The sequence below is a fragment of the Streptomyces sp. NPDC004752 genome (genome assembly GCF_053601275.1).
The window spans coordinates 1-40,820 of the sequence record NZ_JBSGBN010000087.1; the positions used below are offsets into that span (position 1 = coordinate 1).

At 71.3% G+C, this 40,820-nt stretch carries 40 protein-coding genes, 1 tRNA gene and 1 pseudogene; 30 read left to right on the top strand and 12 right to left on the bottom strand.

What is annotated here, in order from left to right; genetic code table 11:
- A pseudogene (locus ACWEKM_RS30340) lies at positions 1–2,459 on the top strand (nickel transporter); the annotation flags it as partial.
- A 57-nt stretch (positions 2,460–2,516) separates the two neighbouring features.
- On the top strand, positions 2,517–3,410 hold the full coding sequence (locus ACWEKM_RS30345; protein WP_451624460.1) for an IS982 family transposase: 894 nt from the start codon (positions 2,517–2,519) through the stop codon (positions 3,408–3,410).
- Positions 3,411–3,575: 165 nt separating this feature from the next.
- On the opposite strand, the gene ACWEKM_RS30350 is transcribed toward ACWEKM_RS30345, so the two are convergent.
- The 4 genes from ACWEKM_RS30350 to ACWEKM_RS30365 all read right to left on the bottom strand — a co-directional run bounded on the left by ACWEKM_RS30350 (position 3,576) and on the right by ACWEKM_RS30365 (position 6,668).
- The gene (locus ACWEKM_RS30350; RefSeq protein ID WP_451624461.1) at positions 3,576–5,231 is read right to left on the bottom strand and encodes a long-chain fatty acid--CoA ligase; all 1,656 of its coding nucleotides are present in this window, start codon (positions 5,229–5,231) and stop codon (positions 3,576–3,578) included.
- A 137-nt stretch (positions 5,232–5,368) separates the two neighbouring features.
- Positions 5,369–5,962 (bottom strand): SigE family RNA polymerase sigma factor, encoded by a 594-nt coding sequence (locus ACWEKM_RS30355; protein WP_451624462.1) that lies wholly within the window; start codon positions 5,960–5,962, stop codon positions 5,369–5,371.
- Positions 5,963–6,109: 147 nt separating this feature from the next.
- Positions 6,110–6,289, bottom strand: a complete 180-nt coding sequence (locus ACWEKM_RS30360) for a hypothetical protein (RefSeq protein WP_451624499.1) — start codon at positions 6,287–6,289, stop codon at positions 6,110–6,112.
- 67 nt (positions 6,290–6,356) lie between these two features.
- Complete coding sequence (locus ACWEKM_RS30365; RefSeq protein WP_451624463.1) at positions 6,357–6,668, bottom strand: hypothetical protein; 312 nt, start codon at positions 6,666–6,668, stop codon at positions 6,357–6,359.
- Positions 6,669–7,042: 374 nt separating this feature from the next.
- On the opposite strand from ACWEKM_RS30365, the gene ACWEKM_RS30370 reads away from it, so the two are divergent.
- Positions 7,043–7,909 carry a bifunctional DNA primase/polymerase gene (locus ACWEKM_RS30370; RefSeq protein WP_451624464.1) on the top strand — a complete coding sequence of 289 codons (867 nt, stop codon included), beginning with the start codon at positions 7,043–7,045 and terminating at the stop codon, positions 7,907–7,909.
- A 115-nt stretch (positions 7,910–8,024) separates the two neighbouring features.
- Here the strand turns inward: ACWEKM_RS30370 and ACWEKM_RS30375 are convergent, their stop codons facing one another.
- Entirely contained in the window at positions 8,025–8,300 is a 276-nt protein-coding gene (locus ACWEKM_RS30375; RefSeq protein WP_451624465.1) for an SHOCT domain-containing protein, read from the bottom strand.
- Positions 8,301–8,483: 183 nt separating this feature from the next.
- Here ACWEKM_RS30375 and ACWEKM_RS30380 point away from each other — a divergent pair, with 183 nt between their 5' ends.
- The gene (locus ACWEKM_RS30380; RefSeq protein WP_451624466.1) at positions 8,484–8,834 is read left to right on the top strand and encodes a hypothetical protein; all 351 of its coding nucleotides are present in this window, start codon (positions 8,484–8,486) and stop codon (positions 8,832–8,834) included.
- 81 nt (positions 8,835–8,915) lie between these two features.
- The gene (locus tag ACWEKM_RS30385) at positions 8,916–9,353 is read left to right on the top strand and encodes a hypothetical protein (RefSeq protein ID WP_451624467.1); all 438 of its coding nucleotides are present in this window, start codon (positions 8,916–8,918) and stop codon (positions 9,351–9,353) included.
- 466 nt (positions 9,354–9,819) lie between these two features.
- On the opposite strand, the gene ACWEKM_RS30390 is transcribed toward ACWEKM_RS30385, so the two are convergent.
- Both ACWEKM_RS30390 and ACWEKM_RS30395 read right to left on the bottom strand, forming a co-directional pair.
- Positions 9,820–10,500, bottom strand: coding sequence for a YdcF family protein (locus tag ACWEKM_RS30390; protein WP_451624468.1), 681 nt, complete (start codon positions 10,498–10,500; stop codon positions 9,820–9,822).
- Positions 10,497–11,297 carry a GntR family transcriptional regulator gene (locus tag ACWEKM_RS30395; protein WP_451624469.1) on the bottom strand — a complete coding sequence of 267 codons (801 nt, stop codon included), beginning with the start codon at positions 11,295–11,297 and terminating at the stop codon, positions 10,497–10,499. Before ACWEKM_RS30395 ends, ACWEKM_RS30390 begins: the two co-directional genes overlap by 4 nt.
- 720 nt (positions 11,298–12,017) lie before the next feature.
- Here ACWEKM_RS30395 and ACWEKM_RS30400 point away from each other — a divergent pair.
- From ACWEKM_RS30400 to ACWEKM_RS30475, 16 genes are all read left to right on the top strand, one after another.
- A complete protein-coding gene (locus ACWEKM_RS30400) occupies positions 12,018–12,185 on the top strand; it encodes a hypothetical protein (RefSeq protein WP_451624470.1) in 168 nt (55 codons plus the stop codon).
- A 402-nt stretch (positions 12,186–12,587) separates the two neighbouring features.
- Positions 12,588–13,034, top strand: coding sequence for a DUF6284 family protein (locus ACWEKM_RS30405; RefSeq protein ID WP_451624471.1), 447 nt, complete (start codon positions 12,588–12,590; stop codon positions 13,032–13,034).
- Positions 13,031–13,354 (top strand): hypothetical protein, encoded by a 324-nt coding sequence (locus ACWEKM_RS30410; protein ID WP_451624472.1) that lies wholly within the window; start codon positions 13,031–13,033, stop codon positions 13,352–13,354. Before ACWEKM_RS30405 ends, ACWEKM_RS30410 begins: the two co-directional genes overlap by 4 nt.
- On the top strand, positions 13,354–14,994 hold the full coding sequence (locus tag ACWEKM_RS30415) for a hypothetical protein (RefSeq protein ID WP_451624473.1): 1,641 nt from the start codon (positions 13,354–13,356) through the stop codon (positions 14,992–14,994). Before ACWEKM_RS30410 ends, ACWEKM_RS30415 begins: the two co-directional genes overlap by 1 nt.
- Positions 14,991–15,503 carry a hypothetical protein gene (locus ACWEKM_RS30420; RefSeq protein WP_451624474.1) on the top strand — a complete coding sequence of 171 codons (513 nt, stop codon included), beginning with the start codon at positions 14,991–14,993 and terminating at the stop codon, positions 15,501–15,503. Before ACWEKM_RS30415 ends, ACWEKM_RS30420 begins: the two co-directional genes overlap by 4 nt.
- The gene (locus ACWEKM_RS30425) at positions 15,500–15,835 is read left to right on the top strand and encodes an RRQRL motif-containing zinc-binding protein (RefSeq protein ID WP_451624475.1); all 336 of its coding nucleotides are present in this window, start codon (positions 15,500–15,502) and stop codon (positions 15,833–15,835) included. The genes ACWEKM_RS30420 and ACWEKM_RS30425 overlap by 4 nt, the downstream gene beginning before the upstream one ends.
- Before the next feature lie 52 nt (positions 15,836–15,887).
- Positions 15,888–16,388, top strand: coding sequence for a hypothetical protein (locus ACWEKM_RS30430; protein ID WP_451624476.1), 501 nt, complete (start codon positions 15,888–15,890; stop codon positions 16,386–16,388).
- A gap of 19 nt (positions 16,389–16,407) precedes the next feature.
- The gene (gene traA / locus ACWEKM_RS30435) at positions 16,408–16,950 is read left to right on the top strand and encodes a plasmid transfer protein TraA (protein WP_451624477.1); all 543 of its coding nucleotides are present in this window, start codon (positions 16,408–16,410) and stop codon (positions 16,948–16,950) included.
- 58 nt (positions 16,951–17,008) lie between these two features.
- A complete protein-coding gene (gene traB, locus ACWEKM_RS30440; protein WP_451624497.1) occupies positions 17,009–19,030 on the top strand; it encodes a plasmid transfer protein TraB in 2,022 nt (673 codons plus the stop codon).
- A 168-nt stretch (positions 19,031–19,198) separates the two neighbouring features.
- Entirely contained in the window at positions 19,199–19,696 is a 498-nt protein-coding gene (locus ACWEKM_RS30445) for a hypothetical protein (RefSeq protein ID WP_451624478.1), read from the top strand.
- A gap of 12 nt (positions 19,697–19,708) precedes the next feature.
- Positions 19,709–20,383, top strand: a complete 675-nt coding sequence (locus ACWEKM_RS30450) for an XF1762 family protein (protein WP_451624479.1) — start codon at positions 19,709–19,711, stop codon at positions 20,381–20,383.
- Positions 20,380–20,685, top strand: a complete 306-nt coding sequence (locus ACWEKM_RS30455; protein ID WP_451624480.1) for a hypothetical protein — start codon at positions 20,380–20,382, stop codon at positions 20,683–20,685. The genes ACWEKM_RS30450 and ACWEKM_RS30455 overlap by 4 nt, the downstream gene beginning before the upstream one ends.
- 88 nt (positions 20,686–20,773) lie before the next feature.
- Entirely contained in the window at positions 20,774–21,679 is a 906-nt protein-coding gene (locus ACWEKM_RS30460) for a bifunctional DNA primase/polymerase (protein WP_451624481.1), read from the top strand.
- A gap of 349 nt (positions 21,680–22,028) precedes the next feature.
- Positions 22,029–23,174, top strand: coding sequence for a DUF3631 domain-containing protein (locus ACWEKM_RS30465; RefSeq protein WP_451624482.1), 1,146 nt, complete (start codon positions 22,029–22,031; stop codon positions 23,172–23,174).
- Positions 23,175–23,365: 191 nt separating this feature from the next.
- On the top strand, positions 23,366–23,551 hold the full coding sequence (locus tag ACWEKM_RS30470; protein ID WP_451624483.1) for a helix-turn-helix transcriptional regulator: 186 nt from the start codon (positions 23,366–23,368) through the stop codon (positions 23,549–23,551).
- Between the two features lie 62 nt (positions 23,552–23,613).
- A complete protein-coding gene (locus tag ACWEKM_RS30475) occupies positions 23,614–24,990 on the top strand; it encodes a tyrosine-type recombinase/integrase (RefSeq protein WP_451624484.1) in 1,377 nt (458 codons plus the stop codon).
- Between the two features lie 134 nt (positions 24,991–25,124).
- Here ACWEKM_RS30475 and ACWEKM_RS30480 read toward each other — a convergent pair.
- Positions 25,125–25,211 (bottom strand) — tRNA-Ser (locus ACWEKM_RS30480).
- A 60-nt stretch (positions 25,212–25,271) separates the two neighbouring features.
- A complete protein-coding gene (locus ACWEKM_RS30485) occupies positions 25,272–26,741 on the bottom strand; it encodes a S1C family serine protease (RefSeq protein ID WP_451624485.1) in 1,470 nt (489 codons plus the stop codon).
- A 289-nt stretch (positions 26,742–27,030) separates the two neighbouring features.
- Between ACWEKM_RS30485 and ACWEKM_RS30490 the strand changes: the two genes are divergently transcribed.
- The 3 genes from ACWEKM_RS30490 to ACWEKM_RS30500 all read left to right on the top strand — a co-directional run bounded on the left by ACWEKM_RS30490 (position 27,031) and on the right by ACWEKM_RS30500 (position 30,020).
- Positions 27,031–27,858, top strand: a complete 828-nt coding sequence (locus ACWEKM_RS30490; RefSeq protein WP_451624486.1) for a glycerophosphodiester phosphodiesterase — start codon at positions 27,031–27,033, stop codon at positions 27,856–27,858.
- Positions 27,859–28,073: 215 nt separating this feature from the next.
- Entirely contained in the window at positions 28,074–28,712 is a 639-nt protein-coding gene (locus ACWEKM_RS30495; protein WP_451624487.1) for an ATP-binding protein, read from the top strand.
- Positions 28,713–29,030: 318 nt separating this feature from the next.
- Complete coding sequence (locus ACWEKM_RS30500; protein ID WP_451624488.1) at positions 29,031–30,020, top strand: DUF5926 family protein; 990 nt, start codon at positions 29,031–29,033, stop codon at positions 30,018–30,020.
- A 340-nt stretch (positions 30,021–30,360) separates the two neighbouring features.
- Here the strand turns inward: ACWEKM_RS30500 and ACWEKM_RS30505 are convergent, their stop codons facing one another.
- Both ACWEKM_RS30505 and ACWEKM_RS30510 read right to left on the bottom strand, forming a co-directional pair.
- Entirely contained in the window at positions 30,361–30,963 is a 603-nt protein-coding gene (locus ACWEKM_RS30505) for a hypothetical protein (protein WP_451624489.1), read from the bottom strand.
- A gap of 55 nt (positions 30,964–31,018) precedes the next feature.
- Entirely contained in the window at positions 31,019–31,684 is a 666-nt protein-coding gene (locus ACWEKM_RS30510) for a bifunctional DNA primase/polymerase (protein ID WP_451624490.1), read from the bottom strand.
- A 613-nt stretch (positions 31,685–32,297) separates the two neighbouring features.
- Between ACWEKM_RS30510 and ACWEKM_RS30515 the strand changes: the two genes are divergently transcribed.
- The 4 genes from ACWEKM_RS30515 to ACWEKM_RS30530 all read left to right on the top strand — a co-directional run bounded on the left by ACWEKM_RS30515 (position 32,298) and on the right by ACWEKM_RS30530 (position 37,875).
- A complete protein-coding gene (locus tag ACWEKM_RS30515; protein ID WP_451624491.1) occupies positions 32,298–33,716 on the top strand; it encodes a PP2C family protein-serine/threonine phosphatase in 1,419 nt (472 codons plus the stop codon).
- Between the two features lie 297 nt (positions 33,717–34,013).
- Complete coding sequence (locus tag ACWEKM_RS30520) at positions 34,014–35,480, top strand: aminopeptidase P family protein (RefSeq protein WP_451624492.1); 1,467 nt, start codon at positions 34,014–34,016, stop codon at positions 35,478–35,480.
- Between the two features lie 172 nt (positions 35,481–35,652).
- Positions 35,653–37,023, top strand: a complete 1,371-nt coding sequence (pdxR, locus tag ACWEKM_RS30525) for a MocR-like pyridoxine biosynthesis transcription factor PdxR (protein ID WP_451624493.1) — start codon at positions 35,653–35,655, stop codon at positions 37,021–37,023.
- A gap of 636 nt (positions 37,024–37,659) precedes the next feature.
- Positions 37,660–37,875: a hypothetical protein gene (locus ACWEKM_RS30530; protein WP_451624494.1), complete on the top strand. Its 216-nt coding sequence runs from the start codon at positions 37,660–37,662 to the stop codon at positions 37,873–37,875.
- Positions 37,876–38,248: 373 nt separating this feature from the next.
- Here ACWEKM_RS30530 and ACWEKM_RS30535 read toward each other — a convergent pair whose 3' ends face one another.
- Positions 38,249–38,692 (bottom strand): ATP-binding protein, encoded by a 444-nt coding sequence (locus ACWEKM_RS30535; RefSeq protein WP_451624495.1) that lies wholly within the window; start codon positions 38,690–38,692, stop codon positions 38,249–38,251.
- Positions 38,693–38,874: 182 nt separating this feature from the next.
- On the opposite strand from ACWEKM_RS30535, the gene ACWEKM_RS30540 reads away from it, so the two are divergent.
- Together ACWEKM_RS30540 and ACWEKM_RS30545 are read left to right on the top strand one after the other, a co-directional pair.
- Positions 38,875–39,756: a hypothetical protein gene (locus tag ACWEKM_RS30540; protein ID WP_451624496.1), complete on the top strand. Its 882-nt coding sequence runs from the start codon at positions 38,875–38,877 to the stop codon at positions 39,754–39,756.
- 197 nt (positions 39,757–39,953) lie between these two features.
- Complete coding sequence (locus ACWEKM_RS30545; RefSeq protein WP_451624498.1) at positions 39,954–40,703, top strand: YcnI family copper-binding membrane protein; 750 nt, start codon at positions 39,954–39,956, stop codon at positions 40,701–40,703.
- The last annotated feature ends 117 nt before the right edge of the window (positions 40,704–40,820 follow it).

Here is a 40,820-nt window from a genome sequence, read left to right on the forward strand (position 1 = left end):
TGACGGCGGCCGAGCATGCGGCGGGGACCGCCGCCGCGGGCACCGGCCTCGGCGGGACCGTACCGCCGCGGGGCGTGCCCGCGCCCGCCGGCCGTCGCGCTCGGCGCGACGCGGGCGAACAGCCGCAGGCCGCTCTGCCGCCCGCCCTCCCGGCCGCGGGTACCCAGAACGCGCCGACGGAGACCGGGCCCGTTCCGGTCGGTACGGCTTCGGTCGGTACGACAGCGGTCAGTACGACTTCGGTCGGCACAGGTTCGGTTGGCACAGGTCCGGCCGACGCCGGGGTGGCCGGTTCAGGGGTGGCCGGTTCCGAGGGTGGGCAGCCGACCGGGCGTCGGCGCCGTGCGCTGGCCGCGGCGGCGGAGCGCACCGCGGCACAGGAGGCGGGGACCCGTACGGTGTTCGCCCTGCCGCCCGCCGAGGCGGACCGCTCGCCCGAGCCCGGTGCCGGGGACGGGGGCAACGGGGCCGATGGGGGCGGAACCGGGCACGCGTCGGGTCCGGTACCGGGGCAGGCACCGGCCGTGGCTCAGGAGCAGGGCGCCGTTCCGGTTCAGGGGCAGCTGCCGGTTTCGCCGCAGGGGCAGATGCCGGTGCCCGCGCAGGGCCAGCTGCCGGTTCCGGCCCAGGGCCGCCAGGCACCGGCACCGGCTCCGGCTCCGGCTCCGGCTCCGGAGCAGATCTCGGTACCGGCCCAGGGCCAGACAATGACTCCGGCTCCGGTTCGGGAGCAGATCCCGGTCGCCGGGCAGGCTCAGGTGTCCGGCGTCGGTGTGCCGGGGGACAACGGCCGGCATGACGCCGTACCGCACGACCAGGCCGGGGACCACACCCCGCCCCAGCCACACCCGACCAGCGCGCCGACGGGTCGTCGGCGGCGGCCCGTGGCCCAGCCGGGAGAGGGTCCGGCGACGCCGGACACGCCCGCGCAGGGCGTACCGGTCCAGACGGGGGCCACGGCCCCGCCGAGCGCGGCCGTGCCCGCCCAGGGCAGCGTCGCCCAGGGTGTGCGGCTCGCCCCGGGGCAGCTGGTTCCGGCGCCGGGGCAGGCGGTGCCCACGCAGCCCGTCCCGCAGTCGGCGACACCGGGGCGGCAACCCCTGCCGGGACAGTCGGCGTCGCCGGGTCTGCTGCCGCCCGCCCAGCCGTTGCCCGCGGAGACGACTCCCGCCGCCCCGGCCGCGCCGCCCGCCACCGAGGCACTCCCCGCCCAGCCCGCGCCCCGCGCCGACACCCCCGCGCCCGGCACCCCGCTCCCCCCGGACCGATCCGGTGCCCTGCCGCGTGCGGCCCAGCCGTTGCCCGCCGAGACGGCCGACGTCCCCGTGGACCCGAACTCCACCCAGGGCCGGGCGATCAGCGTGCGCACACTGGGGCAGGGCGTGCCGTTCAGCAGGCAGGCGGCCCAGGTGCAGCAGCCGACGGCCACGCCCGCTCCGCACGGTCCGAGTACCGTCGGCCGTCGCCGCAAACTCGGCACGCCGCCGGATCCGGCCGCGCGCCCGGAGCAGCGCACCGACCAGGGCGCCCGTCCGCACCCGCCGGCCGAGCAGCTGCCCGCGCAGCCCTCGCTCGCCGGGCAGTCACGGCTCGTTCCGGGCACCGAGGGCGCCGGACGCTCGTACGCCATCGGCGCCCCGGACGAGAACGCCGCCGAGGGACCCGAACCGCTCGACGGCCCCGGCGGCGCGATCGAGGTCGCCGACCCGCCGCGCCCCCAGCCCATGGACGACGAACTGCCGCCCGAGCCGCTGGACAACCCCCGTCGGCTGCTGGTGTGGCCCGCGCCGGACGTCACGACCCAGCAGGCACTGAGCGACCGCGGCTACCGTCCGGTGATCGTGCACTCACGCGAGGAGGTCGACGCGCAGATCGCCGCCTTCCCCGCCGCGCTGTTCGTGGACCCGCTGACCGGGCCCATCACCCGTACCGCGTTGCAGTCGCTGCGACAGGCCGCCGTGGCCGCGGAGGTACCGGTCCTCGTCACGGCCGGGCTCGGCCAGGCGACGCGCGAGGCGGCGTACGGTGCCGACCCCGCCGTCCTGCTGAAGGCCCTCGCGCCGCGCGACAGCGAGCAGCATCCGCCGCGCGTGCTGCTCATCGAGGAGCACGCGGAGATCGCGCTGGCGCTGACCTCGACGCTGGAGCGGCGCGGGATGCAGGTCGCGCGGGCCGCGAGCGACGCCGACGCGGTGACGCTGGCCGGGCAGCTGCGGCCGAACCTGGTCGTGATGGACCTGCTCCAGGTGCACCGCCGCCAGGCCGGGATCATCGACTGGCTGCGTGCCAACGGGCAGCTCAACCGCACCCCGCTCGTCGTCTACACCGCCGCCGTCGACCAGGCCGACCTGCCGCGGCTGGCCTCCGGCGAGACGGTGCTGTTCCTCGCGGAACGCTCCACCAGCACCGAGGTGCAGGCCCGCATCGTCGACCTGCTGGCACGCATCGGCACCAACTAGACGAGCAAGTCCGAAGTCCCGTTGAGCGCAAAAGGTGAGGGTCTCGTTGGTCGATGTGTGACGAACGACCTTGAGACCCTCATTACCGCACTCTACGTGAAGATCGACGACGAGTTGGGAGGACCGCGATGGCTGGGCAGGCCGCCGTTGCTGACCGACTCCGAGCTGGTGTGCGCCGCGGTCGCCCAGGCGATGCTCGGCTTCACCTCCGAAGCCCACTGGTTGCGCTATGCCCGCAAGCACCTGACCGGCATGTTCCCGTACCTGCCCCAGCAGTCCGGCTACAACAAGCGCCTGCGTGCGGCTCTCGGCCTGGTCAAGCGGGTCGTCCGCATACTCGCGAAGTCGTCCGACTTCTGGCTGGACGACTGCTGGATCGTGGACTCCACGCCGGTGCCGTGCGGCATGTCACGGCCCACCGTGAAACGCTCCGACCTGGCCGGATGGGCCGGATACGGCTACTGCGCCAGCCATTCCCGGTTCTTCTGGGGGCTGCGGCTGTATCTGGTGTGCACCCCGTCCGGGATGCCGATCCTGTGGGCGCTGGCGGATCCGAAGATCGGCGAGCGCGAGGTGCTGGCCGCGATGCTGGAGGTCGAGGCGGACATCGTCGCCGAACACGACGGCATCCTGCTCATCTCCGACAAGGGCTTCGCCGGCCGGGACTTCGAGCAGTTGCTGGCCGGGCAGGGCATCACCTTGCTGCGGCCCTCCCGCAAGCGCGAGAAGACCCGATACGGCGAACCGATGCTGAAGAAGGTCCGCCAGCTGATCGAGTCGGTCAACGACACCCTCAAGGGCCAGCTCGACCTGGAAGGCCACGGCGGGCGCAGTTGCGCGGGCGTCGCGGTCCGCGTCGCCCAGCGCATCCTGGCCATGGCCGCTGCGATCTGGCTGAACAACCTGACCGGCGCACCGATCACTCGATCGCTGATCGCCTACGACCACTAAAGACATACGACTTGCTCGTCTAGGCCGGACGGACCGGCCCGTACGACAAGCACGACGGGCACGACAACAGGTACGACGGGCACGACAGGTACGACGGATGGACCGGGCGGGACCCCATACTCACGGCGCCCACGCCCGGCGCGCCCATGTCCAGCGGGGTTTCGGTCAGAGGCGGGTGACGTCCAGCTGCCCGTCCGCGTACCGCCTGCGCAGCACCTTCTTGTCGAACTTGCCCACGCTCGTCTTGGGTACCGCCTCGATGACCGTCCAGCGCTCCGGGAGCTGCCACTTGGCGATCCTGCCCTCCTCGGCGAGGAAGGCGCGCAGGGTCTCGAAGTCGGCGATGGCGCCCTCCTTGAAGACCACCGTGGCCAGCGGGCGCTCGCCCCACTTGTCGTCCGGTACGGCCACCACGGCGGCCTCGGCGACATCCGGGTGGGACATCAGGGCGTTCTCCAGATCGACCGAGGAGATCCATTCGCCGCCGGACTTGATGACGTCCTTGGCCCGGTCGGTGAGGGTGAGGAAGCCGTCCGGGCTGATGGTGCCGACGTCTCCCGTCTTCAGCCAGCCGTCCTCGCTGAACTTGTCGGCGGGGCGCAGGGGTTCGGCGTCGGGGCCGTTGTAGTAGGCGCCCGCGATCCACGGCCCGCGCACCTCCAGCTCGCCCGCCGACGCGCCGTCCCAGGGCAGCCGCTCGCCGCCCGGTCCGGTGAGCCGGGCGGAGACACCGGCCGGGAAACGGCCCTGTGTGAGCCGGTACGCGAACTCGTCCTCGGTGCCGACCGCGTGGGCCGGCGGCCGGGCCACCGTGCCCAGCGGTGAGGTCTCCGTCATGCCCCAGGCGTGGCACACCCGCATGCCGAGCTTGTCGAAGGCCGCCATCAGTGAGGCCGGACAGGCCGAGCCGCCGATGGTGACCTGGGTGAGGGAGGAGACGTCCCTGGGCTTGGCGGTCAGCTCGGCGAGCAGGCCCTGCCAGATGGTCGGCACCGCGGCCGCGTGGGTCGGGCGCACGGTCCCGATCATCTCGGCGAGCGGTGCGGGCTGCAGGAAGCGGTCCGGCATCAGCATGTTCACGCCGGTCATAAAGGTGGCGTGCGGCAGACCCCAGGCGTTCACATGGAACTGCGGGACCACGATGAGCGACGTGTCCTGGTCGGTCAGGCCCATCGACTGGGCCATGTTCAGCTGCATGGAGTGCAGATAGATGGAACGGTGGCTGTAGACCACGCCCTTGGGGTCGCCGGTGGTGCCGGAGGTGTAGCACATGGCGGCGGCCCGACGTTCGTCCAGTTCCGGCCAGTCGTAGGTGGTCGGCCGGCCCGCGATCAGCTCCTCGTACTCGTGCACCCGTACCCGGGCGGCGGCCAGCGGGGAGCGGTCGCCGGAGCCGGAGACGACGATGTGCTCCACGGTGGTGAGACCGGGCAGCAGCGGGGCGAGCAGCGGGATCAGTGAACCGTTGACGATGATCACGCGGTCGGCCGCGTGGTTGACGATCCAGGTCAACTGCTCGGCGGGCAGGCGCAGATTGAGCGTGTGCAGCACGGCCCCCATGGCGGGAATCGCGAAGTACGCCTCGACGTGCTCGGCGTTGTTCCACATCAGCGTCGCGACCCGGTCGTCGTCCCGCACCCCGAGGTCGTCGCGGAGGGCGTGCGCCAGTTGCGCCGCGCGGGCGCCCGCCTCGGTGAAGCTGCGCCGCTGCGGCTCTCCCTGCCCGGTCCACGTGGTGATCTGGGACCGCCCGTGCACCTGTACTCCGTGCAGGAGAATGCGGGTGACGGTCAGCGGTACGTCCTGCATGGTGCTCAGCACGGCGTCCTCCCGGGGCGACATGGCCTACGCGGCAGTAAAGGGCAGGCCCGATTCTGCGCGCATACCATGCGGTATGTCACTAGGGACAAGTGATCGATCACATCACCGGCCGCCCCGGTTTCACCCCGGAAGGACCGCTACCGAACGAGCCCCAGCTCGGGGTCCTCGCGCAGCTTGCCGAGCGCCCGCGACACCGCGGACTTCACGGTGCCCACCGACACCCCGAGCACCTCGGCCGTCTGGGCCTCGCTCAGGTCCTCGTAGTACCGGAGGACGACCATCGCCCGCTGCCGCGCCGGCAGCTTGGTGATCGCCCGCCACATCGCGTCGTGCAGCGCCTGGCGCTCGGCCGGGTCGTCCTCGCCGGGCGCAGGGTCCGGCTCGGGCAGTTCGTCACACACGAACTCGTCGACCTTGCGCTTGCGCCACTGCGAGGTCCGGGTGTTCAGCAGCGCCCGGCGCACATAGCCGTCGAGCGCCCGGTGGTCCTCGATCCGCTCCCACGCCACGTACGTCTTGGTGAGCGCGGTCTGCAGCAGATCCTCCGCGTCACTGGGGTTCGCGGTCAGCGAACGGGCGGCACGCAGCAGGACCTGCTGCCGGTCCCTCACGTACGACGAGAACGATGGATACATGGGGGTCCCCCCGGTTGAGCGCAGCCGAGAGTGGGGGAGGGTCTGCCTCGTCGGCGTAGCGGCGTCCGAAGCGCTGGTGCAGACGGGTGTGGTCATGGCTCCCACGCTATGAGCGAGCTGAGTGAGGCGGATCGGCCGCAGGTCCCGAAGCAGAGTCCCCCTCAGGTTGTAGGGGTGGGGTTGACTACACCTCCTGAAGGTGGAGTGGGGAGCGCCCCGTACTCCGGGTTGCCCCCTGCGGGCTCACTCGTCCGCCGCCAGGACCAGCCCCGATGTGGGCACTCCGGTACCGGCCGTCACCAGGACCCGGCCGACCCCCGTTATCTGGTCGGCCCCCGGTATCTGGTCGGCGGCCGTGCCCCGCAGTTGCCGTCGGGCGTCAAGGTCACCGCAGGACAGCGGAAAGCGTCTGCGCGGCGGCACCGAAGTACCGCCGCGCAGACGCATTACGACCCCGAAAGCACATCCCCCACGGGAGGTCAGTCGCGGCTTACCACAGGCGGGTGAAGTTGATGTTGACGTTCCTGTTCCCCTGCTGGATGGCGGTGAACGCGGAGTCCTTGACCTGAGCGGTGTTGCTCTGGTTCGAGGCGCCGGAGCCGACCGCGTTCTGTGCCGTGGTGGACGAGTTGCCGGTGTTGTTGTGGCCGACCCCGCTGCCGACGACGCTCACCACGCCGGCCCTCGATCCGTCGTCCGCGATGGCACCGTTGTCCGCACTCGCGATGCCGGTGAAGAGGGCGGCTGCGAGCGGGAGCGCGGAGACGGCGGCGAGAACGCGGGCGGTACGGATGCTTGCCATGTTGTCCCTCCAGGACGATACCCATCGGCCGGCTGGCCGAGAGCCCGGGAATTCATGAAGTACGGCTGCTGCCAGGGAAGTTGGCCGACCTCCCGGGCGGTTGAGCACGACGTCGCGAACCCAGAGTTGCCCATCCAATCCCTGGCGTACCACCCCACAGCTCCCGATTCGCACTCAAGCGTGATGACAAGTCGATAAACCCCATTCGCCATCTTTGGTGATCTCATGACTCGATTGCGCCCACTACGGGCTTCTCCGAACCAAGTGGCACAAGCGGTGAACCGTTTCGTCACATTTCCGGCCATCCCATCCGCCCCGGCGTGTCACCCCACCCCCCTCTTCCCTTTTTCGAACGCGTGTACGAACATGGAGGCATGGCCACCACCGACCGGCAGGCCACGACCCTGGCCCTCGCGCATGCCCTGTCAGCCGCCGAACGCGGACTGGCCGTCATCCCGCTGTCCCGGACGAAGCTCCCGGCCCTCCGCTCCCCGCACCGCGACCACCCCGGTCCCAGCCCCTGCCACGGCGAGTGCGGCCGCTTCGGCCACGGCGTGTACGACGCCTCGACCGACCCGGCGCGCATCCGCGAACTGTTCGCCTCCGCGCCCTGGGCCACCGGCTACGGCATCGCGTGCGGACTGCCCCCACACCACCTGATAGGCATCGACCTCGACACCAAGTCCGGCACGGACTCCTCTGCCGCCCTGCGCGAACTGGCCCTGCGCCATCTGTTCACCATCCCCGAGACCGTCGTCGTGCTCACACCGAGCGGGGGCCGCCACGTCTGGCTGACCGGCCCGCCGGACGCCGTCGTCCCCAACTCGGCCGGTCGGCTCGCTCCCGGCATCGACATCCGAGGTGCCGGTGGCTATCTCGTCGGCCCCGGCTCCCGCACCGACCACGGCGTCTACGCCACCGCACCCGGCACCGCCCACCTGGCCCCCGCGCCCTGCCCGCCCGCCCTGCTGCGCCTGCTCCTGCCGCCGCCCCGCGCGCCCCATCCGACGCCCCCGGCGTCCGGGGACCACGGCAGGGGGCTGGTCCAGTTCGTCCTCGCGGCCCACGAGGGTCAGCGCAACACCCGCCTGTTCTGGGCCGCCTGCCGCGCCTACGAGAACGACATCGGGCCCGCCCTCGTCGCCCCGCTGGTCGAGGCGGCCCTCAACACCGGGCTCTCGGAGCACGAGGCGCGGGCGACGATCGCGTCGGCGGCGCGGATGACGGGGCACCGGCCGTGAAACCAGCGCAAGCGCGCGAGCGCCACACCCGCCTTCCCCAGGGCTCCGGTCCGTCGCGGGCCACCTGCTGCGCCAACGGCGACGATCAACCACATCCCTCGGCGGCGTCCCGCACTCACCGGTGCTCCCGCAGCGTCGTGAGACGGCGTTTGTACTCGTCCTCGTCTATCTCCCCGCGGGCGAACCGCTCGGCAAGCAGTTCCTCAGCTCGCCGGCTTCCCCATCGGGGCTCGCCGGAGGACGGCCGCGGACCGGGCTGAGGGTGATGAGTGCCGGTGAGATAGCGCACGAGCGCGATGACTCCGGCGATGATCAGGGCCCAGAACAGCACCATGAACACCGCCATGGTGAACCAGCCGCCCCAGCCCCATCCGCCGTCGTACCACATCATGCCGATCACTTCCCTCGGCCAGTGGCCCTGTGCCTTCCAGGATGGTCCTGCACAGGCAGAGACACCGTGGGTCATAGTTCCTCGCGAGGGGGCCGGATGACCCAGCTCAAAGCGGTCACGGCTTCGCCACTCATGCGCCGATCCACGCGCCGACCGACGTCGATCCTGCAGAACGCCTAGGCGGTGATCCGGGCCGTCATGGAGGCGATCGCCCGTCGCGACGGCGACCACCCGCTGACCGTCGGCGGCTTCAGCATGGGCGGCCTGGTCACTCGTTATGCCCTCGCCAAAATCGAGGCCCTGGGCGTCGAGCACCAGACGCAGCTCTACTACTCCTGGGACAGTCCGCACACCGGCGCCTGGATCCCCATCGCCCTCCAGGCGTTCGCGCACTACACCAAGAAGCTCGACCCTCGCTTCTCGGACCAGATCAACAGCCCGGCCGCCCAGGAGTTGCTCTGGAAGCACATCGCGAACTGGGAGGACAAGCCCGCCACCAGTGAGCAGCGTCTTGAGTTCCTGCGCGCGCTGTAGGAAGTCGGCAACTGGCCCCGGTCGAGGCAGACCCGGCTGATCGCCCTCGCCAACGGTCCCGGCACCGGCGCCGGCAACGGCGTGGCTCCCGGGGCCGAAGCCGTCATCGACAGGGGGCCGGCCGTCACCGGCACCGAGCTGCGGGCCCAGTCCGAGGGCGACGAGCAACTGGTCGCCAAGCTCCGGGTGGTCACCGTCCGTGAGATCCGCACCAGCGGACTGCCCGACATCGACGGCGCGCCCGGCGGCACCCTCTACGGTTTCGGCATCCTCGCCGACGCGTTGAACGAGATCGCGGGTTTCGGCGTCGACAACCCGATCCGCGAGCACTGCTTCGTCCCGGCCGTCAGCGCCATCGCCCTACGGGAGCCGTCCACCCACGACAACCTCTACACCCCGATCAGCGATGAGGATCTGGACGAGACGCCCTTCCACGACGTCAAACTCGCCTCGCAGAACGATACGCACACCCTGATCACCGAGGAACTCTCCTCCTGGTTCCTGAACCAGCTGCCATAAACCCACTGCCGTCACCAGACATCAAGCCAACATGCCAAATCCGGACCCTGTTGCAGCCCACGGCGCCCGACACCGCGTCCGGTCCACAGTCAGAAAACGTCACAGGTCAGCGGTTTCCTGACCAGCAGTTACGCAGCTCCATTCCGCCGAACCTTGGTCCACGCCTGGTCCACACGCGCTGATCCACAACGCGACAGAGCCGGATCAAGGTGAGACAGGACCCATGCAGAAGGGGTGCCCCTCGATGAGGGGCACCCCTTCTGACCTGCACGTCTATGAACTCTGCGGAGGCGGTGGGATTTGAACCCACGGTGACATTGCTGCCACGACGGTTTTCAAGACCAGTCGGATTCACGCGGCCAGATAGCCTCTGACCTGCGCCTTAGATCCTCCCGGCTCCGCTCACAGCCCCTTCTTGGCCAGAGGATGGCCAAGAAGGGGCTGTGAGCGCTGAGGGCAGGGGCAATCACGCGCTCACGCCGGGAGCACGCCCGACGTTCTCGGCAACGAGACGGCTCGTGAAGCCTCGGGTTACAAGTCGCTCGTACGCTCGGACCACATCGTCGGGTACATCCTGCGAGATCATGAAGCCTTGAGCGGGGTAGATCAGCAGGCGTTGCAGTGATCCGACAAGCATGTCGATGACCAAGCGGGAGTCCCGGATCGAATCGACGTACTCCGGGAGCGTCATGGGCGTAGACGCGCTGACGAACTCGACGCCTGGCCACAGTTTCCGGGCCGTCGCGTAGGCGCGCCGTTCCTCGTATGGCTTGCTGACGAGAAGCACGGAGGACACCGCGACCCCGCGCTCTTCGAGAAGCGTGCGGGACAGGGTGATGTTCTGCCCGGTGTTCCGGGCGTGAGGCTCCACAAGGATGGCGTCCGCCGGAACGCCCAGTTCAAGCGCGCGGTCCCGGTAGTGCTCGGCTTCCCCGCGCGGCATGCGGTCCTGGGTGGTGCGGCTGGTCGCTCCCGTGAAGACAATCAGCGGCATCATGCCGCGCCGGTACAGGTCGACGGTGGTGTCTGCCACGCCCAGATCGTGACTGCCGAGACCGACGCCGACCGAACAGGGGCACGGCTCATGGTGCATCTGCTGGTAATCCCACAGAAGTTGAGTGTCTTCCCAGTCCTGTACAGAGATCACGGCGAGCCTTCCTTGTCCTGGTCACGGGCGGAATCGGGAACCTTGAACTCGTACTCCCACGCGAACCGGGAAGCTGAGTGGACGCCGACCGCGAACTCAACCACCGTGCCATCTGCCGTGTACGTGGTTCGGTGAAGCTCTACCACGGGTTCACCGACCGGAAGCTGTAGCAGCTTCACCTCTTCGGCCGTGGGGACGCGGGCGAACAGCCCCTCTTTCATGTGGTCAATCTCGTACCCCGCGTCATACAGGACCCTGTACCCGCCGCCGCGTCCGGCAGGCCCCGGCGTGGGGTCGACAATGCGCGTGCCCTCGACGTGTTCCGGCCGGTAGTAGCTGGTCAGGGTGTGCGTCGGCTGGGTGCCTTCCTTCACGAGGCGAGCGCGCGCGTACACCGCGGAGCCGACCGGCACGCCAAGCCCCTCAGCCACGAGAGCGCTCGCCTGGACACGGCTCACGGTCTGCGTCTGCTCGTTGCGCTTGTACGCGCGGCCCGACGCGACACGGTCAGCGATGAACGCAACCTCATCACCGTCACGCCATTTCGCTTTGTCGTACCGAGCGATGCCGAGCCGCTTGAGCGGGGTGCGTGGCCTCACGATGGTGCCGTGCCCGCGTGACGACGTCACAAGTCCCTCAGCCTCTAGCGCTTTGTACGCCTGATGGACGGTGGATTTGGAGCCTTCCCCAGCCTCAACAAGCTCTCTGATCTGAGGCAACTGCGCTCCGGATGCGTACTCGCCATTCCTGATTTGTTCCGCGAGTCGATCCGCAAGCTCACGCCACTTCGGTGCCACAGCCGAACTCCCTTCGATGCGTCCCAGTGAAACACAGTCCCAGGACTGTTGACAGTCCTGGGACTACGTGCCATCTTCTTCTCAGGCCGCTCGCAGTCCTAGGACAGCGAAGCGGAAGGGGAGACGTAGAAGTCCGTCGTCTTCACGGATCGATCGGTGTCATCGGCTAAGCCGCTGGTCTGACCCTCGGGCGCAGTCCCAGGGACCGGACCGGCGGGGATCCCGGTGATTGGGCTGCACCCGGTCCATGACAGGTAGCCATTCCAGGGAGATCGACTCAGCGAGTGACGACTGAGTGACGCGGTGACCGCGCGCCGTCCAAGGGAGGCGGAGCAAGGCGCAGTCGGGAGCCGCGAGACGACAGTGACGGGCTTCCCGTCACTCGTCATGCGGGCAGGGCACCGGCTGTGCGTCGGCGGCCTGCCCGCTTGATGAGGAATCAGAGCGGTCCCTCGGGGTGCGACCCGGGGGACCGCGTACAGACACCTGTGTTGGAGGCATCTGTAGTGCTGAGTCTGACAGATCAGGAGCGCGACGAGTTGTCGCGGAAGAACGCTGAGCAGAACAAGCGCAGCGAGGACAACGCCCGTGCGCGGGGTGGTCGTTGATGGCCGACACCGAGCACGGGAAGACCAAGCCGCCGCTTCCCGTCCGTCCCCCTCGCCCGCACCCGCACGCGGCCGGTCACCCGGCCGCGGGAGCTCCCGCGGAGGTGCGCTGATGGGGACCGACCCGGCCGCATGGCACCTGCAAGCCCACGCGGACGCATCGGCCGCCGACCTCGGCCAGCAGGACCCTGCCCCGAGTGCGGCTGAGCTGGCCTGGCAGCAGCAGGAGATCCGCACCGCCTACGAGGACGCTGCTCACCTGACCGAGCAGCCCCGGTAACACGCACCACCTACAGCCCCGGTATCCAGCCGTGAAGGGCGTCGGATCGAATCCGGCCCGGGGCACGCACCACCACCCGCCCGCAACCCGAGAGGAGCTGTACCGATGGCAGACGAGGACAAGAACTTGGAGCAAGAGCTACGGGAGATCCAGGAGGAGCAGCAGCTGTACGGCGGATGCAACAACTGCCAGGGAGAGCACTGCCCGGACTGCAACTGAGAACCCAGCCCCGGCATTCAGCCGTGAAGGGCGTCGGATCGAATCCGGCCCGGGGCACCGGCCGCCAACGCACGGCCCGCCGCACCATACGCGTGCGGCTTCCACTATCAACGGCGCGCACCCCCGGAGTAGCCGCTCCGGGGGTGCATCGGGCCGTCCCACTGTCTAAGGAGAAAACGACCCATGAACCACATCGTTGCTGTTCAGGCGGGTGTTACCGCCGATGAGTGCGACCGCGGGCCGATCGATTCGGATCGGTTCGTGCTGCTGTACACGATCTACAACGTGCGTCTGGTGCGCTACCTGCGGGCCCGGATGTCCACCGGCGAGTGGATGCATGCCGAGGGGGTGGCACAGGAAGTGTGGTCCACGGCTGCGGCGAGGCTGGACACCCTGCGGACGTCGGACGACAAGGCGTTCGGCTGGCTGTGCGAGATCGGCCGGCACGCGGTCGCCGACTACTACCTGCGCGAGCGCGGACACCGCGCCGCGGCACTCGACGCCCGGCTCGCCGTGCTGGACCGCACCCCGTCGAAGCTGGCCGAGCGGCGCATCCGCCGCGCCCGCAACAAGGTGCTGGTCGAGCGGGCTGCGCTGGCCGACCGTGCCGTCTCGGGGGAGGCGGCATGAGCGAGAGCCTGACGCTGGACGACCTGGCCGTGCCGCTGCGGGCGCTGCGGCTGCTGGCCGCTGACTTCGGGCACCTGCCCGCCCCGGACGTCGACCTGTCCCGTATCTACCCGGACCGGCTGATCCTGCGGTTCCACGAGGGGCTGTACGCGTTCGAGGCATGGCGGGAAGCCCTGGACGTGCCGCCGGAACAGGTGCTGCACCAGGTGCAGGGCGACGGGACAACGCGCGTGCTGAGGGCGTCGACCCGGTGCGCGGGCGCAGAGGTGCACCTGCAGGGCTACGCCGACGTGCCCGCCGCGGACGGGGGTGCGGCATGATGCCTTCCTGGCTTCCGGGCCTTCCTTCCGGGGCCTGGTCGTGGGTGGTGCCGCTGGCCGGTGCGGTGCTCGCGCTCGCGCTGGTGGTGTGGGCGGTGGGACGGCTGCGGAAGTCGTCGTGGCTGTCCGGGATCGGCCCGCAGGCTGTGGTCGCCCTCGGGGGCGTGGCGGTCAGTGTTCACGGTCTGTGGGGGTTCGCCACGCAGACCAGTGCGCTGCCGGCGGGGCTGGCGGTGGCGTTCATCGCGGTGTTCGACGCCGCGGAAATGACGCTGCTGGTCATGATGTACCGCGCGGCCGACCCCGAGACGGGGTGGACGCGGGAGCTGCGGCTCATGCACCGCACCGCGTGGATGCTGGTGTCGTTCTCCGCGGCGATGAACGCGGTGCACGCCCCGAACTGGTGGGCCCGGCCTGTTCTTGCGGCGGTGCCGGCGCTTGCGGCGTGGCTGATTGAGCTTCAGCTCCGCAGCAAGCTGCACCACGTCAAGCCCGGACAGGACGACGACGGCGGGCGTCCGGGTCCGGCCCGGCTGGTGGCGCTGCTGTGGCAGCACGCATGGGCGGAACTGTTCGCCCTGCTCGGCCTGGACGCCCGTACCTCGTCCTCGGCGATCGCGCGGGCCGCGCTGGTCCAGCGGGCCGCGCTGCGCGTCTACCGGCTGCGTCTGGCCCTGGACGCGGGCCGAACCCGCCGGGTGCGCCGCTGGCGCCGCAGGGCACAAAAGGCCCTGGACCGCGCGGACGTGGCCACCGACCGCACACAAGCGCTCGCGCTGGTGCGGCGTCTGGCTGCTCTGACCCGCGCGGATGAGGTCGCCACCCTCGACTACCGCACACCGGCCACGGTCCTCGCCCTGATCGAAGATCTCGCCGTGACCCCGGCGGTGGAGCGGCAGGAGGCATCCACTCTCGCGGACGAGGCCAACGCTGCGCGGCAGCGCGCGGAAGCCGCGCGGCAGGAAGCCGATCGTGCGCGGCAGGAAGCGGAGAACGCGCGGCAGCGCGCGGCAGACGAACTCACTGCCGCGCGGGAGGAACTGGACCGGGTCCGCCGGGAACAGACCCGACTGCTGGAACAGGGCGACGACGCCGACGGGCGCGTGGCGGCTGCGCGGGAGCAGGAGGAAGCCGCGCGGCAGCGCGCGGACGGCGCGCGGAAGGATGAGCAGGCCGCGCGGCAGCGCGCGGGAGAGCTGGTCCAGCAGGCTGAGCAGCAGGTGACCGCCAAGCGTCAGCAGCTCGACGCTCTCACCGTCCAGGCGCAGCAGGCGCAAGCCGCCCGCCAGTCCCACGCGGACGCGTTGCAGCAGCTCAACGGGCAGATCACCGAAGCGAAGATGCTGTACGAGCGGCTGTGCGGCGACCTCGCCGCCCTGAACCCGCAGGCCCCCGAGCAGGCCGCAGACGGCTCGGAGACGGTGTGGAAGTCACCCGCCAAGCAGGAGGGCTGGACGTACTACCGCACCGCCCTCACTGCCCCTGGCGGGCAGGAGCCGACCGCGGCGCAGCTGGCTGAGCGGTTCGGGGTGGACCCCGGAAACGCGCGGAACTGGCTGCGGGACTTCCGTGCCGCGCGCGCCGCGCAACTCGCCGCGCGCCAACCGCGCACCGCCACCCTTGAAGGAGCTTCCGCATGATCGCCGTCGTCCGCATACGCACCCTGCGCGCCCTGCGTACCGGCCTCTCCGAGGCGGAAGCAGGGACCGCCGCCGCGCGCGCCGAGTCCGAGCAGCACCGTAAGGAAGGCGAGATCGCCACCGACTCCGCGATCCGCGCGGAGATCGCCCTGGAGGAACTGCGCGCCGCACTCGCCCGCACCACGGCCGACGCCGCCCGGCTCGAAGGCGAGCTGGAGACTTTGCGCGCCCAGTCCCTGCTCGACACCGAGGACCGGCAGGCGCTGCGGACGCTGCTGCGCATCACCCGCAAGCAGAACGCTCGGGCCGATCGTGTCTACGTCCTCTACCGCTTCGGGGAACTGCACAGCGTGCACGCCGCCCGGGACGCGGCGGAGATCGCGGCCGAGGCCGAGGGCGCTCCCCGAGACGGGTGGACCTCGCCCACCACATGCTGCGCGACCCCGCCCCCGGCCTCCGAGGTCCCGTGGCGCATCCAGCCGCTCCCCCTCGGGGGCACCAAGGCGTGAGCGCGCTCCCGGTCTACCGGTGGCGCCTCGCACCCAAGGGCTACGCCACTCGCCGACAACTCCGCGCGCTCGGGCTGCGGCCGGGCGGTCAGGATGTGGTCGCGCAGCTCGAACGCCCGCGCCGCCGCCGCGGCCCGCTGGTCGCCTACCTCTACCGCATCGATCTGGCGCTGCCCGTCCGGCCGATGACGCCGGCCAAGCGGGAGGCGCTCGCCAAGGCGAACACCGCCCGCCGCACTTGCCCGCAGTGCCGCACCGACGCCGGTTACGTCATCCCAGCCTCGCTCGGGGTGTGCGTGCCGTGCGCCTGCCCCGAGCAGGCCGCGGCCTGACCTGCACAGCACTTCTCTCCCACCTCTCCTTCTCTGTCCAAGGAGTCTGGCTGTGTCCAGTCGTACCCGAACCCGCGGCATGAAGTCGGCCGCGGGCATCCACACCGTCCGCCTGCCGCGCCAGCGCGGACGCCGCTCTGCTCAGCCGTTCATCGTCGTCGTCCCCGAACAGCCCTCCCTGACCCGCGAAGCCCTCAGCTTCCTCGGGCGGATGCTGTGGCGCTTCCGCGGTGCACTCGCCCCGACGGGCCTGGCACTGCTCGCGTTCGTCGGGACCGCGGTCCTGCACTCGATCGCCTGGTGGTCCGGCCTGATCCTGGCCGTCGCCGCGGCCGGCCCGGGGATGTGGCTGGGCTCCGTGCAGTACCGGCGCCCGAGCAAGGGCAGCACGCTGCGGCTGCGGATCGCCACCGCCGTGGGCGCCACGTTCGTACTCGGCTGGGTCGCCCTGGCCGCCGGGTTCGGCCCGCTGGCCGGACCGCTGGCCCAGATCTGGCTCACGGGCCTGATCGTCGCGCAGTGCGCCTGGTTCTTCGTCCGCCGCTCGCTCTGACCCGAAGGGAACCCAACCGATGGCATCCACCCCTACCGCTCCCGCCTCCGGAGCCAACGGCTCCCAGGCCAAGGCCAACACCAAGAACTTCGGCGCGTCGTTCGCGCCCGGCTTCACCATCAACGTCAACGCCAACAAGACCAACAACGGCGTACCCACCGTCGCCAACAGCGCCAACGGCTCCGGCACCAACGGCCGGGGCGGCGCCGAAGGGCTGCTGCCGGAGCCGGACTTCTCCTCTCCGGCGCGGGTGCGCGAGTACTGCAACAGCCTGCGGGCGGCCGGCGTGACGCTGTCCTTCCAGGTCGCAATGGGCGCCGAGATCATGAAGGGCGTCCTCGCGGCCGTCCCGGACCCGGAAGGGCGGCCGTTCGGCTCCCGGGCCCGTGCGGCGAAGGTGGCCCGCAAGATGCAGCGCTCTGCCGACGCGCTCCGCGATGCGGCGAAGAACGCCGCCGCCTGCTACTCCGCCTTCCAGCAGGAGTACGAGGGAGAGATCAACCGAGTCCGCCACCGTGCCCGCCGACCGCAGCAGCCGGTCATCAACTGGGCTGAGCAGTAAGGGAGGTTGCACCATGGCCCGTGGACAGAACCGGGTGACCGCGTACTACCCGGACGGCATGACCGGCTATCTGGCCCAGCAGCAAGGCGGACCGGACGGCGCAAGCATCGGCGCCTACCTGCTGCACCGCGCCAAGCCCCATCTGCCGCCGTGGCTCGCGTGGGCGGGCACCGGCGCGGCCGGGGCCCTGGGGAACTGGCGGTGGGCCGACAGCGCCGCCGCCGGCGTCGGCCTCACCCTCGCCTCTGTCGCCCTGACGGGGGTCACGTGGTGGGCGGGGAAGTCGACCAGCCAGCAGCGGCGCCTGCACTCGGCTATCACCGTGGCCGCGGGCTCCGCCTGGCTGACAGCCGCCTGCCTCGCGGGCCCCACTGCCGGTCCGGTTGGCGACCTGTACCTGATGGGCGGCCCGGCACTCGCGCTGTCGTGGAACGTCCGCATGGTCCTGCGGCAGAACACCGACGCCACCGGCGAGGGCACCGACAAGGGCCTGCTGGAGAAGGTCGGTCTGGCCCGTGCTCAGCTCGGGGCGGCGAAGGTGGAGCCCAACCGGGTCACCGCCCCGCTCGCCGTCGAGGCCGGCGAGCAGACCAACGACGACGTGACCAAGAGCCTCGGGCGGATCGCGTCCGCCCTGGACCTGCCCACGTCCGCCGTCCGCTACAACCCCGACCCCTCCTCCAGCCGCCGCGGCGAACTCGTCATCGTCCCGGAGGACATGCTGGCTGAGGTGGTGGAGTGGGAGAGGCCGTCGAACCTGGGCGGCTCGATCGCCGAACCCCTGGTCATCGGCCGCTACGACGACGGCTCCCCGCTGCTGCTGTGGCTGCCCGGCGACCCGGACGCCGGCCGCAACTCCACCCACGTGCTCGTCGCGGGCGGAACCGGATCCGGCAAGGGCGAGACCGCCCTGAACCTGCAAACGGAGATCCTCTCCCGCCGGGACGTCATCGTCTGGTTCTCCGACCCCAAGGCGTTCCAGGACTTCCGCCCCCTGCTGCCCGGCCTGGACTGGGCGGTCGAGGGCGGGACCCCGACGGAGGTCATGGTGGCCGCCGTCGAAGCCGTCATCCCGGCCCGCACGCGGTGGCTGGGCTCCCACGGCTACCGCCAGTGGCTGCCGGAGGTCGCGCAGCAGCAGACCAGCGGCAAGCACACCTGCCGCCCCGACGGCCGGCCGTGCGGCTGCCCCGGGATGCCGTTCCTGGTCACCTGGTTCGAGGAAGCCGCGAACACCCTGCGCAAGATGGGCGACGACGCGTTCACCGGCATCGCGCAGGAAGCCCGGTCCGCCGGCGTCTCGCTGATCGTGTCGCTTCAGCGGCCGTCCTACGACCAGATGTCCACCAGCACCCGCGCCTCCCTCCCCTCCGTCATCGCGCTGGGCTGCGACCCGCGCGATGAGGGGTTCGTGCTGCCGGACGAGGTCCTGGCCGCGGGCGCGCACCCGGGGGCGTGGGGCAACCGGCGGCCCGGCTACTGCTACACCGTCGCCCCCGGCATCCCCGAGGACCGGTACCCCTCCCCGGGCCGCACCTTCCGCTTCAGCCACCGCGCCACACCGGGCATGGAGGTGCTGGCCCAGTGGGCGCAGCGCAACGGCGCCACCGCCGACCCCGTCACTTCCGGCGCCGCCTCCGCCGTGGCCGGCCGCGCCTACACCGGCCGCGATGCGGGCAGCACCGAGCAGCCCGCGCCGCTGCACGCGGCGAAGGACCAGGAGGACAGTGAGATGACGGACAACGGCCTTCTGGTCGATCCCGAGGACGCCGGCATCGACCCCGAAGTCGAACTCCCCAACGCCGAACAGGGCGACGACACCCCGATCTTCGGACAGGAGACCGGCCGCAAGCCCTCCCCCGAAGAGGCACGCCGCCTCTTCGCCCAGGCGCTGGAGGAGTTCGAGTCCAACGGCCGCATGATCGTGGGCCCGAAAGACTTCATGGACTGGTGCGACCAGCACAGCCTCTCCCGCCCGTGGGTGTCCGCACGGCTGAAGGAGGCCGCCGAAGACGGCCGCCTGGAGGCAACGAACACCACCGGCCGGTGGCGCATCATCCCCGCTCTGACGGCCGCCTGACACCTGACACCGTCACAGTCGCCTGACACCCAAACCCCTAGGCAAACCCAGTGTCAGAACCACGTGACGCCCCCCGCGTGACACGCCTGACACCCGCTTCACACCCGCACGCGGGCCCGCCCACGCACACGCCGGCGCGGGCCCGCGCCGCACTCGGAGGAACGCGCCATGACCCGCCCCGAGCACGCACCCGAACCAATCCCCCCGAACCCACGCCTGACCGACGACGAAGCCGCCGCCGAAGCCGCGCGGATCATCGCCGACGCCTACCGGCCCGTGCCCGAGACGCCGACCGCGCACCGCGACGACACCCCGGTGCCCGCCTACGGCAGCGCCCCGCCCGTCGCCCAGCCCGGACGGCCCCCGATGAGCCAGGGCGCCACCGACGCGAGCGTGCTCATGCTCGCCGGCGGCGCCACCACCGCCATGGTCGGCGGTACCGCGGCCGTGCTCATGTACGTGTCCCAGTACGCCGACCCGATCGTCTGCGCGATCGTCTTCGGCGCCCCGACCGCCCTCCTGCTCGCCCTTGCCAAGCTCGCCAAACGCGCCAAGCCCGCCCCCGAGATCCACCAGCACTACGAGGGACCCGTCTACCAGGACCAGCGCAACGTACACAGCCGCACGACCGGCGTGTGGGCCAAAACCAACAACCAGCAGCGCTAGGGCGGCCGTTCTGTGACCGCCCCGCCGAACGCGAAGCGGCTACGTATCCACCCGATGAAGTGGAAAGCCGCCTGCGCCTACATCGAAACTCATCATCGCCACCACGACCCGCCGCAAGGCCATCAGTTCTCCCTCGGGGTCCACACCGATGACGGCGCCCTGGTTGGCGTGGCCATCGTGGGCCGTCCCGTCAACCGCCATCTCGACAACGGGCTGACCATCGAGGTCACCCGCGTCGCCACCAACGGCACCCCGAACGCCTGCTCCGCCCTGTACGCAGCTGCATGGCGCACCGCCCGCAGCGCGGGCTACCGCCGCGCCATCACCTACACCCAAGACGGCGAAAGCGGCGCAAGCCTGCGCGCCGCGGGCTGGCGAAAGGTCACTGACCTGCCCGCCCGCCCTGGCTGGGACACCCCCAACCGTCCCCGCCGCACGCTCGGCACCGAAAACGTAGCCCGCGCCCTGTGGGAGATCACCACCCACAACGCACCGCCCTTGCCCGAACCGTGTGACGAAACCCGTGACGAAACCCCCACCACCCGCGGACGCCGCAAGCGCTGCCCGGAGTGCAAAGGACCGATCACGGCAGCTGCCACCGGACGACCCCCGCTCCGCTGCTCGCCCGCATGCCGACAACGCGCCTACCGGCGTCGAACCCAGAACCGAGCGGAAGGAACTGCATGAGCCCCCACGCCCTGCCCCGACTCCGTATCCACGTCGACGGCTGTCCGCGCCGCGCACTGGTCCTCACCGACACCCCCCGCCCCGACTGCGCCGACTGCCGTGGGGAGGGCGGCTTCGAGTACGACTACGGCGACCACAACGGCGAATACGCCGGTACCGAATGGGACCCCTGCGACTGCTGGAACGAAAACCGCCGCTGGACCCTGCTCCCCCTCCCGCACCGCCCCCGATGGCTACGCCGCCGCAACACCGGCCGCGACCCGTGGGCCCCCGACGGCTACAGCAACGAACCACCCTTCTAGCTACGCCAAGGGCGGCCCCCACCTCACGCCAATGACGCGGGGCCGCCCTTGCCCACCAGCACCGTTCAGGGAACTGGAGACCTCCAGCATGACCCATGACCCCCGATCCGCGCTGCTGTCGGCAGCGCTGGACGCCGCCGAACACGGCTGGCACGTCTTCCCCCTCCGCCCCGACACCAAGCGGCCCGCCCTGCACGGGGAAGCCGCCTGCCCCCGCACCGGCCCCTGTACAGGTGGACACCGGAAGTGGGAGCAGCGCGCCACCACCGCCCCCGACCGCATCCGCGCCGCCTGGTCGCGGGCCCCGTACAACGTCGGCATCGCCACCGGTCCGTCCGGACTGCTGGTCATCGACCTGGACACGCCAGAGCACAAAGGCAGTTCGGACGCGCCTGACGGCGCGGCAACCTTCGGGGCGCTCTGCGAGCGCGCCGGACATGCCGTCCCCGCCACCTACCGCACCCGGACCGCAAGCGGCGGACAACACCTCTACTTCACCGCCCCCGACGGCATCCGGCTGTCCAACACCGCCGGGACCGTTGCCGATTCGGTCGACACCCGCGCATGGGGCGGCTACGTCGTCGCAGCGGGCAGCATCACCCCCGCCGGACCCTACGAAGCCCTGAGCGGCCCCGAGACCGCCTCACTGCCCGCCTGGCTGCAATGCATCCTGCAACCCGCCCCCAAGCCGTCTCAGGCGCCCTCAACGGCCATCCCGGGGCAATCCCGCCGATATGCGGATGTGGCACTCGCCAGTGAGACCCGGAATGTCGCCACGGCCCAAGTCGGCGGCAGGGAAGCCGCGTTGTTCCGGGCCGCGCGCGCTCTGGGACGGTTCGTCGCGTGGGGCGACCTCCCCCGGCACGTGGTCGAGCAGGCTCTTCAGGCGGGGGGCGAGGCGGCCGGACTGTCCGCGTCCGAGTGCCGCTCCACCATCCGCAGCGCCCTCAGCTGGTCCATCACACACAACCAGCGCAGGCGGGGGGCGGCATGAACCCCCGTCCCCGCCCCCCACTGAAGAGCATCACCACCACCCCGACAGACCCCCGCGCCGCCGGACCGGGCACGCCCCCGCCGGTTGTGGGCGGACCGAAGGATGCCGCCCGCAAGGGCGTCCGAACTGTCCTTCGTTCTGACCCGCAGCAGGGAGACGGCCGGCACCCCGTCGCGTGGCTGCACATCCGCGCACCACGCGGCACAACCCCTACCGCCACATCCACGTGCGCGTGCAGCCGGGACCAAAGCGCCGTCGGCCACAAGCGCGTGCTGGCCCTGATCGCCGACCACACCGCCCACCGCGACGCCTGCCCGCTCCGCAACCCCCAGGAAGGAAGGGCTGCCGCATGACCCCCACCATCGACGGGGCCGCACTGCTCAACGAGGTGGAAGCCTTCCACCGCCGGTTCAACGTCTTCCCCACCGAAGCCGCCTACGTCGCCGTCGCGTTGTGGGACGCCCACGCCCACCTGCTCGACTGCTTCGACTCCACCCCCCGTCTCGCCTTCCTCTCCCCGGAACCCGGCTCCGGGAAGTCCCGGGCACTGGAGATCGTAGAGACGCTGGTCCCACAGCCCATGACGGCCGTCAACGCGTCCGCCGCAGCCCTGTTCCGGTCCGTGTCCAACCCCAGCGGCCGACCGACGATCCTGTTCGATGAGATTGACACGATCTTCGGCCCGAAGGCGGGGGACAACGAGGAACTGCGCGGGTTCCTGAACGCCGGTCACCGACGCACCGGGGTCACCTACCGGTGCATCGGCGACGGCGGCAACCAGAGCGTGCAGGCGTTCCCCTCGTACTGCGCGGTCGCGGTCGCCGGACTCGGCTCCCTGCCCGACACGATCATGACCCGTTCCGTCGTCATCCGCATGCGCCGACGGGCCCGCAACGAACGCGTGGAAGCCTTCCGGGCCCGCGTCCATGAAGCCGAGGGACACAAGCTCCGTGACCGCCTCGCGCAGTGGGCGGAAGGCGCCCGGGGGTTCGTCATGGGGGCGTGGCCGGACATGCCCGACGGAGTCACCGACCGGCCCGCCGACGTGTGGGAACCCCTGCTCGCCATCGCCGACGCGGCCGGAGGGGACTGGCCGGAGCGGGCGCGGGAAGCGTGCGTGACGCTGGTCACCGCCTCCAAGACCAACGACAGGGGCAGCCTGGGCGTCCGGCTGCTGACCGACCTGCGCGATCACGTCATGGTCGGTATCGACCGGCTTCCCACCGTCGCCATCCTGGACCGGCTGAACTCCCTGGACGACGCCCCGTGGGCCGATCTGCACGGCAAGCCGCTCGACAACCGGCGCCTGTCCCGGATGCTCGCCGAGTACATGACGGCCGACAACGAGCCGATCGCTTCCCGCAACATCAAGACCGCCGGGAGCGTCCTCAAGGGCTACCACGCCGCCGATCTGCACGACGCATGGGCCCGCTACTGCCCCCCACCCCCGGAAAGTCCGCTACCTCCGCTACCCGGCACCGAAAACGTGGCCTGACCTGCGCTAACGCGGTAGCGGCAACCGGCCCCGGTTGCCGCTACCGAGCCGCTACCCATCCGCTACCGCTACCCCTTCCCGCTACCTCCAACAGGCCCCTGACCTGCACGGTAGCGGCGGTAGCGGAAGTAGCGGCCCTCAGAAGGGGGCCGACGGGCCCCCGCTCCTCACCCCGAGAAGGAGTTGCCGTCTTGGCAGGCACCGAGAAGCTCAAACTCTGCGAAGTCCTCAGTGAGATCAAGATGAGCCGCGCCGCGTTCTACCGCATGCGCGCCCGTGGCAAGGCTCCGAAGCTCATCAAGCTGTCGAACGGGCAACTCCGTTGCCGTCGCAGTGACCTCGACGCCTGGTGGGCCAAGCACGAGATGTCCGCCTGAACCACCACCGCCCCGAAGGGACCCCGCTGTTCGGCGGGGTCCCTTCCCCTTGAAGGAGAGCAATGCACAGCTATGACGTGCGCGTTTGGAGCGTCCGGAAGCGTTCGAGCAAGGCCGCCCCGTTCCAACTGCGGTGGGTGGTCGACGGCGAGGAGTTCCAGGAGAAGTTCGCGACCAAGACGCTCGCGGACGCTCGGCGTGCGGAGCTGCTGACGGCGACGCGCAAGGGGGAGCCGTTCGATACGGAGACCGGTCTCCCTGTGTCCGAGGTGCGCGAGCGGAATCGTACGAGCTGGTACGCCCACGCTCGCGCGCACGCCGCCCGGAAGTGGCCGACCGCGGCAGCGAAGCACCGCGCGAGCATCGCGGAGAGCCTGACCATCGCCACGATGGCTCTGTGCCCGGCGGAGAAGGGGCGCCCGGCTGACGACGTCTTGCGCCGCGCCCTCTACCAGTGGGGATTCAACGCCGGACGGCACGACCAGGAACCGCCGGAAGCTGAGGCCAAGGCACTGGCGTGGGTCGAGCGCAACACCCCGGCCGTGGTCGACCTGGACAGCGCCAAGCGCGTGCGCACGGTGCTGGAGTACCTGGCCAAGCGCCAAGACGGGAAGTCAGCCGCTGCGAACACGTTCCGGCGTCGCCGGGCAGTGCTGAGCAACTGCCTGCGCCTGGCCGTGGAACACGAGTTGCTGCCCGGCAACCCGCTGCACCGCGTGCACTGGGAGACCCCCAAGGCAGTGGAAGAACTGGACGTGCGCAGCGTCGCCACCCCAGCACAAGCGCGGGCCCTGCTCGATGCGGTCCGCGTCCAGGGTCCCCGCGGTGCCCACCTGGTCGCCTTCTTCGCCTGCATCTACTACGCCGCGATGCGGCCTGAAGAAGTGTCCATGCTGAGCGCCGACCAGTGCGACCTTCCCGCCGAAGGGTGGGGACGGCTCCTGCTCGCCGGCGCCCGGCCGCAAGTGGGCTCCGCATGGACGGATGACGGCAAGCCCTACGAGGAACGGCAGTTGAAGCACCGGGCCCGCCGGGCGATTCGGCCGGTACCCATCCCGCCGGTACTGGTCGCCATCCTGCGCGCCCACCTCGACGCGGTCGGCACGACGGCCGAGGGGCGGTTGTTCAGCGCGGTACGAGGGGGCCCAGTCCGGTCGCAGGAGTACGGCGCGGTATGGAAGGAAGCGCGCAGGAAGGCGCTCACCGCGGCGCAGGTGGCCTCCCCGCTTGCGGCCATCCCGTACGACCTGCGGCATGCATGCGTGTCGTTCTGGCTCCGCTCCGGGGTGAGCCTGGCCGAGACCGCCCGCCGCGCGGGTCAGAGCGTCGCCGTCCTCCAGCGCTACTACGCCAAGGTGCTGGACGGCGAGGAAGCCAAGATGAACGCGCTGATCGAGCAAGGGTTGGCGGAGCACGAGAGGCAGGCCGAGGGGCCCTGATCCCTGGCCGCAGGTTGGCCGCACACGCTGGTCAGAAGCGGGATACCGCCGGATCAGGGTGAGACAGGGTGCACGAAGAAGGGGCGCCCCTCGATGAGGGGCACCCCTTCTGACCAGCACCTCTATGACCTGTGCGGAGGCGGTGGGATTTGAACCCACGGTGACATCGCTGCCACGACGGTTTTCAAGACCGTTCCCTTCGGCCGCTCGGGCACGCCTCCCCGCGCTGCACGGTGGGCAGCGCGGGAACAAGACTAACCGGTCGGCACACGCGCGTGGGGTCAGCTGTCGCCCTCGCGGGAGCCGAGGGTGAGTTGGACCGTGTGCTCCTGGCCGCCCCGCTGGTAGGTGACGGTGACCTTGTCGCCGGGCTTGTGGGTCCAGATCTCGCCGATCAGGGTCGGGCCGCTGTCGATCACCCTGTCGTCCAGCTTGGTGATGACGTCGCCCGGCTTGAGCCCCGCCTGGTCCGCGGGACCGCCCGACTCGACCGCGGCTGCGCCGGCGGCGGTCGACTCGCTGATCTTCGCGCCGCCCGTGGAGTCCTCCAGGGAGACGGACGCGCCGATCTTCGCGTAGACCGGCTTGCCGGTCTTGATCAGCTGCTGGGCCACGTACTTGGCCTGGTTGATCGGGATGGCGAAGCCGAGGCCGATGGAGCCGGACTGGCCGGAGCCGCCCAGTCCGCCGCCGCTGCTGGACTGGATCGCGGAGTTGATGCCGATGACCGCGCCGCCGGCGTCCAGCAGCGGGCCACCGGAGTTGCCCGGGTTGATGGACGCATCGGTCTGCAGGGCGCTCATGTAGGACGCCTTGCTGCTGGCGCTGCCGTCGCTGGAGGCGACCGGGCGGTTCTTGGCGCTGATGATGCCGGTCGTCACCGTGTTGGACAGTCCGAAGGGCGCGCCGATCGCAATCGTCTCGTCGCCGACGGCCACCTTGTCGGAGTCGCCGAGGGCGAGCGGCTTGAGGTCGGACGGGGCGTTCTTGAGCTTGATGACGGCGACGTCGTAGCCCTGGGCGTGGCCGACGACCTCGGCGTCGTACTTCTTTCCGCTCGGGAACGTGGCGGTCAGCTTGCCGCCGTCGACGGCCTCCGCCACCACGTGGTTGTTGGTGAGGATGTGGCCCTGGGTGTCGAAGACGAATCCGGTGCCCGTGCCGCCCTGGCCGCTGCTGCCCTCCGCCTCGATGGTGACGGTGCTGGGCAGTGCCTGCTGCGCGACGGCCGCGATCGTGCCCGGGGAGCGCTTGACCTGCGAGGCGCTGCCGTTGTCGGAGGCCGAGACGGTGGTGGAGCCGGCGCTGTCGTTGTTCTTGGCCAGGGTGTAACCCAGTCCGCCGCCCAGTCCGCCCGCGACCAGCGCGGCCACCAGGACCGCGGCGACCAGTCCGCCGCGTCCGCTGCGCGGCTTGGGGGCGGGCTGCTGCCACGACGATCCCCAGCCGAAGCCCGCGCCCGCGCCGCCGTCCGCGTAGGTGGGCGTGGCGGGCGGCGGGGGCGGCCAGGAGCCGCCCGGGGCGGAGCCGGCGGCCGACGGTCCGTCGGACGGGCCCGCCGTGGCATACGCAGTCGGCACCCCGTCATGCTCCGGCGCGCCGGGGGCGCCCGGGGGCACCGGCGGCATCGGAGCCGTCGGCGTACTCCCCTCGGGCGGGGCTGCCTGGGGGGAAGCAGCGGGAGATGCCACCGGCACGGGGGGTGCGGACGGGGCCGGGGGGACCGTGGTGCCCTCGTTCTCGGTGCTCACAGCTCTTCTCCTCGATCCACGGCTGTTGTTCTCGGTCGCACTCGGTCACGCGCATTCACGATTGTTCACGGTCCGGCGCGATGCAGCTGTGCAGGTGCTTTTGTCTGATGTCAGCTTTTCCCATGGGCCGTCAGAGCACCATAAGCGGTGGCTGTGGGTCCGAGGCCACCCTTTATATAGGTCTTTTCTGACAAAATTTCCATTCTGGAGCGAAGTGGGCGCCGCCGTTTCGCTTCCCATACGCGCCCGCACCGCCGCGCGTACCTCCTCACGATGGGACCATGGCGCGGTGACCCACGCACCACAGCACCACATCCAGGTCGTCGCCCACCGGGGGGCCTCCGAGGACGCCCCCGAGCACACCCTCGCCGCCTACAAGAAGGCGATCGAGGACGGCGCGGACGCCCTCGAGTGCGACGTACGGATGACCGCGGACGGCCACCTCGTCTGCGTCCACGACCGGCGGGTCAACCGTACGTCCAACGGGCGCGGGGCGGTGTCGGCTCTGGAACTGTCCGAACTGGCCGCTCTGGACTTCGGCTCCCGGCGGACCCGCGAGACCTGGCGCGGCCGGGACGAGGAGCCCGACTGGGAATACCGCCCGGAGGACCGCGCGGACACCTCCGTGCTCACCCTGGAGCGGCTGCTCGAACTGGTCACGGGCGCCGGACGGCGGGTGGAGCTGGCCATCGAGACCAAGCACCCCACCCGCTGGGCCGGGCAGGTGGAGGAACGGCTGCTGGTGCTCCTGAAGCGGTTCGGGCTCGACTCCCCGGCCGCCGCCGAGGCTTCGCAGGTGCGGATCATGAGTTTCTCGGCGCGCTCGCTGCACCGGGTGCGGGCGGCCTCTTCGACGCTGCCGACGGTGTACCTGATGCAGTTCGTCTCACCCCGGCTGCGCGACGGGCGGCTGCCCGCCGGCGTCCGGATCGCGGGACCCTCGATCCGGATCGTGCGCACTCACCCGGCGTACATCGAGCGGCTGAAACGGGCCGGTCACCAGGTGCATGTGTGGACCGTGAACGAGCCCGAGGACATCGACCTCTGCGTCGAACTGGGCGTCGACGCCATCATCACCAACCGCCCCCGCGCGGTGCTGCACCGACTCGGCCGGTGACGCCCCCGGCAGAGTGCGCCTGTGCGCGCCGATGACTCGAAGAGTCTGAAGAGTCTTATGAAGAGTCACGTAAGGACCGGTTCACACCCCTTGACCCCGTCCGCACCCCTCAAGCATGCTCCTTTCTCGGCCACAGAATCGAAATCAAGCCACGCCTTCATCACTCCGTCACGGGGAGTGCCCCGGCGCGCTCGGTCCGTATTCGATCGTTGCGAATGCATCACCGGCCGCGGGTTGACCAGTTTCCGGTACAGGCCATTGGGGCATCCACACCGTGGCGTGGGGCGAAGGAGGTCTCGGGGGTGGCGTTGGTGGTGGCACAGGAAGTGCCCACGTCGTCGAGCATGGCCGTATCCCATGGCCCTGCGGGCGTGGGGGAAGCAAGACACCGGATGCGCGATCAGTTGAGCAGCGGTGGCGTATCGGAATCGGTCATCGACGACGCCGTACTGATCCTTTCCGAACTTTTGAGCAACGCCTGCAAACACGGGCGTCCACTGGGTGAGGCGTCGGCCGGGGACGGGGACGTCCGGGCCGCGTGGCGCGTGGACCCGCGCGGTCGGCTCATCGTCGAGGTCACGGACGGCGGCGGTCCCACCCGCCCGGCTCCGGCCACCCCGTCGGTCACCGCGCACGGCGGTCGCGGGCTCAACATCATCACGGCACTGGCCGACGACTGGGGCGTACGGGACGACACCCGGGGCGAGGTCACCGTGTGGGTCGTCGTCCACGCGGACGTGCACGATCCGGACGCCGGGCGCCGCCTGGAAGGCTTCGCCGCGCGGGTCGCGGCACCGGTCGTCTCCGGACTCCCCGACCTCGGCTTCGTGGACGACTTCGACGACGTGGACTGAGCTCCCGGGCCATCGGTCCCGTTCGCAAGCCGTCCATTCGCATCGCAAGCCGCACATTCGCCAGTCGTCCGTTCGCAAGCCGCCGGCGCACAAGCCGTCGGTTCCCAGGCCGCAGGTTGCCGGGCTCCCGCGGCGCAGGTTGCCAGGTTCCCAGGCCGCAGATTGCCGGGTCGCCCGTTGCCGGGCGCGGTGCGCAGTGCTCGGCAGGTGTCACTGCGCCGACCGTGCTGCCGCGTTGTCCACAGGTCCCGGTCGGCCGCGGCGTAAACGGCTAGGCTCCGCCCGTACGAGATGAGCCGTAACCGGGAGACACCCACCATGGCCAAAAAGCGACCCCAGACGAAGGCCAAGCACCCGCAGACCACGGGCGGAGTCGGCGCCGAAGGCGCTGAAGGACACGTTCCGGTTGTCGGTGCCCGCGAGCCCTGCCCCTGCGGCAGCGGCCGCCGCTACAAGGCGTGCCACGGCCGGGCCGCCGCGCACGCCGCTACCGAGCTGGTGCAGCGGCCCTTCGAGGGTCTGCCCGGCGAGTGCGACTGGGTGGCGCTGCGCGAGCTGGTGCCCGCCGCCACCGTCGAGCTGACCCTGAAGGACGGCCTGCCCGAGGGCGTCCCGTCGGTCACGCTGGCGACGGTGCTGCCGATGGCCTGGCCGGCCCTGCGCCGCGACGACGGCTCGGTGCTGCTCGGCCTGCAGAACGACACGGCGTCCGGCGACATCAGCCGCGATCTCGCCGACACCCTCCAGCAGGCCCTCGGCGCCGAGCCGGGCACGCCCGTCCAGGGCCGCCGCGCCCCGGCCGACGGGCCGCGGCTGCAGGAGTTCCTCGACCCCGAAGGCGGCTTCGAGCCAGTTGTGCACAGCGGCTTCGAGTTCTGGGTCCCGGACCCGGAGAACACCACTCCGGACGTGGCCGCCTCCCTGGAGCGGGCCAACGCCGCCGCCGTGCCCACGGTGAAGCTGGCCGGTGTGGACGCCGCGTACTGGTGCGAGACGCCGGAGAAGAACCACCTGCGCTGGGTCATGCCGCACCCGGAGGAGCGACTTCTGGACGCCCTCGCCCGGCTGCACGCGGCGGGCCGCTCAAGCCTCGGCGAGGGCACCCGCCTGGTCGGTTCCTTCCGTGCTCACGGGCTCACCGTGCCGGTCTGGGACCTGCCGAGCACGGTCTTTGCCGAGGATGTGGAGAAGCCGGCCGCCGAGTTCGCCGAGCGGCTCGCCGCCGCCCTGGCCACCGACGCACCGCTCACCGCCGACGAGCGTCGCGCGCGCGGGGGCCTGACCAACCGGCAGGTCACCCTCAGTTGAGGCACCGGGCCGCACCGGTGTGCGGCTGACCGGTCGGTCGGCCGCACAGCGGATCGCAGCATCGGGTGACTCCTGTCACAACTCCCCGTCGCGACAGGGAAATCGGTGTCCGAATAGCCAAGACGGAATTTGCGAACCGCCGATCTCTTGTTACCGTTCCAGTAGCCCGGTTGCTGGTGCATCCCCCGTCGCCAGCAACCGGGTCTTTCCATGTGCGGCTCCATGTGCGGCTCCATGTGCGGCTCCATGTGCGGCTCCATGTGCGGCTCCATGTGCGGCTCCATGTGCGGCTCCGTGCACAGCTCGATGGACGGCACGCTGTACGGAACGCACCCATTCGTCAACTTCCGTCGGACAGACCAGAGTTGCTGCCCGAGCGCAGCAGCAGCGGCCCCTGTTCCCGGCGGGCCGAGAACTCGGTGACCGCGGTGTATCCGTCCAGGACGTCCCGGGTGCGCTCGCGCGGTGTCTCACAGGTGTCGGGCGTGTCGTCGGCGCCCGCCGCGCAGTGCATCCGCACGGTGCGGTCGCCGGGTCCCATCAGGCTCAGCACGGAGTCCAGCGCCGCTCCGGTGGCGTTGCGGTAGTAGGTGCGCGCCCAGGTGTCCGCGCCCTGCGTCAGGACACAGGTCTGCGCCTCGATGCCGTCGGGGGAGGAGAGTTCGGGGCCGCAGCGGGCGGCGGTGGTGGCGGTGGCGAGGCCCGGACCGAGCAGCTCCGGATCGCGGCCGGCTGCGGCGGATGATGCCTTCTCGTCGTCGTGCCTGTCGCCGAGTCCACGGTCGTACGAGGGTTCGTACGGCGAACCGTAGGCGGCCTCCTGAGCAGAACGGCGTACAGCCGTTCCGCCACCGTCACCGACGGGGCCCGCGGAGGCCACGGCCAGCGGCAGCGCCACTGCGCATGCCACGACGCCCGCCAGGGCGAGCAGACGAACGTTCATGTGCGGACGATAACGAGCGGGCTCGGGCGCCACATGCCGTGCGCGCCCGACACCCCTACAACTCGGGCGCGCTCACACCCGTACGAGTGAGCGCGTCGACCACGGCATCCACCACCGCTTCCACGTCGGGCACCCAGGGCGCGGCCGAGCCGGGCAGCGGGGCGCGCTCCCAGCGGATGGCGCCCTGGCCGGTCTCCGACGGGGGCAGGGCCAGATAGCCGCCGTCGCCATGGAAGCGGAGCGAGCCGGGGACGAAGTCCTTGGCATAGAGCAGTTCGCCCAGTTGCTCCATGGAGTACGGCTTCACGAGCAACGCCCACCGGGTGGGCGAGGCGACCACCGGACCGAGCCGCATACCGCGGCGGTCGAGGGCGTCGAGGGCGTCGGCCGCCGCGAGGGCCGGCAGGCTGACCGCGCAGGGCGCCGTGCCTCCGGTGGCCAGGACGATGGGCGCGCCGGGCCGGTTGGTCCACCACCAGCGCACCATGCGCGCGTCGATGGAGGCCGCGAGGAGGCCGGGGTCGAAGGGGTGCGCACCGGGCACCGTGCACTCCGGGTTGGGGCATGCGCAGCGGGCCCGGCCCTCCGGGTCGGGCGCCACGCCCGGGAGCACCGGCCACTGCCATTCTGTCGCAAAGGTCAGAGCCGCGCTGATCAGGTCGGGCCCCCCGCCGTTCCGCCTGGGCAGGAGCCTGCGTCGCCTTCCGAGGATCTCGCGCATGAGCGCTCGTTCCTTTCCGTTGCACCGCTGGCAACACCGTGGACCACATCACACCATGTGTCGATCACTTCACTGTGCGTACCTGTTGGCGCATCACACCCCTGCTCCGGGCAAGGGGAACCCCAAGGGGTCGAGCGTTGGCCGTATCCGCGTCTCTACTACGTCTGTCAAAAAAACACGGCTGCGGCGCGGGGGTGGCGAAGTCTGGCGTTTTGCCGTCACACGTATTTCTCTCCGCCTCCGCCACGGGAGGATGGGGCACGGTCGTCGGTGGTTATGACGCCCGGGTCCGTCGCCAGGTTCCGGGTGGCCCCCAACCACCCCTGGCCTTCTCCGAGTACGTACCCATCACGACCGCTGTGACGCTCTGTGGAGCAAGGCCAGTCGACCGCAATGAACCGATACCCGAGGCAGTTTTAAGCCAACTTTGCCATTACGCAAGGGGTCCGACGGAACCCACAAGAGGCCCACGGACACCAGGAATCCCAGCAGGACAATGCTGGACATCTCCTCACGAGTGCGTGTACATGTGGAGACGTTGCCAGCGGCGCAGAATGACATGGGGGTTTGCGATGCTATGGAGCAATACGTACCGCTCTGAAGGCCGGGCACCATGAGCGCCCCTCACCCTCCGAAAGTGGCCGGAATCGATTCAACGCTCCCCACGCCCGCACACACTGTCGCGCCCGTCATCGCCGCCCCGGGCACACCTCCCGTGGCGAAGACGGCCGTCCCCCACGTCCCCCCGCCGGGCGCCCTCCTCCAGGACCGGCTGGCCGGCTGGGTCTCCGACCTCACAACCCTCCACGAACTCACCGAACGCCTGGCCCGTACCGACTCGCTCGATGCCGCGCTCCAGGAACTGCTGCGCGCCGGAGCCGCCCTCGTGGGCGCCCGGCGCGGTCTCGTCGTGCTGGAACCCGACGACGGCCGCGGCCCCGGCAGGACGGTCGGCCTGGGCCTCGCCCGGTCCGATCTCGGCCATATCGAGACCGTGCCCCGGGGTGCCCTGCCCTATGCGGCGCTCCTCGACACGGCGGCCGGACTGCCCGGCGGCGCCGGTGAGATCGTCCACCCCGACCTGTTCGCCGAGGACGGCCTCGACCCCCGCCACCGCGAAGTGGCCGTCCGCCTCGGCTACGCCGCCAGCTACGCCCTGCCCCTGTCCACCACGGCCGCCGGCCGACTGGGCGCGGCCGTCTGGTTCTACGACGAACCCGCCGAACCGCACGAGCGGCAGCGCCACCTCGCCGGCCTCTACGCCCGCTACGCCACCGAACACCTCGCCCGGCTGCTGGAACTGGAACGCACGCGCGCGTGCATGGCCACCATCGCCGAGGAGTTGCTCCCCTCCCGGCTGCCCCGGGTGGCCGGCGTCCAACTCGCCGCCCGGCACAGCAGCGGCCCGCGCGGCGGCGGCGACTGGTTCGACGCGCTGCCGCTGCCGGACGCCGCGCTCGGCCTCGCGGTCGGCTCGGTCACCGGTTCCGGTCCGAGCGCGGTCGCCGCGATGGGCCGACTGCGCGCGTCGCTGCGGGCGTACGCCGTGATGGAGGGCGAGGACCCGGTCGCCGTTCTGTCCGACCTCGAACTGCTGCTGCGCCTGACCGAACCGGCCCGCTCCGCCACCGCCCTGTTCGCCTACTGCGAACCCGCACTGCGCAAGGTCACCCTGGCCGGCGCGGGACACAGCCCGCCGCTGCTGATCGGCGAGCGGCGTACCGAGTTCGCGGAGACCTCCGTGTCCGCGCCCCTGGGGATGCTCGCCTGCTGGGAAGCACCGAGCGTGGAGATCCAGGCAGCGGCCGGAGAGACGGTTCTGCTGTACACCGACGGGCTGCTGCGCCGCACCGGCGACTCCATGGACCGCGCCTTCGCCCGGCTGCACGCGGCGGGTGCCGGCGCACCACGCGTGCTGCGCGGCGACCCGGGCGCCCTCGCCGACCACGTACTGCGGGCCATGCTGCCGGAGGGGCAGGGCATCGCGGACGGCGAGGAGGACATCGTGCTGCTGGCGGCGCGCTTCGACTGACCGTCGGCCCAAGGTCGGCCTGCCGCTTCGCAGGACCGCCGGCCGGGCGTCATCCCGGCCGTCGGCTGCCACCGGGCGGGCGAGCGCAACCCGACCACCGGGCGGGCGCGTAAGCCGGCCATCGGGCGGGCGCGAAGCCGGCCACCAGGCGGGAGCGAAGCCGGCATGACCGGTCACAGCAGGTCGTCCGCCCCAGGGTCCGGCGCGGTACGACCGTACGATGATGAGGGTCCCCCTGCTTGGGCGGAGCCCAGAGCGCCGAGTGCTCGGGGGAGGATCCGTGCCGTATCGAGGAGGATGACCGTGGCCGACGAACTCAACCCGGAAACCCCGGAGACTGAGTCGGAGGAGCCGATCAAACAGCGCAAGAACGGCCTGTACCCGGGCGTTTCCGACGAGCTCGCCGAGAACATGAAGTCCGGCTGGGCCGACACGGAGCTGCGCGACCTGAAGCCCATCGAGCAGGCCGAGCACACCGCGCGCCGCCGTGCCGCGCTGTCCGCCCGCTTCCCGGGCGAGCGCCTGGTCGTGCCCGCGGGCAACCTGAAGGTGCGCTCGAACGACACGGACTACCCCTTCCGGGCGTCGGTCGAGTACGCCTACCTCACCGGCAACCAGACCGAGGACGGCGTCCTCGTCCTGGAGCCCAGCGCCGACGGCCACCGCGAGACGATCTACCTTCTGCCCCGCTCCGACCGCGAGAACGGCGAGTTCTGGCTCTCCGGCCAGGGCGAGCTGTGGGTCGGCCGCCGCCACTCGCTCGTCGAGTCCGAGGCGCTGTACGGCATCCCGGTCGCGGACGTGCGCGAGCTGGCCCACGCACTGCGCGAGGCCACCGGCCCGGTCCGCGTCGTGCGCGGCCACGACGCGGAGATCGAGGCCGCGCTGACCGACAAGGTCACCGCCGAGCGCGACGAGGAGCTGCGCGTCTTCCTCTCCGAGGCGCGGCTGATCAAGGACGAGTTCGAGGTCGGCGAGCTGCAGAAGGCCGTCGACTCCACCATGCGCGGCTTCGAGGACGTCGTGAAGGTCCTCGACAAGGCCGAGGCGACCAGCGAGCGCTACATCGAGGGAACGTTCTTCCTCCGCGCGCGCGTGGAGGGCAACGACATCGGCTACGGCTCCATCTGCGCGGCCGGACCGCACGCCTGCACGCTGCACTGGGTCCGCAACGACGGCCCGGTACGCTCCGGCGACCTGCTCCTGCTCGACGCGGGCGTCGAGACGCACACGCTCTACACCGCGGACGTCACGCGCACGCTGCCGATCAACGGCACCTACAGCGAGATCCAGAAGAAGATCTACGACGCCGTGTACGACGCCCAGGAGGCCGGGATCGCGGCCGTCGCGCCGGGCGCCAAGTACCGCGACTTCCACGACGCCGCCCAGCGCGTGCTCGCCGAGCGGCTCGTCGAGTGGGGCCTGGTCGAGGGCCCGGTCGAACGCGTCCTGGAGCTGGGGCTGCAGCGCCGCTGGACCCTGCACGGCACCGGTCACATGCTCGGCATGGACGTCCACGACTGCTCGGCCGCGCGGACCGAGACGTATGTGGACGGCGTGCTGGAACCCGGCATGGTGCTGACGGTCGAGCCGGGCCTGTACTTCCAGGCGGACGACCTGACCGTGCCGGAGGAGTATCGCGGCATCGGCGTCCGTATCGAGGACGACATCCTGGTGACCGCGGACGGCAACCGGAACCTCAGCGCCGGACTGCCGCGCCGGTCGGACGAGGTCGAGGCGTGGATGGCCGGGCTGAAGGGCTGACGTCGTATCCGAATGGCCGGGTACCGGTGGGTACCCGGCCATTTCGGCTGCCGGTGGAGGGTGGCCGGTGGCCGGTGGCGGGTCGCGCGGTTCCCGCGCCCGTGGGAGGCACGGCGCCGACGTAGGCGTAAGAGGATCGTGGACGTAAGGGGATCGTGGACGTAGGGGGATTGTGAACGACTTCTGGACCGGTCTCGGTGTCGATCCGCGTATCGAACCGGACGCGGCGGACGGACGCCGGGCCGGGCTGGAGCGGGCGCTGCGGGACGCCGTACGGGACGGTCGGCTGACGCCCGGGACGCGGTTGCCGGCGACCCGGACGCTCGCCGCGGAGCTGGGCATCGCGCGGGGCACCGCGAAGGCGGCCTACGACCAGCTCGTCGCCGAGGGCTATCTGACCGCGCGGCAGGGCTCGGGCACCCGGGTGGCGGAGCTGGCGGCCGCGGGCGCGGACACGCCGGAAGCCGCGGCACACGCGCGTGCGCCGCGTTTCGATCTGCGGCCGGGCGGCCCGGACGCCGGGGCCTTTCCGGCGGCGGCCTGGCTGCGGGCGCTGCGCCGCGCCATCGCGGCGGCGCCGTCCCCGGCGTACGACTACGGCGATCCGCGCGGCCGGATCGAGCTGCGCACCGCGCTGTCGGAGTATCTGGGGCGGACGCGGGGGGTGCTGGCGCCGCCGGAGCGGATCGTGATCACTTCCGGGTTCGTGCAGGGTCTCGCGCTGCTCACGCGCGTGCTGGGCGGTGGCACGGTCGCCATGGAGGATCCGGGGCTGCCGTTCCACCGCGAGGTGGTCCGGCGCAACGGCGCCACCGTGGTGCCGGTGCCGGTCGACGAACGCGGGGCCCGAGCCGAGGAGTTGGGCGACGCCGCCGCCGTGCTGGTCACGGCCGCGCACCAGTTCCCGACCGGTGTGACACTGCACCCCGAGCGGCGGCGGGCGCTCGGCGACTGGGCACGCGCGCGTGACGGGCTGATCGTCGAGGACGACTACGACGGGGAGTTCCGCTACGACCGGCAGCCCGTCGGCGCGCTCCAGGGCATGGCGCCGGGCCGGGTCGTCTACCTGGGCACCGCCTCGAAAACGCTGGGCCCGGCGCTGCGGCTGGGCTGGATGGTGCTGCCGCCGCACCTGGTGGACGCGGTCGCCGACGTCAAGCTGCACAGCGACCACCACACCGAGTCCATCGGCCAGTTGGCGCTGGCCGACCTGATCGACAGCCACGCCTACGACCGGCACGTGCGCGCGTGCCGACTCCGGTACCGGCGCCGCAGGGACCGGCTCCTGGATCGGCTGGGCGCCGGCCGCCGGGTGAGCGGGATCGCGGCCGGCCTGCACGCCCTGGTGGAGGTCGCCGACGAGGCGGAGGTCCGCGGCCGGGCGGAGGCGGAGGGGCTGGTCCTGGGCTGCCTGGGCGACCACTGGCACGCACCCGGGGGCGACGGACGGCGGCAGGGGCTGGTCGTCGGGTACGGGACACCACAGGAACGGGTGTATCCGGAGGCGCTGGAGATCCTGGCCAGAGTGCTGGACGCCCGCTGAAGCGTCCGCCGGGCGGCGTTCTCCGGCGGCCGGTACGTGCGGGGCGTGTTTCGGCAGCCGGTGCGGTGCGCACGGGGCTTTCTCCGGCGGCCGGTGCGTACGAGGTGCTTTCCGGTGTCCGGTGTGTACGGGGCGCTTTCCGGTGGCCCAGTGACGGTGTGCGGCCCACTCTGGCGGCCCGTGTCGCGGGCGACGGCGTCAGGCGGCCCGTGCCTGCGGGAGGCGTATCCCAGCGGCCCGTTGCGTGTCAGGGGCGTTCTCCGGCCCGCGATGGCTGCGGGCGGCAGCATCAGACGCCCTGGGACTCCGGGCGGCAGTGTCGGACGGCTGGCGACTCCAAGCCGCAGCACCAAACGCCCCGCGACTCGAAGCGACAGTGTCAGACGGCTCGCGGCTCCAAGCGGCGCATTCCGACAGCCCGTTGCACCTCAGCGGCGCCCCCGGTCGCCACGACTCCTGGCGGCAGCATCAGCCCTCCGACTCCAAGACCGTGGTGTGTCAGCGGCGATCCCCGGCTGCCGGTGCGGCGGCGCCGGCCTCTGTCGCCGTACCGCCTGCCTCCAGCACTCCAGCACTCGGCGGGCACCCGCCTGCACCTGGCGCAGGCCGAGCGGGCCCGCACTGTGCAGGAGTTCGGTGCCCTGCGAGGACGTCCAGGCGGGCCTGTGCCTCGGTGGCACCGACCGCACGCGGCGGCGCGGGGCGGGCGCCCGGGGGGCGGCCCGGTCGGTGTGCGCCGCGATCCGCCGGGCGGTCGCGGTGGATGCGCGCGCTTCGGCCGTCGGCGTCGGTGCCGACGCGGTCGCCGCGACCGGCAGGCCCGGCGCCCACAGGGCGCCCCGGTGGCCGTAGCCGGCCAGGCACACCAAGTGCTCGGTGCGCCGCATGATCGCGCCGAGTTCCGCGCGTAGCCCAGGGGCCGGTGCGGCGGCCATCGCCCCTGCCGCGAGGCCGGGTGCCAGCGCCTTGGCCGACCAGCGCAGGGAGCGGTGGAGCGTTGGTCCCGGTGGTCGGCCGGGGTGCCCGGTTCACGCGGGTCGGGCAGGCCGGGCTTGCAGGTCAGCGCCGATTGGGCTTGTGCGCGTCGACGGCCGCCCGCGCCAAGGCATCGTCCGCACTGCTGCTCATACGAGAGGAAGCCGGGCCCGGCGCTTGTCAGGGACATCAGCACAGACGGAGCGGCGGCTGCGAAGACGCGGGGCCGGAAGTCACCGGGCGCCGGCGGTCACGCCGTGAGCAGGATGGGGTCCTTCGTCCACTTGAGCATCTTGTCGAAGCTCACCACCGTGCCGCCGCGGCCCGGCTTGTTGCCGATGTGGACGTGATCGGCGAGTTCCCGGATCAGGCACAGCCCACGGCCGTGCTCCGCGTCCACGCGCGCGGTACGGATGGCCGGAGGGCGCGCGAAGCCCGGCCCGGAGTCGGTCACCTCGATGCGGCACTTCTCGCCGTCCAGGTAGGCGGTCACGCGGTACGCCTCCGAAGCGCCGCGCACGGTGTCCCCACCGTGCTCGACGGCGTTCGCGCATGCCTCGCTGAGGGCGACGGACAGATCGTAGGAGATGTCGGGGTCCACGCCCGCCGTCTCCATGGTGCCGAGCAGCAGCCGTCTCGCGAGGGGAACGCTCGCGGCTTCGCGGCGCAGATGGAGTGACCACCAGATGCTCATGCTCCAGCCTCCTGGCCGCGGTTCGACATACCGTTACCTATTGCCGCGGGCACGCTCGTGTAAGCACACCCATGACGTGACGCCGCCCATACGGCGGATGCGGTCGGGCAGGAATCGGTGTATGGGGGACTTTCGGACCTGCCGTGGGGCACGCGGGGCTTCAGTGGGATGATGAGCCCGCCATGTCTGCCCCTCACCCGCGTACGGTGCGCTCCGGAGACCGACTCCGGATCCTGCGGGCCGCGGTGTTCGCCGCGGCCTGTGTCGTGCTGGCCGCGGCCGGGCACACGCTGGCCTCCTGCGCCCCCGTCCCGCTCTGGACGCTGGGCGTCGGATTCCTGGGCTGCATGGCGCTCGTGGTGCCGCTCGCCGGCCGGGAGCGCTCGCTGCCGGGCATCGCCGCGCTGCTGGCGTTCGGCCAGACCGCGCTGCATGTGCTGTTCGGACTGGGTCAGCACGGTACGGCCGCCATGGCGTCCGGCGCGGTGTCGACGGGTTCGACGGTGGCTCCGGGTTCGATGGGGTCGATGGGCTCCATGGACTCGATGGGTGGGATGAGCGACGCCGCGCTGGTCGAACAGGCCGCGCGGCTCGTCTGCGGTGCCGGCGCGGCGGCGATCACCCCGGCCCACGCCTACCGGCTGCTGGCCGACTCCCGGCTGATCAACGGCTCGGGCCCGGCCGCCGCGCAGCACGCGGCCGCCGCCACCGGTTCCTCCGGGTCCTCCCCCGCCGCGCTGCTGCCGTCGCTGCCCATGCTGCTCGGCCACGTCCTCGCGGCGGTCGCCGTCGGCTGGCTGCTGCGCCGCGGCGACCTGGCCCTGCTGCGTCTGATGGAACTGTCGGCGCATGGAGTCACCGAGGCGGCGCTCGTACGGTCCCTGCGCGGGGCGCTCGCGCTGGCCCGCGCTCTGTGCGGCGGGCTCCAGGCCGAACCGGGCCCCGGCCCGCGTCACCGGCGTACCGCGCGCGACGAAGCGCCCGCCCCGCACACCACCGCGCTCCAGCACACGGTGGTCCGGCGCGGTCCGCCGACCGTCACCGCACTCGTCCTCGCCGCCTGACGCGACGGACCGCCGCTCCACCGGAATCCGGAGGGAGGGGGCCGGCCGCCGTCGTGCGGCACGCGCGCGTGCGCAACGCGCGCCCCTCTTCCAGACCGGAACCACCGGAACTCACTCGGAGTGGAGTGCTTTCTGCCATGAAGGCTTCTCGTATCACGGCTTCCCGCATCACGACTTCTCGCATCACGACTTCTCGCATCACGGCTTCCCGTGTCGCCGCCGTCACCGCTGTCGCCGGCTCGGCCGTCCTCGCCCTGTCCGCCCCCGCCTTCGCGCACGTGTCCGTGCAGCCGGAGGGCACGGCGGCCAAGGGCGGCTACGCGGTCGTCGACTTCAAGGTCCCCAACGAGCGCGACAACGCCTCGACCACCAAGCTGGAGATCAGCCTCCCCGCCGAGCACCCGCTGGCCTCGGTGATGCCGCAGCCGGTCGACGGCTGGGACGTGAAGGTCACCAGGTCCAAGCTGGACAAGCCCCTTGAGTCGCACGGCGAGAAGATCAGCGAGGCCGTCACCAAGGTCACCTGGACCGCCAACGGCAAGGGCATCGAGCCCGGCTTCTTCCAGAAGTTCCCGCTGTCCGTCGGCGCCCTGCCCGAGGACACCGACCAACTCGTGTTCAAGGCGATCCAGACGTACTCCAACAAGGAGGTCGTGCGCTGGATCGAGGTGCCGCAGGAGGGCCAGGCCGAACCGGAGAACCCGGCCCCGGTGCTCGCCCTGTCCGCCGCCGAGGAGGACGGGCACTCCTCCTCGGGCGCCGACAGCGCCTCCGACAAGTCGGACACGACGGGCAAGACCGAGAACGCGGCCGCCGACACGAAGGCCGCGGACTCCTCCGGCGGCAGCGACACCACCGCACGCGTACTCGGCATCGTCGGCATCGTCGTCGGTGTGGCGGGCGTCGGGTACGGCGTGGCCGCCGGGCGTCGGCGGACCAACGCCTGAGTCCGCTCGCCAGCGGCGGGGGGGGGCGGGGGGGCCGGGCCCGCCCGGGGGCCCCGCCGGGGGCGCCCGGTGTAGGATATCTGTGTATTATTTTTTTGATATTATGGGTGTGATGCG

Bases quoted from the DNA above. Each gene is read 5' to 3' on its own strand.
- ACWEKM_RS30355 (WP_451624462.1), bottom strand. From the start codon at position 5,962: ATGACCACACCCGTCTGCACCAGCGCTTCGGACGCCGCTACGCCGACG.
- ACWEKM_RS30365 (WP_451624463.1), bottom strand. From the start codon at position 6,668: ATGGCAAGCATCCGTACCGCCCGCGTTCTCGCCGCCGTCTCCGCGCTC.
- ACWEKM_RS30370 (WP_451624464.1), top strand. From the start codon at position 7,043: ATGGCCACCACCGACCGGCAGGCCACGACCCTGGCCCTCGCGCATGCC.
- ACWEKM_RS30375 (WP_451624465.1), bottom strand. From the start codon at position 8,300: ATGATGTGGTACGACGGCGGATGGGGCTGGGGCGGCTGGTTCACCATG.
- ACWEKM_RS30400 (WP_451624470.1), top strand. From the start codon at position 12,018: ATGGGGACCGACCCGGCCGCATGGCACCTGCAAGCCCACGCGGACGCA.
- ACWEKM_RS30405 (WP_451624471.1), top strand. From the start codon at position 12,588: ATGAACCACATCGTTGCTGTTCAGGCGGGTGTTACCGCCGATGAGTGC.
- ACWEKM_RS30410 (WP_451624472.1), top strand. From the start codon at position 13,031: ATGAGCGAGAGCCTGACGCTGGACGACCTGGCCGTGCCGCTGCGGGCG.
- ACWEKM_RS30415 (WP_451624473.1), top strand. From the start codon at position 13,354: ATGCCTTCCTGGCTTCCGGGCCTTCCTTCCGGGGCCTGGTCGTGGGTG.
- ACWEKM_RS30420 (WP_451624474.1), top strand. From the start codon at position 14,991: ATGATCGCCGTCGTCCGCATACGCACCCTGCGCGCCCTGCGTACCGGC.
- traA (WP_451624477.1), top strand. From the start codon at position 16,408: ATGGCATCCACCCCTACCGCTCCCGCCTCCGGAGCCAACGGCTCCCAG.
- traB (WP_451624497.1), top strand. From the start codon at position 17,009: ATGACCGGCTATCTGGCCCAGCAGCAAGGCGGACCGGACGGCGCAAGC.
- ACWEKM_RS30445 (WP_451624478.1), top strand. From the start codon at position 19,199: ATGACCCGCCCCGAGCACGCACCCGAACCAATCCCCCCGAACCCACGC.
- ACWEKM_RS30455 (WP_451624480.1), top strand. From the start codon at position 20,380: ATGAGCCCCCACGCCCTGCCCCGACTCCGTATCCACGTCGACGGCTGT.
- ACWEKM_RS30460 (WP_451624481.1), top strand. From the start codon at position 20,774: ATGACCCATGACCCCCGATCCGCGCTGCTGTCGGCAGCGCTGGACGCC.
- ACWEKM_RS30465 (WP_451624482.1), top strand. From the start codon at position 22,029: ATGACCCCCACCATCGACGGGGCCGCACTGCTCAACGAGGTGGAAGCC.
- ACWEKM_RS30475 (WP_451624484.1), top strand. From the start codon at position 23,614: ATGCACAGCTATGACGTGCGCGTTTGGAGCGTCCGGAAGCGTTCGAGC.
- ACWEKM_RS30495 (WP_451624487.1), top strand. From the start codon at position 28,074: ATGCATCACCGGCCGCGGGTTGACCAGTTTCCGGTACAGGCCATTGGG.
- ACWEKM_RS30500 (WP_451624488.1), top strand. From the start codon at position 29,031: ATGGCCAAAAAGCGACCCCAGACGAAGGCCAAGCACCCGCAGACCACG.
- ACWEKM_RS30505 (WP_451624489.1), bottom strand. From the start codon at position 30,963: ATGAACGTTCGTCTGCTCGCCCTGGCGGGCGTCGTGGCATGCGCAGTG.
- ACWEKM_RS30510 (WP_451624490.1), bottom strand. From the start codon at position 31,684: ATGCGCGAGATCCTCGGAAGGCGACGCAGGCTCCTGCCCAGGCGGAAC.
- ACWEKM_RS30515 (WP_451624491.1), top strand. From the start codon at position 32,298: ATGAGCGCCCCTCACCCTCCGAAAGTGGCCGGAATCGATTCAACGCTC.
- ACWEKM_RS30520 (WP_451624492.1), top strand. From the start codon at position 34,014: ATGACCGTGGCCGACGAACTCAACCCGGAAACCCCGGAGACTGAGTCG.
- ACWEKM_RS30535 (WP_451624495.1), bottom strand. From the start codon at position 38,692: ATGAGCATCTGGTGGTCACTCCATCTGCGCCGCGAAGCCGCGAGCGTT.
- ACWEKM_RS30540 (WP_451624496.1), top strand. From the start codon at position 38,875: ATGTCTGCCCCTCACCCGCGTACGGTGCGCTCCGGAGACCGACTCCGG.